Origin of the sequence: Chryseobacterium sp. FH2 (assembly GCF_001045455.1) — a bacterium.
Classification (GTDB): Bacteria; Bacteroidota; Bacteroidia; order Flavobacteriales; family Weeksellaceae; genus Chryseobacterium.
On record NZ_LFNE01000001.1, the window covers coordinates 519,043 to 576,713 of the forward strand.

The 57,671-nt window shown below is 34.8% G+C and carries 60 protein-coding genes (2 of these 60 only partly in view); 32 read left to right on the forward strand and 28 right to left on the reverse strand.

Annotation, left to right across the window (positions count from 1 at the left end; all coding sequences use genetic code 11):
* The 13 genes from ACM39_RS02590 to ACM39_RS02650 all read left to right on the forward strand — a co-directional run.
* A protein-coding gene (locus ACM39_RS02590; protein WP_048509434.1) for a hypothetical protein crosses the window boundary here: on the forward strand, positions 1-320 show its 3' portion. The gene continues 157 nt to the left of window position 1, outside the view; only the last 320 of its 477 coding nucleotides appear in the window; its start codon lies beyond the left edge, outside the window; it ends in the stop codon at positions 318-320.
* Positions 321-369: 49 nt separating this feature from the next.
* Positions 370-528, forward strand: a complete 159-nt coding sequence (locus tag ACM39_RS19140) for a hypothetical protein (protein ID WP_165585080.1) — start codon at positions 370-372, stop codon at positions 526-528.
* A gap of 1 nt (position 529) precedes the next feature.
* Positions 530-811: a hypothetical protein gene (locus ACM39_RS02600; RefSeq protein WP_048509436.1), complete on the forward strand. Its 282-nt coding sequence runs from the start codon at positions 530-532 to the stop codon at positions 809-811.
* Positions 795-1,100, forward strand: coding sequence for a hypothetical protein (locus ACM39_RS02605; protein WP_048509437.1), 306 nt, complete (start codon positions 795-797; stop codon positions 1,098-1,100). Before ACM39_RS02600 ends, ACM39_RS02605 begins: the two co-directional genes overlap by 17 nt.
* Entirely contained in the window at positions 1,100-2,029 is a 930-nt protein-coding gene (locus tag ACM39_RS02610) for a nucleotidyltransferase (RefSeq protein ID WP_228377040.1), read from the forward strand. The genes ACM39_RS02605 and ACM39_RS02610 overlap by 1 nt, the downstream gene beginning before the upstream one ends.
* The gene (locus ACM39_RS02615) at positions 2,019-2,477 is read left to right on the forward strand and encodes a hypothetical protein (RefSeq protein WP_048509438.1); all 459 of its coding nucleotides are present in this window, start codon (positions 2,019-2,021) and stop codon (positions 2,475-2,477) included. The genes ACM39_RS02610 and ACM39_RS02615 overlap by 11 nt, the downstream gene beginning before the upstream one ends.
* Positions 2,477-3,319 (forward strand): hypothetical protein, encoded by an 843-nt coding sequence (locus tag ACM39_RS02620; RefSeq protein WP_048509439.1) that lies wholly within the window; start codon positions 2,477-2,479, stop codon positions 3,317-3,319. Before ACM39_RS02615 ends, ACM39_RS02620 begins: the two co-directional genes overlap by 1 nt.
* A gap of 4 nt (positions 3,320-3,323) precedes the next feature.
* Positions 3,324-5,045, forward strand: coding sequence for a hypothetical protein (locus tag ACM39_RS02625; protein ID WP_048509440.1), 1,722 nt, complete (start codon positions 3,324-3,326; stop codon positions 5,043-5,045).
* Between the two features lie 140 nt (positions 5,046-5,185).
* Positions 5,186-6,901, forward strand: coding sequence for a hypothetical protein (locus ACM39_RS02630; protein ID WP_048509441.1), 1,716 nt, complete (start codon positions 5,186-5,188; stop codon positions 6,899-6,901).
* 221 nt (positions 6,902-7,122) lie between these two features.
* Entirely contained in the window at positions 7,123-8,427 is a 1,305-nt protein-coding gene (locus ACM39_RS02635) for a Y-family DNA polymerase (RefSeq protein ID WP_228377041.1), read from the forward strand.
* Positions 8,428-8,686: 259 nt separating this feature from the next.
* Complete coding sequence (locus tag ACM39_RS02640) at positions 8,687-9,544, forward strand: hypothetical protein (protein ID WP_048509443.1); 858 nt, start codon at positions 8,687-8,689, stop codon at positions 9,542-9,544.
* Positions 9,545-9,554: 10 nt separating this feature from the next.
* Positions 9,555-10,385: a hypothetical protein gene (locus ACM39_RS02645; RefSeq protein ID WP_228377042.1), complete on the forward strand. Its 831-nt coding sequence runs from the start codon at positions 9,555-9,557 to the stop codon at positions 10,383-10,385.
* Positions 10,386-10,395: 10 nt separating this feature from the next.
* On the forward strand, positions 10,396-11,301 hold the full coding sequence (locus ACM39_RS02650) for a hypothetical protein (RefSeq protein WP_048509444.1): 906 nt from the start codon (positions 10,396-10,398) through the stop codon (positions 11,299-11,301).
* An 11-nt stretch (positions 11,302-11,312) separates the two neighbouring features.
* Here the strand turns inward: ACM39_RS02650 and ACM39_RS02655 are convergent, their stop codons facing one another.
* From ACM39_RS02655 to ACM39_RS02670, 4 genes are all read right to left on the reverse strand, one after another.
* The gene (locus tag ACM39_RS02655) at positions 11,313-12,866 is read right to left on the reverse strand and encodes a tetratricopeptide repeat protein (RefSeq protein WP_082140503.1); all 1,554 of its coding nucleotides are present in this window, start codon (positions 12,864-12,866) and stop codon (positions 11,313-11,315) included.
* Between the two features lie 12 nt (positions 12,867-12,878).
* Positions 12,879-13,490: a YdeI/OmpD-associated family protein gene (locus ACM39_RS02660; RefSeq protein ID WP_048509446.1), complete on the reverse strand. Its 612-nt coding sequence runs from the start codon at positions 13,488-13,490 to the stop codon at positions 12,879-12,881.
* A gap of 5 nt (positions 13,491-13,495) precedes the next feature.
* On the reverse strand, positions 13,496-14,635 hold the full coding sequence (locus tag ACM39_RS02665; protein ID WP_048509447.1) for a serine hydrolase domain-containing protein: 1,140 nt from the start codon (positions 14,633-14,635) through the stop codon (positions 13,496-13,498).
* Between the two features lie 77 nt (positions 14,636-14,712).
* Positions 14,713-16,254 (reverse strand): glycine--tRNA ligase, encoded by a 1,542-nt coding sequence (locus tag ACM39_RS02670; RefSeq protein WP_048509448.1) that lies wholly within the window; start codon positions 16,252-16,254, stop codon positions 14,713-14,715.
* Between the two features lie 45 nt (positions 16,255-16,299).
* On the opposite strand from ACM39_RS02670, the gene ACM39_RS19145 reads away from it, so the two are divergent.
* The 3 genes from ACM39_RS19145 (at position 16,300) to ACM39_RS02680 (ending at position 18,485) form a co-directional block, all read left to right on the forward strand.
* Positions 16,300-16,452 carry a hypothetical protein gene (locus ACM39_RS19145; protein WP_165585081.1) on the forward strand — a complete coding sequence of 51 codons (153 nt, stop codon included), beginning with the start codon at positions 16,300-16,302 and terminating at the stop codon, positions 16,450-16,452.
* Between the two features lie 28 nt (positions 16,453-16,480).
* Entirely contained in the window at positions 16,481-17,176 is a 696-nt protein-coding gene (locus tag ACM39_RS02675; RefSeq protein ID WP_048509449.1) for a pseudouridine synthase, read from the forward strand.
* 271 nt (positions 17,177-17,447) lie between these two features.
* Entirely contained in the window at positions 17,448-18,485 is a 1,038-nt protein-coding gene (locus ACM39_RS02680; RefSeq protein WP_048509450.1) for a quinone-dependent dihydroorotate dehydrogenase, read from the forward strand.
* A 22-nt stretch (positions 18,486-18,507) separates the two neighbouring features.
* Here ACM39_RS02680 and ACM39_RS02685 read toward each other — a convergent pair whose 3' ends face one another.
* Both ACM39_RS02685 and ACM39_RS02690 read right to left on the reverse strand, forming a co-directional pair.
* A complete protein-coding gene (locus ACM39_RS02685; RefSeq protein ID WP_048509451.1) occupies positions 18,508-19,401 on the reverse strand; it encodes a hypothetical protein in 894 nt (297 codons plus the stop codon).
* Positions 19,402-19,425: 24 nt separating this feature from the next.
* On the reverse strand, positions 19,426-20,670 hold the full coding sequence (locus ACM39_RS02690) for a DUF445 domain-containing protein (RefSeq protein ID WP_048509528.1): 1,245 nt from the start codon (positions 20,668-20,670) through the stop codon (positions 19,426-19,428).
* Positions 20,671-20,777: 107 nt separating this feature from the next.
* Here ACM39_RS02690 and msrB point away from each other — a divergent pair, with 107 nt between their 5' ends.
* From msrB to ACM39_RS02705, 3 genes are all read left to right on the forward strand, one after another.
* Positions 20,778-21,221: a peptide-methionine (R)-S-oxide reductase MsrB gene (gene msrB / locus ACM39_RS02695; protein WP_082140509.1), complete on the forward strand. Its 444-nt coding sequence runs from the start codon at positions 20,778-20,780 to the stop codon at positions 21,219-21,221.
* 128 nt (positions 21,222-21,349) lie between these two features.
* Entirely contained in the window at positions 21,350-22,111 is a 762-nt protein-coding gene (locus tag ACM39_RS02700) for a murein L,D-transpeptidase catalytic domain family protein (protein ID WP_048509453.1), read from the forward strand.
* A gap of 1 nt (position 22,112) precedes the next feature.
* Positions 22,113-22,499, forward strand: coding sequence for a hypothetical protein (locus tag ACM39_RS02705; RefSeq protein ID WP_048509454.1), 387 nt, complete (start codon positions 22,113-22,115; stop codon positions 22,497-22,499).
* Between the two features lie 147 nt (positions 22,500-22,646).
* On the opposite strand, the gene fabF is transcribed toward ACM39_RS02705, so the two are convergent.
* From fabF to ACM39_RS02760, 11 genes are all read right to left on the reverse strand, one after another.
* On the reverse strand, positions 22,647-23,888 hold the full coding sequence (fabF, locus tag ACM39_RS02710; RefSeq protein WP_048509455.1) for a beta-ketoacyl-ACP synthase II: 1,242 nt from the start codon (positions 23,886-23,888) through the stop codon (positions 22,647-22,649).
* Positions 23,889-23,890: 2 nt separating this feature from the next.
* Complete coding sequence (locus ACM39_RS02715; RefSeq protein WP_048509456.1) at positions 23,891-24,316, reverse strand: PaaI family thioesterase; 426 nt, start codon at positions 24,314-24,316, stop codon at positions 23,891-23,893.
* An 11-nt stretch (positions 24,317-24,327) separates the two neighbouring features.
* Positions 24,328-25,596 (reverse strand): acetyl-CoA C-acetyltransferase, encoded by a 1,269-nt coding sequence (locus ACM39_RS02720; protein ID WP_048509457.1) that lies wholly within the window; start codon positions 25,594-25,596, stop codon positions 24,328-24,330.
* A 10-nt stretch (positions 25,597-25,606) separates the two neighbouring features.
* On the reverse strand, positions 25,607-26,212 hold the full coding sequence (locus ACM39_RS02725; RefSeq protein ID WP_048509458.1) for a TetR/AcrR family transcriptional regulator: 606 nt from the start codon (positions 26,210-26,212) through the stop codon (positions 25,607-25,609).
* A gap of 242 nt (positions 26,213-26,454) precedes the next feature.
* A complete protein-coding gene (locus ACM39_RS02730; RefSeq protein WP_048509459.1) occupies positions 26,455-26,874 on the reverse strand; it encodes an OsmC family protein in 420 nt (139 codons plus the stop codon).
* An 85-nt stretch (positions 26,875-26,959) separates the two neighbouring features.
* Entirely contained in the window at positions 26,960-27,832 is an 873-nt protein-coding gene (locus ACM39_RS02735) for a helix-turn-helix domain-containing protein (protein WP_048509460.1), read from the reverse strand.
* 89 nt (positions 27,833-27,921) lie between these two features.
* Complete coding sequence (locus ACM39_RS02740) at positions 27,922-30,591, reverse strand: TonB-dependent receptor domain-containing protein (protein WP_048509461.1); 2,670 nt, start codon at positions 30,589-30,591, stop codon at positions 27,922-27,924.
* Positions 30,592-30,654: 63 nt separating this feature from the next.
* Complete coding sequence (locus ACM39_RS02745) at positions 30,655-30,909, reverse strand: hypothetical protein (RefSeq protein WP_228377043.1); 255 nt, start codon at positions 30,907-30,909, stop codon at positions 30,655-30,657.
* Between the two features lie 132 nt (positions 30,910-31,041).
* A complete protein-coding gene (locus ACM39_RS02750; protein WP_048509463.1) occupies positions 31,042-31,680 on the reverse strand; it encodes a hypothetical protein in 639 nt (212 codons plus the stop codon).
* A gap of 79 nt (positions 31,681-31,759) precedes the next feature.
* Complete coding sequence (locus ACM39_RS02755; RefSeq protein ID WP_048509464.1) at positions 31,760-32,446, reverse strand: response regulator transcription factor; 687 nt, start codon at positions 32,444-32,446, stop codon at positions 31,760-31,762.
* A 102-nt stretch (positions 32,447-32,548) separates the two neighbouring features.
* Positions 32,549-34,096, reverse strand: a complete 1,548-nt coding sequence (locus tag ACM39_RS02760) for a sensor histidine kinase (protein WP_048509465.1) — start codon at positions 34,094-34,096, stop codon at positions 32,549-32,551.
* Positions 34,097-34,303: 207 nt separating this feature from the next.
* Here ACM39_RS02760 and ACM39_RS02765 point away from each other — a divergent pair, with 207 nt between their 5' ends.
* Entirely contained in the window at positions 34,304-34,795 is a 492-nt protein-coding gene (locus ACM39_RS02765; RefSeq protein ID WP_048509466.1) for an SRPBCC domain-containing protein, read from the forward strand.
* A 43-nt stretch (positions 34,796-34,838) separates the two neighbouring features.
* Here the strand turns inward: ACM39_RS02765 and ACM39_RS02770 are convergent, their stop codons facing one another.
* The 4 genes from ACM39_RS02770 to ACM39_RS02785 all read right to left on the reverse strand — a co-directional run bounded on the left by ACM39_RS02770 (position 34,839) and on the right by ACM39_RS02785 (position 38,908).
* Positions 34,839-35,180 carry a hypothetical protein gene (locus tag ACM39_RS02770; protein ID WP_048509467.1) on the reverse strand — a complete coding sequence of 114 codons (342 nt, stop codon included), beginning with the start codon at positions 35,178-35,180 and terminating at the stop codon, positions 34,839-34,841.
* Positions 35,173-37,224 (reverse strand): S9 family peptidase, encoded by a 2,052-nt coding sequence (locus ACM39_RS02775; protein WP_048509468.1) that lies wholly within the window; start codon positions 37,222-37,224, stop codon positions 35,173-35,175. The genes ACM39_RS02770 and ACM39_RS02775 overlap by 8 nt, the downstream gene beginning before the upstream one ends.
* 166 nt (positions 37,225-37,390) lie before the next feature.
* Positions 37,391-38,131 (reverse strand): uroporphyrinogen-III synthase, encoded by a 741-nt coding sequence (locus ACM39_RS02780; RefSeq protein ID WP_048509529.1) that lies wholly within the window; start codon positions 38,129-38,131, stop codon positions 37,391-37,393.
* A 12-nt stretch (positions 38,132-38,143) separates the two neighbouring features.
* Positions 38,144-38,908 carry a DUF4271 domain-containing protein gene (locus ACM39_RS02785; RefSeq protein WP_316932885.1) on the reverse strand — a complete coding sequence of 255 codons (765 nt, stop codon included), beginning with the start codon at positions 38,906-38,908 and terminating at the stop codon, positions 38,144-38,146.
* Between ACM39_RS02785 and ACM39_RS02790 the strand changes: the two genes are divergently transcribed.
* Genes ACM39_RS02790 through ACM39_RS02805 form a run of 4 tightly spaced genes read left to right on the forward strand, consistent with a single transcriptional unit; the run spans position 38,889 to position 42,229 of the window.
* Positions 38,889-39,605: a polyprenol monophosphomannose synthase gene (locus ACM39_RS02790; RefSeq protein ID WP_048509469.1), complete on the forward strand. Its 717-nt coding sequence runs from the start codon at positions 38,889-38,891 to the stop codon at positions 39,603-39,605. The two genes, ACM39_RS02785 and ACM39_RS02790, sit on opposite strands and share 20 nt — an antisense overlap.
* Positions 39,602-39,967, forward strand: coding sequence for a DUF4296 domain-containing protein (locus tag ACM39_RS02795; protein WP_048509470.1), 366 nt, complete (start codon positions 39,602-39,604; stop codon positions 39,965-39,967). Before ACM39_RS02790 ends, ACM39_RS02795 begins: the two co-directional genes overlap by 4 nt.
* 5 nt (positions 39,968-39,972) lie before the next feature.
* On the forward strand, positions 39,973-41,106 hold the full coding sequence (tgt, locus tag ACM39_RS02800; RefSeq protein WP_048509531.1) for a tRNA guanosine(34) transglycosylase Tgt: 1,134 nt from the start codon (positions 39,973-39,975) through the stop codon (positions 41,104-41,106).
* Positions 41,107-41,119: 13 nt separating this feature from the next.
* The gene (locus ACM39_RS02805) at positions 41,120-42,229 is read left to right on the forward strand and encodes an LptF/LptG family permease (RefSeq protein WP_048509532.1); all 1,110 of its coding nucleotides are present in this window, start codon (positions 41,120-41,122) and stop codon (positions 42,227-42,229) included.
* On the opposite strand, the gene ACM39_RS02810 is transcribed toward ACM39_RS02805, so the two are convergent.
* The gene (locus tag ACM39_RS02810; RefSeq protein WP_048509471.1) at positions 42,223-42,936 is read right to left on the reverse strand and encodes a biotin--[acetyl-CoA-carboxylase] ligase; all 714 of its coding nucleotides are present in this window, start codon (positions 42,934-42,936) and stop codon (positions 42,223-42,225) included. The two genes, ACM39_RS02805 and ACM39_RS02810, sit on opposite strands and share 7 nt — an antisense overlap.
* 85 nt (positions 42,937-43,021) lie before the next feature.
* On the opposite strand from ACM39_RS02810, the gene rsfS reads away from it, so the two are divergent.
* The 5 genes from rsfS (at position 43,022) to ACM39_RS02835 (ending at position 47,698) form a co-directional block, all read left to right on the forward strand.
* Entirely contained in the window at positions 43,022-43,390 is a 369-nt protein-coding gene (gene rsfS / locus ACM39_RS02815; protein ID WP_048509472.1) for a ribosome silencing factor, read from the forward strand.
* Positions 43,391-43,406: 16 nt separating this feature from the next.
* The gene (gene ftsH / locus ACM39_RS02820; RefSeq protein ID WP_048509473.1) at positions 43,407-45,422 is read left to right on the forward strand and encodes an ATP-dependent zinc metalloprotease FtsH; all 2,016 of its coding nucleotides are present in this window, start codon (positions 43,407-43,409) and stop codon (positions 45,420-45,422) included.
* A gap of 135 nt (positions 45,423-45,557) precedes the next feature.
* Positions 45,558-46,139, forward strand: coding sequence for an LUD domain-containing protein (locus ACM39_RS02825; RefSeq protein WP_048509474.1), 582 nt, complete (start codon positions 45,558-45,560; stop codon positions 46,137-46,139).
* Between the two features lie 25 nt (positions 46,140-46,164).
* The gene (locus ACM39_RS02830; protein WP_048509475.1) at positions 46,165-47,037 is read left to right on the forward strand and encodes a phosphatidate cytidylyltransferase; all 873 of its coding nucleotides are present in this window, start codon (positions 46,165-46,167) and stop codon (positions 47,035-47,037) included.
* Between the two features lie 4 nt (positions 47,038-47,041).
* Positions 47,042-47,698 carry a phosphatidylserine decarboxylase family protein gene (locus tag ACM39_RS02835; protein ID WP_048509476.1) on the forward strand — a complete coding sequence of 219 codons (657 nt, stop codon included), beginning with the start codon at positions 47,042-47,044 and terminating at the stop codon, positions 47,696-47,698.
* Positions 47,699-47,775: 77 nt separating this feature from the next.
* On the opposite strand, the gene ACM39_RS02840 is transcribed toward ACM39_RS02835, so the two are convergent.
* The 4 genes from ACM39_RS02840 to ACM39_RS02855 form a co-directional block, all read right to left on the reverse strand.
* On the reverse strand, positions 47,776-48,123 hold the full coding sequence (locus tag ACM39_RS02840) for a DUF1801 domain-containing protein (protein WP_048509477.1): 348 nt from the start codon (positions 48,121-48,123) through the stop codon (positions 47,776-47,778).
* A gap of 27 nt (positions 48,124-48,150) precedes the next feature.
* Entirely contained in the window at positions 48,151-49,989 is a 1,839-nt protein-coding gene (locus tag ACM39_RS02845) for an ABC transporter ATP-binding protein (RefSeq protein WP_048509478.1), read from the reverse strand.
* A 201-nt stretch (positions 49,990-50,190) separates the two neighbouring features.
* Positions 50,191-51,111, reverse strand: coding sequence for a M28 family metallopeptidase (locus tag ACM39_RS02850; protein ID WP_048509479.1), 921 nt, complete (start codon positions 51,109-51,111; stop codon positions 50,191-50,193).
* 112 nt (positions 51,112-51,223) lie between these two features.
* The gene (locus ACM39_RS02855) at positions 51,224-51,613 is read right to left on the reverse strand and encodes a DUF4293 family protein (protein WP_048509480.1); all 390 of its coding nucleotides are present in this window, start codon (positions 51,611-51,613) and stop codon (positions 51,224-51,226) included.
* Positions 51,614-51,757: 144 nt separating this feature from the next.
* Here ACM39_RS02855 and rho point away from each other — a divergent pair, with 144 nt between their 5' ends.
* Both rho and ACM39_RS02865 read left to right on the forward strand, forming a co-directional pair.
* A complete protein-coding gene (gene rho, locus ACM39_RS02860; protein WP_048509481.1) occupies positions 51,758-53,569 on the forward strand; it encodes a transcription termination factor Rho in 1,812 nt (603 codons plus the stop codon).
* A gap of 211 nt (positions 53,570-53,780) precedes the next feature.
* Entirely contained in the window at positions 53,781-54,377 is a 597-nt protein-coding gene (locus ACM39_RS02865; protein WP_048509482.1) for a superoxide dismutase, read from the forward strand.
* Between the two features lie 57 nt (positions 54,378-54,434).
* On the opposite strand, the gene ACM39_RS02870 is transcribed toward ACM39_RS02865, so the two are convergent.
* Together ACM39_RS02870 and ACM39_RS02875 are read right to left on the reverse strand one after the other, a co-directional pair.
* Entirely contained in the window at positions 54,435-54,857 is a 423-nt protein-coding gene (locus ACM39_RS02870) for a DUF6146 family protein (RefSeq protein ID WP_048509483.1), read from the reverse strand.
* Positions 54,858-54,905: 48 nt separating this feature from the next.
* Complete coding sequence (locus ACM39_RS02875) at positions 54,906-56,105, reverse strand: endonuclease (protein WP_048509484.1); 1,200 nt, start codon at positions 56,103-56,105, stop codon at positions 54,906-54,908.
* Positions 56,106-56,499: 394 nt separating this feature from the next.
* On the opposite strand from ACM39_RS02875, the gene ACM39_RS02880 reads away from it, so the two are divergent.
* Positions 56,500-57,671, forward strand: the 5' portion of a protein-coding gene (locus ACM39_RS02880; protein WP_048509485.1) for a carboxypeptidase-like regulatory domain-containing protein. The gene runs 1,573 nt beyond the window's last position; only the first 1,172 of its 2,745 coding nucleotides appear in the window; the start codon lies at positions 56,500-56,502; its stop codon lies off the right edge, out of view.

Below are 57,671 nucleotides of genomic sequence, written 5' to 3' on the forward strand. Positions count from 1 at the left end.
CAAACGGATCTATGTATCTGGAGCCCGCTAAGGGCTCCTTAGTTTGCGTTGTTTTTATCAGCAAGCAAATTGCGTGTGTAGTGAATCCTTCTGAACTTAAACAGTTTAGAATTAAAATAAAAAATGTCGAATTTCAAATGGATCAGGACGGATTTTTACTAAAAAAAGAATCCGAGACATTAAAAAAATTAATGGGAGATCTTATCAAAGAAATTCGAATGATGAAATTCACTACCAATACAGGAAGCACGATACAGCTCGTAAATGATCCTCAGTTTTCACTCATCGAAGATAGATTCAAAAAATTTTTAAAAGATTAAAAAAATGGCTATTTCAGAACAAAGACTTAAACAGAAGATAAAAGAAGCAATGGAATCTTGCCAAGAGGAAAAAGACGATCCTAACGGCTCTCTCGACAAAATAGCCGGAGCAATAGCAAATGCAGTGATCGAAGAACTGAAAGCTGCCGTTGTTACAGGTACATGTCCTCCAAACGGAGGTCCATTAACTCTCGGAAAAATAACATAAGATGAAGGATTTTATTTTAGAAGATTATGACTTAAACATATCAGGGGGAGATTTTGTAATCGGGGAAAGTGATTCTCAGACAGTAGAGTTTGTACTAATGAGTAAGCAGGGTGAATGGAAACAATATCCGGAAACGGGATGCGACATAGGAAAGGCTCAAAATGGCAGTATTAATGTTTTGCTGGAGCGTAATATCAGGGTGCAGATGCAGGCGGACGGATTCGATATAGAAAAATTGAAAATAATAGAAACAGGGATAGAAATTAATGGAAAATACAGCTGATTTTAAAGTATACGAACAACAGATCTGGGAAGATATTTCTATTTATCTGTACGGAAAAGCCGATTATGCAATGGATTTGGCTATACTCAATAATATGTCTGTTACAGAAGATATTGCACCTGGGAAAATGATAAAGATTTTTACAGATAAAGAACTTAATCGGTTGGTGCTGTATAGTTTACAAAGTAATAATTCTGTTCCTGCTACAGCCGTAGATCTTTCCATGATTGAAGCCGAACCAGAGGGTATCGGATATTGGATAATCAAGAAAAATTTTATAGTAAAATAATGGCACGAAAAATAGAAGAAATACAGCAAAGCATCCTTTTTGCCAAAAATACCGAGCAGGCATTAAGTGATCTTTCAACAACAAGTAAAACAGGCATCTGGCAACTTTGGATATATATCGTCTCTGTTGCTATCTGGACACTGGAAACTCTTTTTGATAAGCATAAAGATGAGGTAAACGATGCTCTTGCTCAGCTGACGCCCCATTCTCCGAGATGGTATCGTAATAAGGCATTAGCATTTCAGGATGGTTTTGCTCTTATTAAAGACAGTGATGTTTTCAGATCAGATTATTATGATATACAGACAAATAAGTGGATTCCGGCAACGGAAGAACAAATTCAAAACTCTAAAATTATAAAGTATTCTGCGGTTACTGAAGCTGAGCTCGAAAGTAGATTGATCATCAAAATTGCCACGGAAAAAGACAATGAGCTCAGCCCGATCTCAAATGATAAAAAAGTCAATTTTGAGAAATACATAAACGAAATAAAAGATGCCGGAGTAAGAATTACAGTGGTGAATTATGAGCCGGATATTTTAAAATTACAATTGAAAATTTTCCGAAATCCCCTTGTTTTGGATGCAAATGGAACAAGGATTATGAGTGGTTCGGGTGGAAATAAGCCTGTAAAAGAGGCTATCCAACAATATATGAAAGAACTTCCTTTCAATGGAGAATTGGTTTTAGCTCATTTGGTAGATAAGCTTCAAAAAATTGAAGGGGTGGAAATTCCTCACATTTTAGGAGCCTCCACAAGATGGATAGATTCTTCTACAGGTGAATATGGTAGTTTTAGCGGAATAGACGTGAAAAAAATTCCGAGTTCAGGATATTTTAAAGTTGTTTTTGCAGAAGATTTAAACCCAGATGATCCGGATTATCAAGATCAATTATTAAACGCAAGTACAATAGATTATGTGGTATAATGTAGATTTTACAAAATTACCGGTACGGTTGCTTCCTACATTTTTAAGGAAGGCCAAAATGGTAGCTTGGATAACATCATTATGTTATCCGATAGAAGAATTATATGATTCTTGGAGTACAAACCGTACCGATAATTTATTTAAGCTGAAACATAACGGACAAATCTGTTATCTAAGACATGCTCTTAATTTTGAGTTTGATCCGAAAGACAACGGAATCAAAATAGAAGAGGGGAACCAATATAAGTACCAATATATTTATTTGGAGAACGTACAACCCAGATTTTTAGGTACCATCTATCTTTATCAGGATTCCGATTATGGAGATACAGGAGTAGACTTTATTGTAAAAGTTCCTAAAGGGCTTATCTATGATGACTACAAAATGAGAAAAACAATAGATTTTTATAAACTGGCGTCTAAACGCTATAAAATTGAACAATACTGATGAATAAATTTGATTTTAATCAGATAGGAGGATTTCCTCTTTCAACAAATATATTAGATGGCATTCAGACAGCGTATTCGTTGTTTAATGCTTTAGGAGAAATTGCAGGTAATTTTGCCATTATTTCAGGATGTAATGTTAATGGAAGTACTGTTTCTGACGGTACTGTATACATTAATGGTGAGATCCTGGAATTCAGAGGAGGTCTTTTGGGAGCGAATGTTATTATCTTACAGGAACCGGAAAGTAGAGTTTTTGAAAGCGGTGAAAATAAAGTTATCTTACAGAAAAGATATGTTACTTTCGGTTCAAGCGTTACAAGTTATCCTTGGGCAGATTTCAAGAGGGTCTTTCCTACTATACAAATCCAAAGCTTCAAAGATAATTTTGAAGCAAGGCTTGCTGCTCTTGAAAATAAACCATCACCTATTCCCATCGGAATGATTGCCATTTGGAATAAACCTTCCACAGTTGCTATACCAACAGGTTGGCAAGAATGTACAGACCTTCGGGGACGTGTACCTGTTGGTTGGGATCCAAGTGATAATATAGATTTTGGTGTAATTGGGAAAGCAGATGGAGAGAAAAGAGTAATATTAACACAGCCTCAGCTTCCAAATGCTCGTCTAAAAACTTTTAGAAATGTAACAGTTGATGGATGGGGTTCTAATTATGGCCCCTATCCTGCTGTTCGTGTAGGGTCGGGGGGATATGAAAATTATTTTATCACTGGGACTTGGCAAGAACCTGATGTTTATCAGACGTCTCCCTTAGGAAATGGAGAATCTCACAATAACCTTCAACCTTACCGTGTCATTCGTTTCATTGAATATATAGGATAAAGATATGAGCACAGATAAAACAATATTAAAAAGCTGGTTTGTCACAGCGGCAAAGCCAACCCAAGATCAATTTTGGGCATGGATGGACAGCTATTATCATAAAAACGAACTCCTTTCCATGAATTCTATTTATGGATTAGAGAACATTTTGGCCAACAAAGCAGAAGCTTCTGCACTACAATATTTGGCTGTTAAAGATGGAAGCAATATTGAAAACCCGGAACAATGGAAAGATAAGTTAGATATTACTTTATTAGATTCCAATAAAGCTAATAAAGATGCAACAGAATTATCTCCCGAAAATGTTGAAGCATGGAGGGGAACATTAGGAGTCGGAAATTTGCCGAAAAAAAATATTGCGACTAATGATGGAGAAGATGATGACGGAAATCCGATTTCCGGAACTTCTTATACAAAAGAACAAAGTGATGAAAAATATTATAAGAAAGTAGATGCTCAATATTTTAATTCAAACTATGTTTTGCTTGCAGACGGAACTCCGAAAGCTGCAGGAGATTTGGGTAAGAATATTGCCAATTCATCTCTTACATCCGTAGCGGGAGCAGGAATGACCTTAGGTTCTGCTTATACTTGGAATACGGCGGGTCAATATTTTTACATTACCGGACTTGCAGATAAAGTAAATGAATCTTCTTATAGCAATGTGATGCTTCAAAATGCATCCGGACAATTAGGATATGGGAATCTCACTCAATTGTTTATGAAATTTCCGGAATCTATGACTGTTACTCAAAGAAATGACTGGATTTCAAAAATGAATGTAGATATCGCGAATACTTATTTACAATTAATCACCGTAATTGATGGAAATTTTATTAATGGAACTACAGATTCTGTAATTACTATTTACGGATTGAATATAAATAGACTTCAGGGGCTTGATCAGGTGACAATGGAACTAATTGGCCCGGATGGAAATCCTGTTCCGGATAATATGTTTGATGTAATTTCTTATTCTGTAAACAATAATAGTGAATTGGCCGTAAGTTTTCATTTCGAACCCTCTTATATCTTTATGACTGGAGAATATACTTTAAAAGTTATTCGAAAACTTGTCATCCTTGGAGAGATAGGTATTACGGCATATAATAGTTATTCGGATCAGGTAATGTCTGATTCTGAGTTTAACATTATAAATAATGGATTAACAGAAGCAACATATTCTAATGGTATTCTTAATGTATCTGGAGTAACTTCTGGAGCTAACGCTATTATGAAAAGTATAAATCCTCTACCTGCAATTTCAGACTACGATATAATGTATTCCATATCAGGGACGTTTATCGGAGCAAACTGGGGAGCAGCAGATCAAAGCAGATCATTGTACTTTTACTCTGGATTATCTCTTGGAGCTGGAACTTCAGTTCATATTGGAGGACAGGCTGTTCCCATATATGGACAATTGGGGCTTAATAGAGCAGGATCATTTAGAATTATGTCTGGTGTGGCCCAGGCTCTTGGTTATAATGTCGAATCTACCGGATCAGTCCAGCTTGCAATCAGCCTTAAAATAGACATTCAAAAAAGAGGACAGAGATATAAAGTGGTCATCTACAAACAAGATGATGATAGTTTGTTATATGCAGGATTGTTTAATAATACAAACAATGATCCGATGTACTTTTATACTCAGTTTGTAAAATCCGGATATGGAGCATCAATGTCTAGTACTTTAACAGCATTGACGAAAAGAACATATATTTAAAGTTCCTGAACGTATTCCAAATCATCTTCTGATTTAAATTTTATCGTCCGTTACTTCAGATATAGTAACGGATGGTAATATTATTTTTTTAATGAAAATTTTTCATGGAGAAAATTAACTCCAATCCATAAATATAAATCATGAGCACAGATAAAACAATATTAAAAAGCTGGTTTGTCACAGCGGCAAAGCCAACCCAAGATCAATTTTGGGCATGGATGGACAGCTATTATCATAAAAACGAACTCCTTTCCATGAATTCTATTTATGGATTAGAGAACATTTTGGCCAACAAAGCAGAAGCTTCCGCATTACAATATTTGGCTGTTAAAGATGGAAGCAATATTGAAAACCCGGAACAATGGAAAGATAAGTTAGATATTACTTTATTAGATTCCAATAAAGCTAATAAAGATGCAACAGAATTATCTCCCGAAAATGTTGAAGCATGGAGGGGAACATTAGGAGTCGGAAATTTGCCGGAAAATATTGCGACTAATGATGGAGAAGATGATGACGGAAATCCGATTTCCGGAACTTCTTATACAAAAGAACAAAGTGATGAAAAATATTATAAGAAAGTAGATGCTCAATATTTTAATTCAAACTATGTTTTGCTTGCAGACGGAACTCCGAAAGCTGCAGGAGATTTGGGGAAAAACGTGGCAAATTCTTCTTTAACATCTATTGCAGGAGCTGGTCTTACTTTGGGAGCAGACTGGACGATGAATACTTCAGGACAAAAATATTCCGTTACAGGATTAAATGATGTCTCAAATGATTCAGCATTCAATACAATATTAGCTCAAAATCCAGTGGGAAGGGTAGGAAAAACAAATGGGAAACAGCCTTTTCTCAATTTGCCGTCAATTTTGTCTGATGGTGAAAAAACAGCATGGAAAACAGCAATGAACGGAGGTTGGACTACAAATACAATGAGTGTCGCAAATGTATTCCCTAATATTATAAAATCCGTTAATTACGGTATTTTCATTACTATTAATGGGGCTAATCTTAATATTAATCCAAGTACTGCAGCTGTTAGTTTGGTCGATAATGTCTCAGGGGCTGAGACAATTATCCCTAATTCTCAGATTACATATGGTGATCCGAATTTGATTTCTATTTGGTTCAAGCCCAATACTTTTGCAGATGGTGAATATACCATTAAAATATTTAATGGTGTTGCCACAGTACAAACGAGTGGAATTAATAATATTATCATTACCAACAATGCAAACTCGGTTGATACAAGTACTCTTGCATGGGATAAACTGGCTTATACTCAATCTGAAGCCGATCGTGTAATACAGATTAATGGAAGTACAATAGATTTTGTAACAAATGCCAATAACAAACCTTTAGGATCTGATTTTGGCGTAGTTGCTTCTGCCAAATCAAGTCAAATATTTACGGGGTCAGATAACTTTTCTTTGAAGGGATATATGATATTAACAGGGAATATAAGTTTACTGGGGGGAGGGCTGCTAGGCCTGATTAATTCAAATAATAGCAATAATTTGGCTATTGATCCTTTGGTTTCATTAAAAATTACTATTGAAGGTAATAATTGGGCAGACGTTAGAAAATCACTTAATGAGCAATCATCTGTTCGAATTTACGAAATCCCAAATTACAATCAGGTACGTGTGGACTTTGTTATTTCAAAAAGAGATAATATGGCGAGTATCAGTGTAAATCATAGTACTGCCTATAATAATACAACCCAAATTTATCAGACCGTTCAAAAAACCATTCCCGAAGATATTCCTTTGTCAATAGGTTTTAAAGGTCTTAATACTAATAGTACTTCTGTTGCCGTAAAAACGGTATTGGAAGAGGTTTATAAATTCTAGCCTGACATGGAATTTTTATCGAAGTTAAAATTTAAATAAAAAACCTCAGTTATTGAGGTTTTTTTGTTTAAAATATTTGAAACAAAAACCTTATAATAAAGAATTATATACGACAAAACTTGACGCATTTTAATTTATTTATGTTATTGAAAATCATTTGGTTAAACTTAGTGTTAAAATTGTGACTAAACATAATATTCTACTTTAAAAGTCATAATTTTGTGTTTTCAAATGCTTATTATCTGGTCATGTATGCTTTAGTAGATTGCAATAATTTTTTTGTTTCCTGTGAAAGGACCTTAGACTCTTCGCTCGAAAACAAACCCGTTGTGGTGCTTTCCAATAACGATGGCTGTGTTGTATCCCGAAGTAAGGAAGCAAAAGATTTAGGAATTCCGATGGCGGCTCCTGCTTTTAAATATAAAGAGCTTTTTAAAGAACATGATGTAAAATGTTTTTCCGCAAAATTTGAGTTATACAACTTTAAAAGCCAACGCGTTATTGAAATTTCAACAGCCTATGTGGATAAACGTGATTTTGAGGTATATAGTATTGATGAATTGTTTTTAGATCTTAAGAGTTTTAAGTATATCAATATTTATGATTACTGTGCTGAGATTAAAAATGAAATAAAAAGCAAGGAAAATATTCCTGTAAGCATTGGTATTGCACCTACAAAAACATTATGTAAAGTTGCTAACAAAATCGTGAAAGATTTTCCGGAAAAATTTCAGGATATTTATGTACTGGATACACCCGAAAAAATTGAAAAAGCTTTAAAATGGCTCAATATTGGTGATGTTTGGGGAATCGGAAGACGGCTTGCCGTAAAAATGCAGGATAATGGCGTTCACAAAGCCTGGGATTTACTTCAAAAGCCTGAAATGTGGGTTCGTAAGATGATGGGAATTCATGGAGTCCGAATGATGAATGAACTAAAGGGCATTCGTCAATTGGAATTAGGAACCCCTTCTCCAAAAAAATCAATTGCTGTGACCCGAAGTTTTATGGAAATGTTAACCAAGAAAGAAGACGTTCGTGAACGGGTAGAAACTTTTGGGATGTATTGCTCCGAAAGATTGAGAAAACAAAATACCTGTTGCAAAATAGTGACGGTTTTTGTTCAGACGAATCGGTTTCGAAGTGATTTACCAGAATATAAGAATGCAATAACTCAGGTTCTTCCCAATCCTACCAATTCCTCTATTCTCATCGGAAGAGTTGTTAATGAGCTTTTTGAATCTATTTATAAAGAAGGGTTTCATTATAAAAGAGCGGGAGTTATTGTAAATGATTTTGTTCCGGAAGGGGAAAGGTTGATCAATCTTTTTGAAGAAGACGCTCAAAATCAGCACCTGCCTGTAATGAAGGCTATGGATGCAATGAATAAAAAATTTGGAAAAGATAAAGTACGTTTGGGAAGTATGAGCGGAGAGAATACTTTTGGACGGGCAAAATTATCTCCGGAATATGAAGCTTTTTTAAAAAACAATATACTTCCCGAAGCTAATTTTAGGTTTCATTAAATCATTTTAGACTAATTTGTTTATTTAGTTTGGGATATTAATTTAAATTTCCTGTAAAATCCTGTTTTTGTTTTTCTATAAATTATTAAAATTCCGAATTTTAGTAGTAGAAAAAAATCTATTTTGATGCATAAGTTGCATTATTTCAATGTTTTAACCTCTGTCTTTCTTCCTTTGCCTATTAAATGGATTGTGGATATATGGAACCTTGGTGTTATCTTTGCAACAGAGTTCTAAATTCTAAAAAAACAAAAATGTTATGAAAAATTTCAATGCTTTTATTGATAAAAGCGTATTAATTATTTTATTTTCTACTTCGTTTCTTAACAATGTTAACGCGCAAATAGGGATTAATTGCCCTAATCCTCTGGCGAAATTTCATGTTGATGGTGGTAAGGATAATCCTAACACAGGTTTTCCCAGCAGTAGCCAGCTATCAAATGATATTGTTGTTACCAATGCCGGTTTTGTTGGAGTAGGTGTATTAAACCCCAATGTAAAACTTGATTTAAGGTCGGCCGGATTACAAAATGCAATCGGATTAGGTACTACCACTATGAGTGCTAATGCAGCAGGAGCAGGGGCGGTCAGATATGAGCCGGTTTCATCAAAAATTCAGGTTTCGGACGGAAGTGTCTGGGAGGCTGCCATAGTTTTACCTACAAAAGCTGTCGTTGTAGCAAGAATGACCAGCCCGTTTACTGTAAGTGCTAATGCAGACGTTAATATAACCGGTTGGAACGAAGTCAGAGACTTGTCAAACAGCTTTGATCCTGTTATGGGAATTTTTACAGCCCCGAGAGATGGAGTCTACACTTTTTTAATGACCTATAATTTTGTTTCAGGACCTGTAGCCAATTCTTCTGAAGTAACCAGTCAATTTTACAGCCCGAGTACAAATTCTATTTTAGCACGTTCGTTTAAAACCTTTGCCCGTGCTAATGAAGATGCCCAGGTAGGAGGTTCGGCAACCATTACTTTAAGGCTGTTTGCTAACCAGACCGTACGCCCGCAACTACGTCAAAATATAACTTCCACATCTCGGGCATTAAGAATGAATGCAGACTGGACAAACCCTGATGCCGGGTTTAACAACCTCACAATTATTGAACATTAAAAACCAAATTATGAAAATCTTATATAAAGCACTTTTTTTTATTCTATTTTTTTCTGTCACTATACTGCGCGCGCAAGTTGGGATTTATACAAACACTCCTTTACGCCCACTTCATATAGATGGTGGAAAAGATAATAGCAGTACGCCTACCACGCCACAGATATTGAATGATGTAGTAGTTACCTCTGAAGGAAAATTAGGTGTGGGGCTTTTAGATCCAAAAACTAAAGTAGATATCCGTTCTGCTGATCAGAAAGGTATTATTGGCTTGGGAACCAGTACGCAAACCCCTGCAGAGGCAGGTCCGGGAGCAATACGATATAGTACGGGAAATATTATTCAGTACTCTGATGGGCTGGGCTGGCATAATCTTCCGATGGCTTTACCGCCAAAAGCATTGGTTTTGGCTAATAAAAGCAGTAGCCTGCTATTACCTAATAATACAACCACAACCGTGGGCGGATGGGCAGTACTTACTGATTCCCAATCTGATTTTAATAGTACATCAGGTACTTTCAAAGCACGCCGGGCGGGGTTTTATATTGTTTCATTCAATGTAACACTGGCAGAAGCTAATATTGCCCAAAATTCAAGAATAGAAACGATTATTGAAAGCAGTGTTTCAACAAATAATATTCAGATATATAGAAGTGTAAATTCATATCCTGCCTGGGATGTTGCGACAGTCAGTAATATTGTAGGAGGCAATTGCACGGCTATTTTTAATTTATCCGCAGGAGATACAATTCAATTCAAAGTATTTCATAATCTGGGCGGTGGCAGGAATATAGACACGTCGAACAGTGGAACGAATAACAGTATCAGTATTTACGAACTTTAAATTAACACAAATGAAATTAAATTATAAAAATATATTGTTTTTAGCTTTAGGCCTTTCTATCTTTCCTTTAGATAAAATACATGCGCAGATAAGCGTAGGAGGAAATAATCCCAGCTCAGCTAATGCATTGGAAGTAAATTCCACTGAAAAATTTATTGTTGATAAAACAGGGAAAATAGGTATCGGTGTTGCAGCTCCGAAATTGGGTGTCGATTTAAGAAACGGAACTAATGGCTCTATGGCAATAAGAATGACGAATCAAACCGCTGCAGAAGCAGGAGCGGGCGCAATGCGATATAATCCTAATCCTGCAATAGGAGTTCAGGGATACGTAGAATATTCTGATGGTTCTGTATGGGTTCCTATTCTTCCATATGGAAAACCAAGGATTGTAGTAATGGCAGAAAAGACAAATAATAACTGTACGGTTTTTGAGCCGGGACTTTGGGGTGTGGGAAATTATACGGATGGAATTCCTGGTAAATCGTCTACATATTTGACCTCATGGACGGAAAAATTAGATTCTGATTCAGGACAGCCCAGGGCCAACTTCGATCCTGTAACAGGGGAATTTATTGCGCCAAGAGCCGGAGTATATTTTGCTACCTTTACTTTCGCACTTGCATCTAGCCAGGTTAATACAAATTCCGGACAAAACCAGACAGAAGCTATTTGGGAAGTAAGAAATTCCTCTAATGTTGTAACGCAAAGAGTTAAAACGAATAATGGTTATCCTCAGGATACAGGAAATTCTCCAAATGCAGTCATTGTTGGTTCAGCTTGTACGGTGAGTGTTTATCTGAATGCAGGAGATAAATTAAGACCGTTTGTGTGGGTAAATGTTGCATGGGATACAGATAAACGGCCGCTTCTTAATACCGGAGGCTATAACGTTTTAACGATTGTTGAACAATAGTCTGAAAGCGGTTAAACTTTATCGAGAGCTTTTATAAATGCAGAAGGATGTATTCCCACAATCTTTTTGAACTCAAGAGAAAAAGCGCTGTGGGAAGAATATCCTGTAATTTCGGCAAGATGGTTGATTTTATACTTTCTATATTGCAGCTCATTTTTGAGTTTATCCACAATAAAATTAATACGTAAGTGATTGATATATTGATTAAAGTTGAAATTCTTATGTTTTTTAATAACTAATGAAAGATATTTTGTATTAACGTTCAGTTCATTGGCTAAATTATATCGCGAAATATTTTTACTATTGAAATGAAGGCTCTTTTCAAAATTTTCCAGACCTATTAAAATATTTTCCTCTAATTCAGGGGAAATTTTTATATCCTGAGTAATGCTTTTATTAGTTTCATGGTCTTCAGAAGATTCTTGTATATCTTCCTCATAGGAAATGGGAGTAATCCCGTTTTGGTAAACCTGGGAAATGATTTCCATATGTTTTTTTCTAATCCGGATGGCTTTAAAAATAACGATTCCGAGAATAAGGATTAAAATAATGCAGACAGCAATAAGACCCTTGGAAATAGAGTGGCTTTCACTAAGTTTTTCATCAAATTTTTTTTCTTTTGCAGAAAGCGTTTTATTAACGGCCATTTTTTGATTGTAAGCAATACTGTCTTTCAGCTCGAGGTGTTCTATTTTGTATTTTTTTGCATTGGCAGGATCATTCAGTTTTCCATAGGCTTTTTCCAGGTTTTCGGTGATTTCTATCTTTTTTTCATTAAAGCCATATATGTTGGCAATTTGCAGCGCTCTTTGATAATAAAAAACAGCACTGTCTATTTTCTTTTGTTCTGAAAATGAGAATCCTAAATCATGAAGGATATTACATCTGAGATAATTGTTATCAATCCCCACTAGGGCAAGCGCGTTTTTAAAACAGGCTTTCGCTTCCTCAAACCTCTTTATCTCAGAAAAAGTATAACCCATGTTGGTATAGGCGGAAACAAGAAGCTCACTTCTTCTTGCTGAATTTTTGATTTTTTTAAACTCCTGAATTGCATTCTTAGAATAATATTCTTTTTTTGCGTACTCTTTTTGATTTAAAAGGATTAAAAATGAATTATAAATCATTCCTTTTAATTCGTGTCCTTCATCCGTGTTGTCATTTTTTACTTCTGAGATGGCGTTATTCAGGCTTTCTGAAGATTCTTTCAAAAGGCCAAGTTTTGCATATTGGGTTCCCTGCATTCGGTAAGCTAAAGCTTTTCCGACAGGATAATTGTTTTTTTCTGAAATATGCAGCGCTTTTTCTGTAAAATCCAGTGTAGTTTTGGCGTCAGATTTTAGGTAAGAATTGAATGACTTTAAATAATAAGCCTTTGCCAGGTAATTTGGCTGGTTTTCTTTTTTCGCAAATTCGATGATTTGATCAAGAACTATTTCTGAGCTGTCCGGATTTTTATTAGAAAGCGACCTTGCATATTTATACTTATTCTCAAAATCAAATGTCTGAGAATGGATATGCATAAAGAAAATAACGAAAAAAAGGAAAAGTATTTTTTTCTTCATCTTTATTTTAGGTTATTTTTTTTCGTATTTCCAATTTCTGCCTTTATTCTCTGCGATCCATTCCAAGGATTGCTCCATCCGTTTGTTTCGGGTTGCTTCAGTTTTGGTTTTGGTAATCCAATTGATGTATTCTTTTCTGAATGAGGATGATGCGTTGTTAAAATTATCCAGTACCTTTTTGTTTTTGCTTAATGTTTCCAGAAAATAATCAGGAATTTCTATTTCGATCTTTGAAGATGATGCTTTTTTCACTGTAATGCCCATATCAGTAAGTTCCATCGCTTCTTTAATGGCATTTTTAAGCTGAGGTTTTAATGGAAGATCTTTAATGTTGGTAATTTTCCCTAAACTGAACATTGAATTTTTTTCTATGTCTTTGGTAATTTCCTGCATGGTTTTCATTTCCCTTTCCAACCAAAAGCCGAAGGTACAATGCTGTTTAAAAGAAGCCATCGAGCAAAGGATTTTTCCTTTATATGTAAAGTTGGGGAAGCTCCATTTCATAGCTTCTTCTACATCAGGACAGCATTCATGAACAAGTTCGCGGAGATAATTCAAAACGGGTTTGGCAAAATCCTGAGATTTTTCAATATATTCATCTACTTTTGGACTGTGTTTTTCCATGATCTTTATTGAAATAATTTTACGGTTTCATTGACAAGAAATTTTACCTGATCTGGTCTTCCTCGATCATTTTTAGGTAAATTATTATAGCTGCCGGTCCTTACAATCACCATATTGTGTTCAGGAATCATGATAATATATTGACCTTGAAGGCCTAAAAAATAATAATGTTTTATAGGACTGTCATAATTAATCCAGAATCCCATGCCGTAAATTCCATCAGATTTGCCGGTTGGAGTTCTCATTTGATTAATGAAGTCGGGATTTAATATTTGTTTGTCGCCTACTTTTCCATTATCCAAAAATAATTGGCCAAGTTTTGCAAAATCTCTGGAATTTGAATGAATGCAGCAATATGTTTTTTCCATTCCGCTTTCATCAGTGCTCCATTCTGCGTTTTGTTCCATTCCCATCGGAATCCAGAATTTTTCGGAAAGATAGCTTGCTAACGTTTGATTCAATGCTTTTTTTAGCGCAAAACCCAATAGCTGAGTTGAGCCGCTTTGATATTCGAATCTTTCACCTGGATTTTCTTTAAATTTCCTTGAAAAAGTAGCTTGTATGAGACTTTTACCGTAATAAGCTTTGGCATTAGGAAGAAACGGGTTCTTATAATTTTCATCCCAATCCAATCCGGATTCCATTTGAGCTAAATTTTTTAAGGTTAAATCTTTTGCAAATTCCTTATTCTTAAATTCATCAAAAAAAGTTGAAAATTTTTCATCACTACTGTTGATTTTTCCTTCTTCAACAGCTTTTCCTAAAAGCATTACGGTAACGGCTTTCGCCATCGAAAAAGAATTTGTTCTGGAAAGCTGGGTATACCCGTTCCAATATTGCTCATGAATTAATTTCCCATCTTTTACCACAAGAAAGGACGCCGTATTTGAATTAATTAAATCATCAACTATATTTTTCGGTAGAGTAGTGTTGTTGTATTCAGGATCTTCTTCCCAAAGCCTTGGGGATTCTGTATCGATGAGGTTGTGAGAGAAAAACTTTCCATCATCGATATGGGCGCTTGATTTTCCTTTCAGATAGGTTTTAGAAATGCCATTAAAGATGTATCCGTATCCCAAAGCATAGATAAGAATAACAAATACAATGATAAAGATCAGAAAGCTTTGCAAGATGAATAACCACATATTTTGGATGATTAGTGTAAAACAAATCTATTCAAAAAAAGTGTATAAAAAAAGCCTTGAAAAATCAAGGCCTTAATCTATATTTTAGAAAGTAAATTTCTGAAATTTGTTTTCTCGTCGATAATTCTTCTCAACTCTGAAACAGGAACTCTCTCCTGCTGCATTGTATCTCTGTCTCTGATAGTTACCGTATGGTCTGTAAGGGAATCGTGGTCAATCGTGATACAGTAAGGAGTACCAATCGCGTCCTGTCTTCTGTAACGTTTTCCGATAGCATCTTTTTCTTCGTAGAACAGGTTGAAATCGTATTTTAAATCATTGAAAATGTTTTCCGCATATTCTGCCAAACCGTCTTTCTTCATTAAAGGAAGAATAGCAGCTTTGATTGGGGCAATGGCAGGAGGAAGAGATAAAACTGTTCTTTCCGAACCGTCTTCCAATACTTCATCTTTTAAACAGTTTGAAAATACAGCTAAGAATAATCTGTCTAAACCTACAGATGTTTCTACAACATAAGGAACATAATTTTCGTTTCTTTCCGGATCAAAGAATTGAAGTTTTCTTCCTGAATGCTTCTCATGAGCTTTCAAATCGAAATCTGTCCTTGAGTGAATACCTTCCAGTTCTTTAAAACCGAATGGGAAATTAAATTCAATATCAGCTGCAGCATTTGCATAGTGAGCCAATTTCTCATGGTCATGGAATCTGTAATTGTCATCACCTAAGCCTAAAGCTAAATGCCAGTTTAGACGTTTTGTCTTCCAATTTTCATAGAATTCCAATTCTGTTCCCGGAGCCACAAAGAACTGCATTTCCATTTGCTCAAATTCACGCATTCTGAAAATAAACTGTCGTGCAACAATCTCATTTCTAAATGCTTTTCCGATTTGTGCAATACCAAAAGGAAGTTTATGACGTGACGTTTTTTGTACGTTTAAGAAGTTAACAAAAATACCCTGAGCTGTTTCCGGTCTTAAATAAAGATCCATCGCAGAATCTGCAGAAGCACCTAATTTAGTTCCGAACATTAAATTGAACTGTCTTACTTCAGTCCAGTTTTTAGAACCTGTGTCAGGATCAGCGATTTCAAGCTCTTCAATTAAAGCTTTTACATCAGCAAGGTCTTCATTTTCCAATGATTTTGCCAATCTGGAAAGAATAGCTTCTCTTTTTGCTCTGTATTCCAACACTTTCGGATTCGTAGCAACAAACTGATCTTTATCGAAAGATTCGCCGAATCTTTTCGCCGCTTTTTCAATTTCCCTATTTTCTTTATCTTCAATTTTAGCACAATAATCTTCTACCAAAACGTCTGCTCTAAAACGTTTTTTAGAATCTTTATTGTCAATCAGTGGATCGTTGAAAGCGTCTACGTGGCCCGATGCCTTCCAAGTTGTTGGATGCATCAAAATTGCTGAATCAATGCCGACAATATTTTCGTTAAGCTGTACCATTGCTTTCCACCAATATTGTTTGATATTATTTTTTAACTCGGCACCGTTTTGTCCATAATCATAAACAGCGGATAAACCATCGTAGATCTCACTAGAAGGGAAAATAAAACCATATTCTTTAGCGTGAGAAATCACTTTCTTGAAAACATCTTCTTGCTTTGCCATAATTTTTTTACGTCTGAAGTGCAAAAATAGTGAAAATGTAGGAAGATGGAAGCGGGAAGATGGAAGTTTTTATCATACAGAAAATTAGGAGCAGAGAACCCGCTTTCTCCACTCGTTATTTTTTGGTTTCGGCGCGGCAGCGAAGCTGCCGCGCCGAAACCAAAAAATAGCTTAAACATGCCGTTCAATCAGGGCTAAATCGCCTGAAAATCTCTACTTTTGCCAAATGTTAGAAATTCTTTATCGCGACGAACATCTTATTGGCATCAATAAACCCAGTGGCTTACTGGTTCATAAATCTTTTTATACAGGAGAAGCCGATACTTATGCTATTCAGGAATTGAGAAATCAGATTGGACAAAAAGTTTATCCGGTGCATCGACTTGATCGAAAAACTTCGGGTGTTTTGTTATTCACGTTAGATAAAGAAACATTGAGAATAATGAGTGATCGTTTCGCAGCCAAAGAAGTAGAAAAAAAATATATTGCAATTCTTCGTGGCTGGGCGAAAGAAGAAGAAACGATCGATTATGATTTGATTAATGAAAACGAAGTCAAGCAAAATGCAATCACCTATTATCATCGTTTACAGACTTCGGAAATAGATTTACCTTTTTTAAAACATCAGACTTCAAGATATTGTTTGGTAGAAGCGATTCCTGAAACGGGAAGATTTCATCAGTTGAGAAAGCATTTTAAGCATATTTTGCATCCTATTTTAGGTTGTCGAAAACACGGTTGTAATAAGCAGAATAAATTATGGCTTCAAACATTTGGTATCAATAAAATGACGCTTCACGCCCATCAATTGATTTTTAATCACCCTATTTCTAACGAAAGAATTACTGTAAATGCGACTCTAGATGATGAGTTCAAAAGAGTAGGAGATATTTTGAAATTCGATTTGAGTGCGTATTCTTAACTTAAATGCAAAGTTTTAATTGTTCGATGCTTTGATTTTAGAAAAGCAAAGACAAATGAATTTGCTTCGCAAAGCGTAAAACATAGCTTCATCAAATCAACCTGTTGATTAATACTTGCTCCTTAAAAATTAGTCAAGTAAAATAAATCTCTGTTTCAAAAAATAATCTGCAAATTTTATAGATAATATTTATAATACATTTTTCCATAAAATATCATACGTTAACTAAACATTAATTTTAAAATGAGTATTTTTGTAAAACTTTTTTTCAATGTACAAATCGCTCATTCGCCCGATTCTTTTCAAATTTGATCCTGAAGAAGTTCATCATTTTACATTTTCAATGCTGAAAAACTTTGGATTTCTTACCAAATTATTTTTTCCAAAACCTATTGAAGACAAACGTCTGGAAAGAGAAGTTTTCGGACTAAAATTTAAAAATCCGGTCGGTTTAGCTGCAGGCTTTGATAAAAATGCTGTTTTGTTTAATGAATTGGGAGATTTAGGTTTCGGATTTGTAGAAATAGGGACTGTAACTCCAAGAGCGCAAGCCGGTAATCCTAAAAAGAGACTATTCCGTTTGATAGAAGATGGCGGAATCATCAACAGAATGGGCTTCAACAACGATGGTCTTGAAGCTGCCATTGAAAAATTGAAAGGAAATAAAGGAAAAGTAATCATTGGTGGAAATATTGGAAAAAATACGGATACAAATCCGGAAAATTATACTCAGGATTATCTTAAATGCTTTGAAGGCCTTCATCCCCATGTAGATTATTTTGTACTAAATGTAAGCTGCCCGAATGTAGGAAGCCATGCAAAACTTGAAGACGTTGAATATCTTCGCGAATTAATTACAGAGGTAAAGAAAATCAATGGGTCAAAACCTTTGCAGAAACCAATTTTATTAAAAATTGCTCCAGATCTGAATAACAATCAGCTTGATGAGATTGTCGAATTAATTGCAGAAACGAAAATCGACGGAGTAATTGTTTCCAATACATCAGTAAACCGGGAAGGTTTGAAAACGTCACCGGAAGTTTTAGAGCAAATAGGAAATGGCGGTCTAAGTGGAAAGCCTATTCGTGAGAGAAGTACAAAAATGATTAAATATCTTTCCGAAAAAAGCAACAGAGCTTTCCCAATCATCGGAGTTGGTGGAATTCATTCTGCAAAAGATGCGATAGAGAAGATGGATGCGGGAGCAAGTTTGATTCAATTATATACGGGATTTATCTATGAAGGACCGGAGTTGATTAACGAAATCAATAAAGAACTCCTGAAAAGAGCAGGCAGATTACCAAGATAAATGAAAAAAGAGTTTTTAAGCTCTATTTTTTATTTGATTTTACAATAGTTGCGTTTTTGATGTCAACTGTAAAAGTATAAGCCGAAGAAGATGTTGTTTTAGGAATTTTAAAAGTCAACATTTTTCGATCTTTGGATTTTGTTTCTTTTGCATCGTAAATATTTAAAAGGCAACTTTCTGTAAGAAATTCTTCATAGTTTTTATAATTCCAGTCCTTTGTAAAATATAAAATTCTATAACCTTTTTCACCGTTACTTGCTCCACACATTCCGCAAGCATTGAAATTTGACGAATGCTCAAAGTACAACAGAACCCGATTTGCATTTTCTCCGGAAACGTAAGAAATCAATTGATTTCCACCGTGTTTATTAATAAAATCAAACGTATTTATCTTTTTATTATTAGGCAAAATCAAATAATTATTGTAGCGATAAACCATATCATTCCCGGTAAACAATTTTGCGGGCTGAGTTTTTTTATTTAAATAAAAATTTCCTAAAATTGGGTTCTCTTTGAGGTTATTTTGCTCAAATACAATATTTTCCTTAGGATTTAGTGTTTCTGCAATTTCTGCCGTTTTTTCTACTTTCTGTGGTGAAGTAATTTGCTCTTTGAAAATTTTAGAGTTTTGCTTTTGTTGAGATCCAAAGTTGTATAAAGACAGCTTTCCATAATCGTAAATACCCGTTAACGGAATTTTTTTCTGGTATTTATCGTAATAATACCATCCGTCTACAAAATATTGATAAAGGTTACAGTCGGCGATTCCGGCAAAATAAAGTTGCATGGTGATAGGAATTCCCGCAATTTCTCCTTTAAAAATTTGAGATGAATCTGTTACTTTCTTTAATTCAACTTTTTGACAGGGGGAAAATGTCAAACTTAAAAAAAATAATAGGGTTAAAAGTTTTTTCATGGCTGGTTATGATTAGTTTAGTTTTCAGAGGAAAAAATGAGAGACAGTATAAATAATCAGCCCTACCAATCCACCGACTAAAGTTCCGTTGACCCTGATAAACTGAAGGTCTTTTCCCACTTCCAGTTCCAGTTTTTCGCTTAATTCTTTTCCTTGCCAGTTTCCTACGGTGGAACTGATAAGGTGCCCAAATTGATGGGTATTTTTCAAAATATATTTATAAGCGGTTACACGAACCCAATTGTCAATTTTGTTCTGAAGATTTTCGTCAGTTTTAAGATTTTGTGAAAATTCATTCAGGTTTTTGGTGAGGTATGTTTTTAATGAAGAATCATCTTCCTGAAGTTCATTCATTACTGTTTTTTTGATAGAAATCCAGATATCGGCTGAGTATTCTTCGAGCTTTTCGCCTTTCAAAAGATCATTTTTAATATTTTTAAATTCATCATCCCATTTCGGATCTTCTTTTAAATCAACTGAAAAATCATGGATTTTTTTCGTAATTAGATTCCTGATTTCATGTTCCGGATCTTCTTCCACCTCCCTGAAAAAACCGGAAAGGCCGCTCGCAATTTTATCGGCAATTTTATTGTCAACAAAAGAAGGAATAAAAGAATAGCTCCCTTCTTTCACACGTTTCTGAATCATTTCATCATTTTCAATGATATATTCTTTAATCTGTTTTGAAAGATTGGTAATGATTCTCTGATGGTCATTTTTTTCTAAAATATAGTGGATTCCGTTTCCGACGATTTTATTTAGTTTAATATCATTTGTCATTTCAGAAACCTTTTTGCTGATAAACTGACTTACCGTAGAATCGTCTAGTTTATTGAGGATATCTAAAACAATGTCAGAAATATTTTTAATCAGGATTCCTTGATTTTTTTCTTTATTAAGCCATTCTCCGACAAAATTTGAAATCTTCAGCTTCTGAATATATGGCCGGATATTTTGAGGGGACAGAAAATTGTTAACTACAAAGCTCCCCAGATTGTCGCCCAATTTTTGTTTGCTGTTTTCAATCAAGTTAGTATGTGGAATCGGTAACCCAAGCGGATGACGGAAAAGTGCTGTCACAGCAAACCAGTCAGCTAAAGCACCTACCATCGCAGCTTCGGAAAAAGCGCGTACATATCCAATCCAATGAGAATCGTTGGTTTTCTGCAGAATCGTTGTAATGATAAATACAGCGGCCATCAATAGAAATAATCCTGTGGCAAATGCTTTGTATTTCCTTAATTGTTTTCTTTTTGCTTCATCATTCATATTCTCAAATTTAGTAAATTTGGGTATGAAATTTTTAATTTCAATTATACTAATTGTTTTTCTGCCCATTGGGTTCGCAGAATTATCAACCTATCAAAATTACATTTATGGAAAATAAAGCAAAAAACAATCCATACTATTCAAGAACAGACACTGCAAAACTTAATATTTCTAAGGATGAATGGAAAAAAATTTTAGCTCCTGATTTGTACGCGGTTTCAAGAGAAGCGGCAACAGAAAGAGCTTTTACAGGAAAATATAATGATTTTGACGAAATCGGAGAATATTATTGTGCGGTTTGCGGAAATCATTTGTTCCGCTCGACTTCAAAATTTTCGAGCAGTTGCGGCTGGCCAAGTTTCTTTGAGGCTGATAAAGAAGGTGTTTATTATAAAAAAGACATAACGTACGGAATGGAAAGAGTAGAGGTACTTTGTAAAAGATGTGATTCACATTTAGGGCATGTTTTTGATGATGGCCCTAAGCCTACCGGACTGCGTTATTGTATGAATTCTATCAGCCTGGATTTTGTTCCGGATTCTCAAAAATGAACCGTATTTGCTCATGAAATCAGTGAGTTAAAGTTTCTTAAATTGAGTTAAACTTTTTAGAGTTATTCTTTTTACATAATTATGTTTTTATACATTTGCTGACTCAATTGGATTTAACATAATATTGAATGAAAGGATTGTATAGCTTATTAGGTATTGTTTACATGGTAACTACTTCATTTTATCTGTCTCCAAGAACGGTGATTGTAAAGAATGAAATCAGTACAAAAAAAATTGAAAGATTAGCTGATGCTAAATCTGAAAAGACTTCTACCAATACATCTTCTGCAGAAGAATTGTATAAATCTATTACATTTGATGAAGGGCACGAACTTAACGAAGAAGTTTTCTTTAAAGCTTTAACAGGTTTTGAAAATTTGAAGAAAGCTGGTTTGCTTAATCAGGAGGCTCATTTATTGACTGTATGTGATTTTTCAATGTCTTCCAACACGAAGAGGCTTTGGGTGATTGATACAAATGAAAGAAAAGTATTATTCAATTCGCTGGTTGCCCACGGAAAAAATACAGGTGAAGAATTTGCGACCAACTTTTCGAATACCAACAGTTCGCTCCAAAGCAGCCTGGGATTTTATATCACAGATGCTACTTATAACGGAGATAACGGGTATTCTTTGAGATTACTGGGAATGGATAAAGGTTTTAATGATGCAGCTTACAAAAGAGCAATCGTGATGCACGGGGCAGACTACGTAAGTGAAGAATTTGCAGCAATGCACAAAAGAATCGGAAGAAGTTGGGGATGCCCTGCTGTACCGAGAGATTTGACACAGCCGATCATTAATACAATAAAAGGAAGAAATTGCCTTTTCATTTATTATCCTGATCAGAATTATCTTTCCAAGTCAGAATGGTTGAAAACATCAGTTTAAAATGGATGATAGTTCAGAATTTATTTCTGCGGTAAGATTATTTAATGGCACCGCTGGCTCAAGTAGTTTTGAAATAGGAAAAATTCCTGTTTTGAAATCGATGAATACCTCTACTTTTTGGGTCAGCAATACAACTGAAGAATGGGAAAAGACAGATCATCCTGCTCCGACAAGGCAATATGTTGTGACATTAAAAGGGAAAATCAGATTTAAGGTAAGTGATGGTTCAACATTTCTTATTGAGCCCGGAATTATTCTTTTAGCTGAAGATGTTGAAGGAAAAGGACATAGTTGGGAAATAGAGGAGGGAGACATATGGGAGAGGCTCTATATTCCTATTGTCGAAAATGCTGAAAGTTTTTTTATTCCGGTTCGCAATAAAAGATGATTTAGAATTTAATCTAAATAAATTAACTTCTAAAATAAAATCAGTCAAAATTATTTTGACTGATTTTATTTTTATTCAGGTTTTTCGACTTATTTATCATTCTGACAAACGAAAAAGAATTTAAGTCTATTTTAGAGCTAGGAAAGATTAACTAAACTTCTTAAAAATCAACGTTGCATTATGGCCTCCGAAGCCAAAAGCATTACTTAACGCGTAAGTGATATCTTTCTCTTTAGCTTCACCAAATACAATATTAATATCTTTCGGAATATCTTCATCAATGTTATGAAGATTAATTGTCGGAGGAATAATTCCGTTTTCGATCGCTTTGATGGAAAGAATGGCCTCCGCAGCTCCGGCTGCTCCCAACAAATGACCAGTCATAGATTTTGTGGCGCTGATATCAAGGTTTTTATTTCCTTTAAATAATTTATTGATACCATTTAACTCAACTAAATCCCCAAGTGGGGTAGAAGTCGCGTGTGGATTTATATAATCAATATCATCTATATTTATTTCAGCCTCACTCAATGCTAATTGCATTGCCTTGATAGCCCCGACTCCATCAGGATGAGGAGCAGTCATATGATACGCATCAGCTGTCATCGCTGCCCCGACTAATTCTGCATAGATTTTTGCACCTCTTGCTTTTGCATGCTCATATTCTTCAAGAATTAAAGCTCCTGCGCCTTCTCCCATGACAAAACCATCTCTGTCAGCATCGTAAGGACGGCTGGCGGTTGTAAAATCATCATTTCTTGTAGACATCGCTTTCATAATGGAGAATCCGCCGATAGAAGCGGGTGAGATTGCTGCTTCAGAACCCCCGCTCACAATTACTTTAGCCTTTCCGAGACGGATATAATTGAAAGCATCCATCAAAGCAGTATTTCCGGTAGCACACGCTGAAATTGTTGTATAATTGATTCCCTGAAGCCCAAATTTCATGGAAATCATTCCTGAGGCCATATTGGCAATGAACTTTGGAACGAAAAAAGGATTAAAACGGGGATTTCCGTCTCCTTTTGCAAAGTTTGTTACTTCACTTTCGAAAGTCCACATTCCGCCCTGTCCTGTTCCCCAAATTACCCCTGTATCAAAGGGATCCATGTTTTCAAGCTCAAGCCCGGAATCTTTAAGAGCTTCTGCAGATGAATACATTGCATATTGTGTGAAAAGATCACTTTTTTTAATTTCATTATGAGTTAAATAAACTTTTGGGTCAAAATTTTTAACTTCACAAGCGAAATGTACTTTAAATTTTTCTGTGTCGAAATGAGTGATTTTAGTGGCCCCACTCATTCCATTAATACTGTTTTGCCAGAATTCGTCCACATTATTTCCTAAAGGCGTCACTGCGCCTAATCCTGTAATGACAACTCGTCTCATATTTAGTGGTTGATTTTAAATAAATTAGAGGTTCCTCTTGCAATAAGACGCGTTTTATCTGCATTCCATATTTCGCATTGCGCATTCACAAATTGTTTTCCTCTTTTAATGATTTTAGTTTCGGCTACAATATTATCATTTTCTTTTGCAGTTGAAAAATAATCAATCATATTATTGATGGTTGTTATGAAAGAATTTTCGTTTAATGAAAACATTGTTGCCCCTATAATATCGTCCATAATTGCAGCAGTTACTCCGCCGTGAAGATTTCCGATGGGATTCAGCCATTCCGGTCTTACTGTATATTGAAATTCCAGCTGACCTTCTTCTACAGCAAGAACAATAGGATTGAGCCATTTCATAAAAGGAGAGGGTGATTGATCAAATTCTTTTCCGATGAATTGTTTTAATTGTGCTAATCTATCCATACTTTCAATTTTTATTTTTCTAAAATCATTGTTATCCCTTGCCCACGGGCGGCACAAATTGAAATAAATCCTTTTCCGCTTCCTTTTTCGTTTAAAAGTTTTGCTAAAGTTCCTATAATTCTTCCGCCTGTTGCTGCGAATGGGTGTGCCGCAGCGAGACTTCCGCCTTTTACATTGAGTCTGCTCCGATCGATTTTTCCCAAGGCTTTTTCCAACCCGAATTTTTTTGCCAAATCATCACTTTCCCAGATTTTTAAGGTTGCTAAAACCTGTGCTGCAAACGCTTCATGAATCTCATAATACTCAAATTCTTCCAAACTTACTCCCGCTTTTTTTAGCATTCTCTCAGCTGCAAAAACGGGAGCAAGTAACAAGTTTTGTTTATTTTCAACATATTCAATTCCTGCTACTTCCGAAAATGTGATATATGCTAAAACCGGAAGGTTATTTGCTTTTGCCCATTCTTCGCTTGCTAATAAGACTGCAGAAGCTCCATCGGTAAAGGGGGTTGAGTTTCCTGCTGTTAATGTGCCATTTTGTTTATCGAAAGCTGGTTTCAGCGTAGCCAATTTCTCCAGGTTTGTATCGCGACGGAGATTGTTATCTGTATTTAAACCAAAAGCAGGAGTAATCATGTCATTGAAAAATCCCTCATCGTAGGCTTTTGCCATATTTTGATGACTTTTAAAAGCTAATTCATCCTGTTCTTCACGGGAAATCTGATAATGTTTTGCAGTAATTTCTGTATGCTCGCCCATTACCAGGCCTGTTTTTGGTTCCTGACCTTTGTAGGGAATCGGCATCCAGTCTTTCAGTTTTGGATTTAGTAATTGTTTGATTTTTCCAAAAACAGATTTTTCTTTATTGGCCTTTAATAATGCTTTTCTCAGCCTTGGTGAAGATTCAAAGGGAATATTACTCATGGCTTCCACACCACATGCAATTCCGCTTTCAATTTGTCCTAAAGCAATTTTATTTCCTATGTAAATAGCGGCTTCAATCCCTGTATCACACGCCTGTTGCAAATCACATGCAGGAGTAGCAGGATCGAGAGAAGTCTCCATTACGGATTCTCTGATGAGGTTGCTTTCAGAAATATGTTTTATTACTGCTCCTCCGGCAACTTCACCAAGAAGTTTTCCTTTAAGATGATAACGATTGATTAAGCCATCCAAAGCCGAAACCAGCAGATCCTGATTTCCTTTGTCTGTATAGGCTGTGTTGATCCTGGCAAACGGAATTCTGTTGTACCCTACAATTGCCACTTTTTTTGTTTCCATATCGTGAAGTTTATGATGGGAGGTTTTTTAATTCCTTATCAATTATTAATAATATTCTGTCTAATGCGAGGTTTAGGTATTTTTCGTCGCCTGTCGTTTTGGAAAGTAAAATTCCGCCTTCAACAATCATGATAAATAAAGAACCCAATTCTTCTGCGTTGATATCTTGATGAATCTCACCGTTTTCCTGACCCTGAGTAATTACTTCGGTTATATTTTTTATCCAGCTTTCAAAAGATTTAGTGACCTGCTTTTTCAGAGTTGGGAAAGTATCATCTGCCTCAGTTGCGGCATTCATTAAAGGGCATCCTCCGTTTTCAAACACGGCTTTCCAACTTTTACGATAAAAATTAATAAAAGCATTTAATTTCTCGATGGTCGTCGGAAACTCATCGCCCAGCGAATGGGACATGCTTTTGCCAAGCAAACCTGCATTGTATTTATAAACCTCAAGCGCTACTTCATCTTTATTTTCAAAATTTCCATAAATGCTTCCCTTCGTCAAGCCGGTCGCTTCTGTAATGTCAGAAAGTGACGTGGCAGTATAGCCTTTAGTATTAAACAAAAACGCCGTCTTCTCAATAATGAATTTCTTTGTCTTTTCTGCTTTTGACATTTTCCAATTTATTACCCCGCAAATATACAAAAATATACCAATCGGTATATTTTATTTAAAATTAAATTCCGGGGTTTTGAATGAACCTAACTTTAAAACTTCTAATTACTAAGGCTTTATTTTAAGTGAAAAAACGGGCTTTAGCCCGTTTCTATTGATATTGAAATTAAGATTTTCAAGTAAATACCGTACAAAGTGGACTTAATATTCTTAGCTTCTAATTAAAATCTTAATGTTTCAAATTAATTGACCAAAGTAGTTTCCAAAGTAATTTCGAAGTTGAAAGCTGCACTTACAGGACATCCTTCTTCAGCGATTTTTGCATATTTTTGAAATTCTTCTTCTGAAATTCCCGGAACTTTTGCCGTTAAAGTTAATTCGGATTTTGTTATTTTCCCGATATTAGGGTCTAAAGTGATAACCGATTCTGTAGTCAATTCTTCTGGAGTATAACCTGCTTGAGAAAGTTCCGCACTTAATTTCATTGTGAAACACCCTGCATGAGCAGCAGCTAATAATTCTTCCGGGTTTGTCCCGACTCCATCCGCAAAACGGCTGTTAAAAGAATATTGAGTTTGGTTTAATGTTGTGCTTTGAGTAGTGATATGTCCGTTTCCTTCTTTGATGGTACCGTTCCAAACGGCTGTTGCGTTACGTTTCATAATGTTTGTTTTTGTTTAATATTAATTGATTTTTGATGTTACAAAGGTATATTGGAAATTCATCAGGATAAATACACAAATCGACTTAAATATTGTACTTTTTTCCCGAAGTGTAATTTTTCTTGAAATTTATAGGTGTGCTTCCAGTTTTATGGGTAAAAAGCCGGTTGAAATAAGCGGGATCTTCATATCCTAAATCATATGCGATTTCTTTGACAGGTTTATCTGTATAAAATAAAAGTCTTTTGGCTTCCAGTAAAATCCTATTAATAATAAACTGGTTCGGAGATTCAAGATGTAAACTTTTGAATTTATGAGTCAAGGTTTTAGGAGCAATATGAAGAAGCTCTGCATAATCGGCAACATTGTGCTTTTCCCTGAAATGAATTTCTAAATATCGGCTGAAATCTCGGAAAATATCCAATTCATTACTTGGAATTTTTATATTGTCATTATTCAAATTTTGTTTTTTCCATCTCCTTGTCGCGCGGATGATGATTTGTTTCAGATAGGTTCTGATCATTTCTTCGCTAGAAGACTCTTTCCATTCAAGCTCTTCTTTTATATTTTCAAACAAATTTTTAATGATGATTGCTTCGGAAGCATCCAATTCTACCTTTGGAATTTCAAAAATATTATGAAAAAGAAGTCCGTCACAGGCAACTTCTTTGTCGTGAATCTGGATACAATAAAAATCTCTGTTGTAGTAAATAATGGAAGCATTGTCTGAACTTCCGTTTTTGATATTTACATATTGATAAGTGGCAAAAAATAGAGTAGGAGCTTTTGTTTCGTAATGGTTAAAATCTACCGTAAGATTGTAATTTTCAGGAACTAATAAGATTTTAATATACGGACGGAATTTTGTCTGGTCAATAGTGTTGAGGTTGTCATTAGAAAAAATATTCAACCCGAATTTTTTGTAATTGTCCTCAAAGATAAAATCCTGTAACGCCATATTTTTACTTTACAATAAAGATACAAAAAAGCATGGCTTCATAAAATTAAATTATTGAAACCATGCCTGTATTTTTGATTCGGATTGGATTAAAAAGTCACATCCAGACCAATATAAAAGTTGGCTTTCATAATGGGGGCGTAGACCATTCCACCGTCAAAATAATTTCCAAAAGGGTTTGTAAAATCTACAATCGCGTTTTTCTGATAGTAAGAATTTAGGTTTTCACCACCCAGATACGCTCTGAGATTTTTATTGAAGTTTCTTGAAATCTGGGCATTCAAAATGGCGTACGGTTCTGAGTAAGTTGGTAGCTGTAATTCTTTAGGATTTGTTGAGGTATCGGGAAATCTTTGCTTCCCAACCCAATTCAGGGTTGTATCAAAACTCCAGAATCCGCCTTTATCATTCTTGTCTGTTGAATAGGCTAAATTCACAAAACCTCTGTGTTTCGCTATAAAGGGAACTTCTCGTCTCCCTCCAAGATAATCAGTCTGAACATCGTAATATTTATAAGCCAGTCTTACCTCAAAATTCTTGAAAGGTGTAAAATCCCATTGTGTCTGAAAAGAGTTGGCGAAAGATTTTCCGTCCAAATTATAGAAAGTCAGTTGTTGAGGTGAGCGGTCTAAATCCACTAAAACCTGATCTTGGAAATCTGTTCTAAAAAAGTCTGCAGTAATCGTAGATTTTCTTCCGAAAATATTAAATTCCTGTTGTAAACTTGCTCCATAATTCCATGCAATTTCAGGTTTTAAACCGTAAATATTTCCGCTATTTTGTAAGATTTGAATCGAACGGTTTGATGCAAAATACTGTTGGTTTTCTGCAAAAACATTTGCTGTTCTGAAACCTCTTCCCGCAGAGACCCTCAAAATAGTTTGAGGAGTAAAATCATATTTAAAATTCAATCTTGGCGTGAATTGCGTTCCTGCCAAATTATGGAAATCAACTCTTGCTCCCGCAACTAAAGTATATTTCACACCAGTCAAAGTATATTCTGCAAAGGCTCCCGGAACAATTTCGTTTCGTTTAAAAATATCAATTAAATATTTTTCTTCATAACCGTCATACATGAAGCTTGCTCCGGCTTTATATTTATGATTGGTATTTCCTAAAATACTTTCAAAAATCAAGTTTGAATAATACGTATGCTGTTTTCCGGAATAATTTCTTAACCCAAAGAAACTGTCCTGCTGGTGATAAACATATTGATTCATCCAGCCTAAACTTTGATACGGCTTTCCTTTAAAGACATAACCCGTTTTGTTCCAAACCTGAAATCTCGAAATATCAATTCCGACTCCGTAAGCGGTTTGTTCGTCTTGATCTAAACTTTTGTCAAAGGCAGTTTGTCCTGCGGTTCTATTGTCTTTAATGAAATTAATTCCGAAGTGTGAGCCAAAACCTGACTTCTCCAAATCATTATAATTCAACAAATAAGCTGCATTTATTTGTGTTCCTTTCGGCCTGTCCAAAAAGCCATCATTATTCATATCCGTATTACCGAAAGTTCCGTTTCCGTGAAGCAGAAAAGTCTGTGACCATTTTTCGTTAATGGGTGAAACGCTCGTTATATTGGCTTCCGCTCTTCCATTAAAATCAGAAAATAAATTCAGTGAAGTTTCGGGGGTCTTTGCATTTTTTAGAAGCTCCGTATTGATTTGACCTGTAATACTTTCGTAACCGTTTGTTACTGTGCTTCCGCCTTTTGTTAACTGAATGCTTTCAATCCATCTTCCGGGAATGAAACTCAATCCGTAAGCCGAAGCCAGCCCTCTGATTTCAGGTAACAATTCTTTCGTTAAGCTCGTATATTTTTGGTCTAAACCTAACATTTTCAGTTGCTTCGTTCCTGTCACCGCATTGCTGAAAGAAACATCCACAGTTGCATTAGTTTCAAAACTTTCGGATAAATTACAACAAGCTGCTTTTAATAATTCTTTTTTGTCAATATTAAAAACCAATCCTGCTTCTTTTTTGTTTAGAGAGGTTGCTGCTTTTGATCCTGTTACAGTAACACCTTCAATATGTTTTTCATTTGAAGAATTATGGTCGTTGTGATTGGCGTGTTCAGAAGTTGTTGCTTCTACAGCATGAACCTTTGGATTTGCTTCTCCAAAGGGAATTTCTCTGTCGTAAAGACAACATGCAGGCAGATTTTTATAAATATTGTCATTAGATTTATACTTTTCATTGTCATGACCAACGTCTGCAATTTTCTTTAAAATTTTATCTGAGGAAGTCTTTTTCGAGTCAAAACTTAAAATAACCATTTGCTTTTCTGCGTTCCACTCTGCTGAGTCTGCTCCAGCATCTTTGGCTGCTTTTTCAATTCTGGCTTTGCAGGATTCACAATTTCCTTTTACATAAAATTCATTTTCTTTTTTTAAGTAATGTTCATGATTTTCAGTAGCATTAGACTGTAAATCTCTATTGTAATGACAGCATCCGGGAAGTGCTTCGTAGGTTGCATCGGTTGTTTTAAATTTTTCATTGTCATGACCGGCTTCAGCTACTTTTTTTAAGATATCATCTGTAGAAATGTTATTGTCTGTTTCTACAGTTAGAGTCTGTAAATCAATAGAATATATAGCCGTTTTCGCTCCTGCTTTTTTGGCTGTGGTTTCAATTCTTTCTTTACACATATCGCAGTTTCCTTTTACTTTAAACTGGTTTTTAGAAAGATTTTGAGCAAGAATAAATTGTGCAAATAATAAGAATACACCAAGAATAATCCTGGAAATATATAATTTCATTTTGTTTAAAATTTAGATTAATGGTAAAGCGGTTCATTAACTTTTTAATGAACTCAAACGTAATTAACCTATTTTCGGCGGTTGCCAGATTTCTTTTAAACTGTCTGAAATATGAGGATCTGAATACTCGAATTGTAAATTTTTATTTGCTTTGTAATAAGAAAATTCTAAATACAGGCTTTTAGAAAATGGTGTTTCTATAAAAGTGTAACAAACAATACATGTAGAACAACAGTCATCATGGCAAGAAGATTTCTGTTCCTTATTGTGATTGTTTTCTTTAGAATGTTCTTTGTGATCGTTTTTGCAACAATCCATTTTTGAGTCACTTTTGCAGCACGTTTCCTTTAAAACGTCAAAATAGAAATTGTCTTTAGGAATTAAGAAAACTCCTAAACAGAAAATAATGGTTATGATCTGAAATAATTTCACGGCTGCAAAATTACAAAATTATGGCAATACGTCGCCTACTTTAATGGAACAATTATGCCAAGGTTCTCCGTGTGGCGGATTTAATTCTGGTTTTGGACCTGTGGGTTCAGGTGTTGGAGCCGGCGTGGGTGTGTTTTGAGCGATTGTTTGAGCAGGTTGTGGAGCTGAATCCGGTTTGCTGTTTAAAGGCTGTCCAACAGGGATATCACACCTGTGACCGGGCTGTCCGTGTGGAGGATTCATTCCCGGAGCTGTTTTTATAGGTTTTCCGTTATTATCTACGGTAAATTTTCCTGGTTTTAAGGCATTTGGATCAATCTGAATAGTCTGAGTTCCGTTTGCGTTTTGAGTAGCCTGTGCTGCAGGGGCTGGTTTGCTGTTTAAAGGCTGTCCAACAGGAATGTCGCATCTGTGTCCCGGTTGGCCGTGAGGAGGATTCATTCCCGGAGCTGTAGTTGTAGCCTCAGAATTAGCTACTGGAGTTACTGTCTGAGTATTATTTTGAATTCCGGCCTGGTCTAAAATTGAAACTCTCGGAGTAGCCACAGCGGGAGCCTGAACTCCTGCTTCTTCTGTTATATAAGTTGGCCTTTCGTCTTTTTTACAAGAAATGGTCAATATAGAAATGGCGATTAAACCTAAAAATGTATTCTTCATATCCTTTTGGTATGAAACAAAATTAGCAAAACATTTTTAATTGTTTTGCTAATTTTACATTTATAATGTTATTTCAGAATTAATTCTTAACTAAAAGTCTGAATCCTTCTCCGTGAACATTGATGATTTCCAAACCTTCATCATCTTTTAACAGTTTACGAAGCTTGGCAATATAAACGTCCATACTTCTTGCTGTGAAATAGTTTTCTTTTTTCCAGATTTTTCTTAAAGCTAAATCTCTCGGCATGAAATCATTTCTGTGAACGCAAAGAAGCTTTAACAATTCGTTTTCTTTTGGGGAAAGTTTGTATTCTTTATCACCAACTCTCAATTGTCTCAACATAGAATCAAAGAAAATATTACTGATTTTAAATTGTTCTTGTTCCTCATTTTCCAATGTAGAACTTCTTTGAAGAATAGCTTTGATTTTATATAGGAGTAATTCAGTATCAAATGGTTTTGTGATATAATCATCCGCGCCTAACTGATACCCCTTCAGGATATCCTCTCTCATGTTTCTTGCAGTCAGGAAAATGATAGGAGTATTTTTATCTATTTTTTTTACGTCTTCTGCTAATGAAAACCCGTCTTTTTTAGGCATCATCACATCGAAAATGCAAATGTCAAATTCGTTTTCTGTAAATTCTTTCAACCCTTGCTCACCATCTGTTGCAAGAGTTACCTCAAAGTTGTTTATCGTCAAATAATCTTTCAACACGGCTCCGAAACTTTGATCGTCTTCTACTAATAATATTCTATTGCTCATAGTTTTAATAATTAAAAAATTAACAATTAAGAATGAATTGTTATTCCTTCTTGTCTATAAATATTTTGGTTTGGTTTATTTACTGTTTGTTTAAATCAATCCTTAACTCATTGGAAGTTTAATGGTAAACGTACTTCCTTTGTCCTTATGGGAGTCTACTATAATCTGCCCTTTATGTAATTCTACAATTTTTTTTACATAAGACAATCCTAAGCCCTGACCTTTTACATTGTGAATATTTCCGGTTTCTTCCCTGAAGAATTTTTCGAAAATTTTCGTCTTATTTTGAGTTTCCATACCCATTCCTTTATCTGAAATTTCGATTACATATAAATGTCCTTCATTACTTGTTTTTACATGAATTTCAGGTGCATCAGGTGAATATTTATTGGCATTGTCCAAAAGATTTACCAACATATTCGAAACGTGAAATTCATCTATTTTAAAGATGTAATTTGTGGCATTAAACTCCTGTGTCAGGGAGCCGTTTCTTTGCTTAACGATCAGATTAAATGATTCTGTAGTTTTCTTAATCAATTCTCTTACATTAGTCTCCTTTAAGAATAGTTTTACTTCATTTCTTTCAAGTTTAGACATATTAAGAACGTTTTCCACTTGTTTTTTCATCCTTAGATTTTCCTGCTTGATCAGTTCTGAATAATACTTTACTTTATCAGGATTGGTTGCAATTTTATCATTTGCCAAAGAATCTGTTGCTACAGAAATCGTTGCCAAAGGAGTCTTAAACTCGTGAGACATGTTGTTGATAAAATCTGTTTTCACTTCTGCGAGTTTTTTCTGCCTCATCATATAATTAATGGAAATAATATAAATCCCCAGAATAGTTAACAAGGAAAGGAAAGTTCCCAAGAGCATCGGCCAATTATTCATAGCCAGAGAATATTCTTTTTTAGGAAAAACTAAAGCTAAAGTGTATAGTGTACGTTCTTTATTGTCAGTGAAAAGAGGATAACTATAGGTATTATTATCTTTTTTTTCGGCGTAAATTTTATTTGTAACACTTGTAAGTTTGTTATTTTTATCAATAACTCCATATCCAAATTTCGCAGATATTCCTCTTATTTTCAGTTCTTTAGAAATGATAGAGTCTAGAACGTTGGGATCTACTCTTTTTGTAATGGGTAAATTATTTCCGTTTACCTTGACAAATTCTTTCATGGCATAATCACCATTTTCAATTTCTCTATTAAGCTCAGCTGTCAGAAGTTCACGGTTTGTTGTATCTCGTTTTACCTTATAAGCCGCTTCATCACTGTAGAGTGTAGTCCATTTTATAGAATCTCCCTTTTGAGAAATGGGAAGCTGGTTTTTTGAAATAATATTTTTAGAATAAATGATTTGTCTCTGAGTCCCCGAATCTTCTACCTGTTGAATCGTCGTTAAAGAAGGTTGCTCACTATTGGCAAGTATGTTGTTTCTTAAATTATTATTATCCTGATTTAGATATTTGTCAACTTCGATTTCGCCAATATTTTTTGAAACATTTTCCAATGCAGAATAAACTTTATTGGAAAAATCCTGTTCAAGAGTTCCATAATAACGTTTCAGCCAATAAAATTGGAGCGTAACGAAAACAATCAGTGAGATTGTCATAAACACCGAAATTATTGGGATGAATTTATTATTCATTTACTTTATTTTATAAGTTTTTTTAAAAAAGTGAATGTTAAAATTAATTATTTTAAGACTTGATAAACAAAAAACGAGCCAAAAAATTGTGTAATTTTTCTTAAAACAGTGTTTTTTAACATTTATTTATAAATTTTCAATTACTTGCCATATGAAAAGTATGGCTACAGAATAAAGAGTTAGCTTTGTTTTAAACAAAATATTATTATGGAATCTGATATCATTTTTAACAAAGATTTTGATTCAAACAGTGTTTATGTCATGAAAATTTATAGCGCTGATGTCTCAAAAGTATGGAATTATTTTACCCAGTCTGAATTATTAGATGAGTGGTGGGCTCCAAAACCTTGGAAATGCGAAACAAAAAACCAGGACTTTAAAGAAGGCGGAATATGGTTGTATTCAATGGTTGGCCCGGAAGAAGAGAGACATTATGCTAGGGTAAAATATGGTGAAATCATGGAACATAGAAGTTTCGACGGAGTTGATGCTTTTTGTGATGAAAACGGTACAATTAATGAAAATTTTGGGCGGTCGAAATGGCTATTCGGTTTCACGGGTGTAGAAGAGGGAACAAAAGTGACAATAAATATTCATTTTCAGACAAAAGAAGCAATGCAGCAGCAACTGGATATGGGTTTTGAGGAAGGTTTTAAAATGGGCTTGAATCAATTAGAACAAATTTTGAAAAAACAATAGTAACAATAAAAAACGGTAAGCAATATTGCTTACCGTTTTTTATTTAAATCAATTCTTCATCCTGAAAATACTGAATAATTGCTTTTTTCATAAGCAGGGTCTGCTCATTCGGACGTAATTCAGGCAGTTCTTCCAGCTGTTCAAAATGTGGCCATCCATCTTCGTAATGCGAAAATTTATAGTACCCGAAGGGTTCCAGTAATCTGCAAACTGCGATGTGAAGAATATTTAATTTATCGTCTTTTGTATATTTCTGTTGGCCGCTTCCCAATTCCTGAAGCCCGATTAAAAAAAGTAATGTTTCAATCGGTGGATCTTTTTCAGTCTCAAAATTTTCAATGAAAAACTGTTCTATTTTTTTCCAGTATTCCGCTTCGTTAATCATCTTTTTTGTTTTCTAATTTTAATAAAAATGCATATTCCAATGCATCTTCTTTTAGTGACTCAAATCTCCCGCTTGCACCTCCATGCCCCGAACTCATATCTGTTTTGAAAACTAACAGATTATTGTCGGTTTTCAATTCTCTCAATTTTGCTGTCCATTTTGCAGGTTCCCAATATTGAACCTGAGAATCGTGCAGTCCGGTGGTAATAAGCATATGAGGATAGTCCTTTGCCTCAACATTATCGTAGGGTGAATATTCTTTCATATAATGATAATATTCTTTGTCATTTGGGTTTCCCCATTCGTCGTACTCCCCGGTTGTCAAAGGAATTGTTTCGTCCAGCATTGTTGTAACAACATCCACAAAAGGAACCTGTGCCACAATTCCGTTGAATAAAGCAGGTTCGTAATTTATAACTGCTCCGACTAACAATCCTCCGGCACTTCCGCCCATTGCATAAAGGTGTTTTGATGAGGTGTAACTTTTTTTAATCAAATATTTTCCTGCATCAATAAAATCGAAGAACGTATTCTTCTTAAACAACATTTTTCCGTCTTCATACCATTCTCTTCCTAAATATTCACCACCCCTGATATGGGCAATTGCATAGATAAAACCTCTGTCTAGAATTGACAATCTTACATTTGAAAAACTAGCATCAACAGTATGTCCGTAGCTTCCATAGCCATATAAAAGAAGAGGGGTATCAGCAGATTTTTCCGTGTTTTTATGATAGACTAAAGAAATAGGGATTTTTGTTTTTCCGTCCCTTGAATCTGCCCAGATTCTTTCGGAAATATAATTTTCAGGGAAAAAGTTTCCGCCTAAAACTTCCTGTTGTTTTAGGAGTTTTGTTGTTTTTTCCTTCATATTATATTCATAAGTAGAGCTTGGTTGTGTCAGTGAAGTATATCCGTAACGTAAAACTTCAGTGTCAAATTCCAGGTTAATACCAATATAAGCGGTATAAGTAGGATCCGAGAAAGGTAAATAATAGGACTCCTGAGTCTTTTCATCAATGATTTTTATCTGTAACAGGCCTTCTTCTCTTTCTTCGAGAACCAGATAATTTCTGAAAATTTCAAAACCTTCCAATAAAACTTCCGGACGGTGAGGAATTACATCTATCCAGTTTTCTTTTCTGCAATTAGTAATTTTTGCTTTTACAATTTTAAAATTAAATGCATCATCTGCATTAGTAATAATGTAAAATTCATCTTCATAATGCTCAACAGAATATTCCAAATCATCGATTCTAGGCTGGATAACCGTCCAATCTGCAAAGACATTGTCAGCGGGAATAAATCTGTGTTCATCAGAAATCGTACTCGAGCTCGCAATAAAAATATATTCTAAAGATTTTGTCTTAAAAACATTCACATCAAAAGTATCATCCTCTTCATGAAAAATTAAAACATCTTCCGAGGCATCTGTCCCTAATTTATGTCTGTATACCTGAAACGCACGTAAACTTTCATCCTTTCTGATATAAAAAACATGTTCGTTATCATTGGCCCAAACTGTTTTTCCTGTTGTGTTTTCAATTTTATCTGAAAGAAATTCTCCAGTCTTTAAGTTTTTAAAATTGATGGAATAGATTCTCCTGCCTACATTATCTGCTGAAAAAGAAACCAATTCATTATTGGGGCTGACAGCAAGGCTTCCAACTTCGAAGAAGTTTTCGCCTTGTGCTAAAATATTGACATCGACAACAATTTCTTCTTCGTTGTCTAAGCTTTTATGTTTTCTGCAAAAAATTGGATATTCTTTTCCTTCCTCGTAACGAACGATATACCAATATTCATTGAAAAAATAAGGTAAAGATTCATCATCTTTTTTGTATCGGGCTTTCATTTCCTCGAAAAGTTTTTCCTGTAGTTCCTCTGTGTCTTGCATTACAAAATCTGCATATGCATTTTCTTCTTCAAGGTATTTTGTGACTTCGGGATTTTCTCTTTCGTTGAGCCAGAAATAATTGTCAATTCTTTTATCTCCGTGTATTTCTAGTGATTTTTCTATTTTTTTTGCCTGTGGAGCTTTCATCCGGATTTATAATTTTTTAATTTTGCGGTGAAATGTATTATTTTTCTCTTTTTGAAGGAGTTTTAGATGAACATTTCTTCAATATTAATTCTTGTTCAAATTTAATTAAAAAAAAACCATCTTTCCTTTGTTGAAAAGACGGTTATTTTATGTTTTGTATTAAAATCTATTTGTGAAGGCTTTTAATATACTTTTCAAGTGCCATTGTCATAGATGGCGTTTCCTTTGTGGGAGCCATTAGGTTTACTTCCAAGCCAGCTTCCTCTGCCATCGCTAAAGTTGTATTTCCGAAAACGGCAATCTTTGTATCTTCTTGTTTGAAATCGGGAAAATTCTGTTGTAAAGATTTGATTCCTTGCGGGCTGAAGAAAATCAGCATATCGTAATCTTTAATATTAATATCCGTTAGATCACTGCAGACTGTTCTGTACATGATGGCTCTTGTCCAGTCAATATTTGCTGTATCTAAAGTTTTAATGATATCAGGGCTTAGAACATCAGAAGATGGCAGCAGATACTTTTCAGTTGGAAATTTTTTGAAAAGCGGTGCCAGATCTGAGAAGTTTTTCTCCCCAAAACTGATTTTTCTTTTTCTGTATACAATATGTTTCTGAAGGTAATTGGCAATTGCTTCAGATTGACAAATGTATCTCATTGTATCCGGAACAGCAAAACGCAGCTCTTCCGCAAGTCTAAAGTAATGATCTATTGCATTTTTGCTTGTAAAGATAATCCCTGTATATTGCGTAAGATCAATTTTCTGTGTTCTTAACTCTTTGTTGTCAACTCCCTCGACGTGGATAAAAGGACGGAAATCAATTTTTATTTTTTCCTTTTTCGCTATATCCAGATAAGGAGACGACTCACTAGGCGCTGGTTGAGAAACCAATATAGACTTTATTCTCATCATTGACTTTTATTAAAAAAATAACAATTTCCAAAGCAACAATAATGGAGCGATTTGGAGGGTGCAAATATACAAAAATTTATAATACCATTTTTCAGGTAAGATCTTGTTCTTGTGAAATAAATAGAAAAAAATCTTAAAAATAAATACGAACCCAAAGAAGTATAAATAATATAAAAACATTTTATTTCTGTCGACCGGGAAATAATACTGGGTGATACAGAGGATTATAAGTAAAAATGATAAGACAAAGTAAAATTTTGTAGAGGTAAAATAAAAAATTAACCATTTTTTTCCATCTCCTATACTCTGGTAAAATAAAAAACCAAATGTAGACTTTGCTAAATAAAATAAAGTGACGGCCATTAAAGTATACCCGAATTTGTTTGCCTGAAATCCTAAAATTTGTAAATCAGCAATATATTTTGGTACCACAGGAATGTATTGGGAGATTAAAATACTCAAAGTAAGTACAGTTACACAGGATGTAATCACCCAACTCGGCAGGTTGTTGCTTGCATCAAAATATTTTTGAAGCAGAAAGTCTCTCAGATTGGCATCTCTTTCTATAATATTCATCATGAAAATAAACAAAAAGACGCATCCCAGTAGTATAAAGATTACCCAATCATTGTTCTCAGGTATTCTTACATTATTTATAAAGTTTTGTGATAACGGCAAAGGAATGTTTTTTGCAAAATTATAGATTATTTTGTATAAAATAAAAAGGTTAAATAAACTATCTTTGCAAACTGAAATGAAAAAACTCGTCATCATCCCAACTTACAATGAAAAGGAAAATATAGAAAATATAATTTCCGCGGTTTTTGCATTGGAGGATGACTTTCATATTTTGGTTGTGGATGACTCGTCTCCAGACGGAACGGGTGAAGTGGTGAAAAATTTACAGAAGCAATTTCCGCATTATCTGCATTTGTCAATAAGACATGTGAAAGATGGTTTGGGAAAAGCATATATTCACGGATTCAAATGGGCTATTGAAAATAATTACGATTATATCTTCGAGATGGATGCCGATTTTTCTCACAATCCAAATGATTTGCCAAAGCTCTTTGAAGCCTGTAAAAATGCAGATATGGTCATCGGTTCACGTTATTCTAAAGGGGTAAATGTAGTAAACTGGCCTATGGGGAGGGTTTTACTTTCTTATTTTGCATCAAAGTATGTGAGATTTGTTTTAGGGCTTCCGATTCATGATACAACAGCAGGTTTTGTTTGTTTTTCAAGAAAAGTTTTGGAGGAAATTGGGTTGAATAATGTAAGGCTTAAAGGTTACGGATTTCAGATAGAAATGAAATTCAGAGCTTTTAAAAAAGGTTTCAAAATTGTAGAGGTGCCTATTATTTTTACCAACCGAATCTTGGGAGAAAGCAAAATGAACGGCGGAATTATTCATGAAGCTGTTTTTGGGGTGTTAAATTTAAAATGGAAATCGTTAATCAATAAATTATGAAAAAACTGATCTTACTTTTTGTTTTGATGGTTGTATTTTCATGTACAGATTATATTGATAAGCCTAAAAATCTGGTTGCTGAAGATACAATGGCAGAGATTTTGGCAGATTTGGCTCTTAATGATCAGGCAACCTTTACTTTTAAAGATACAAATCTGGAAGCCGGAACAAGATATGTTCTTAAAGCTCACAACGTAAAACCAGCTGATTTTGTAGAAAGTTTTAAGTATTACGTGATGAAACAGCAGATGAAAGGAATTGCTGAAAACGCGCAGGAAGTTTTATTAAAAAAAGATCCGAAAGCGGAAAAATATGTACAGGATAAACTCAAAAGCGGAAATGTTCCGAATTTGGAGAGATAAATATGATGCAAAAATTTTTTAATATAGAAAAGACCTCTGAGGGGAAGGCTAGAGCGGGAGAAATTACTACAGATCACGGTAAAATTCAGACGCCAATTTTTATGCCTGTAGGAACTGTGGCGAGTGTAAAGACAGTTCACCAAAGAGAATTAAAAGAAGACATAAAAGCCCAGATTATTTTGGGCAACACATATCATTTATACCTTCGCCCCGGCATGGAAACGATGCAGGAGGCAGGAGGTTTGCATAAATTCATGAACTGGGATCTTCCTATTCTTACAGATTCAGGAGGTTTTCAGGTGTTTTCTCTTGCAAGCAGCAGAAAAATGACAGAAGAAGGAGCAAAATTCAAATCTCATATTGATGGGAGTTATCACATGTTTTCTCCGGAGAAGTCAATGGAAATACAAAGGCAAATAGGAGCAGATATTTTCATGGCTTTTGATGAGTGTACGCCTTATCCTTGCGAATACAACCAGGCAAAAACATCAATGGAACTTACCCACCGCTGGTTAAAAAGATGTATTGATTGGACTGAAAATAACCCTGAGTTGTACGGTCACAAACAAAGACTTTTCCCAATTGTTCAGGGCTCAACTTATTCAGATTTAAGAAAAATTTCTGCTGAGGTAATTTCGGAAGCCGGCGCTGAAGGAAATGCTATCGGGGGGCTTTCTGTGGGTGAGCCTGAAGAAGAAATGTACAGAATTACCGATGAGGTTACCGATATTTTACCAAAAGAGAAACCTAGATATTTAATGGGAGTGGGTACTCCGTGGAATATTTTGGAATCAATTGGTTTGGGAATTGACATGATGGATTGTGTAATGCCTACAAGAAATGCAAGAAATGCAATGCTTTTCACCTGGCAGGGCGTGATGAATATGAAAAATGAAAAGTGGAAAAAAGATTTTTCGCCTTTAGATGAGTTTGGAACAAGTTTCGTAGATAGAGAATATTCAAAAGCGTATCTGAGACATTTATTTGTTTCTAAAGAATATTTGGCCAAACAAATTGCGTCAATTCATAACTTAGCTTTTTATTTAGATTTGGTAAAAGTAGCGAGAGAGCATATTATTGCAGGAGATTTCTACGAATGGAAGAATTCTGTAGTGCCTGTTCTCAGACAAAGACTTTAAAATATAACAAATGCTGAAGATTGTAGATAAATATATCATCAAAAAGTATCTTGGAACTTTCAGTTTCATGCTGATATTGCTGTCTATAGTTGTTCTCGTAATCGATGTGCAGCAAAAGATTCCAAGGATTGAAAATGCAAAAGCATTGGATCCTAAAATGGATTTGATGTACTTTTTAATCCATTTTTATCCTTTCTGGATTTTGAATCTGGTTGTTACCTTTTTATCGATTTTAGTTTTTATTTCTGTGATTTATTTTACCTCCAGAATGGCAAATAATACTGAAATTGTTGCTATTATCAGTAGTGGAGCAAGTTTTCACAGATTTGCCAGACCCTATTTGGTAACTTCGGTATTTATTGCTTTGATTTCTCTTACGGTAAATCATATGGTTTTGCCATGGGCGAATATCAAAAAGAATGCGTTGGAGGCATATACCTATAACTCCACCAATAAAGAGAAAATTTTAGGTACAGCACCAGCTTCTGCCCAGCTGAGTAAAACGGAATATATTTTTGTTAATTCCTGGAATAAAAAAGAAAGAAGAGGAAGTGGTTTCGTATTTCAAAGGTTTGATAAAAAAAGAAGGCTGCTTTATGAATTAAAAGCCTCCGAGGTATATTGGGATCAGGCTAAAAAGCAATTCGTCTTAAATAATTATACAGAAAAAACCATCAACAAAGATGATTCTGAGAAATTAGCAAACAATTACGAGTTAAGAAAAAGCTTCGGGCATGCACCGGAAGAACTCTTCCCGAATGAGCTTTTAGGTCAGAATAAAACTACCCCGGAACTAATAAAGTTCATCGAAAGAGAAAAGGAAAAAGGAAACGGAAACCTGAATTCATATTTAAATGAACTTTATCAAAGAACTTCAATGCCTGTTTCTATTGTTATTCTGACGTTTTTGGCGCTTTCCCTTGCTTCTCAGAAGAAAAGAGGAGGACTGGGAGTCAACCTTGCATTAGGTATTTCTTTAGCCTTTGTTTTTGTCTTTTCTTTTGAAGCTTTAAAGGTGGTTTCTGAAAATAAAAGTATGACTCCAATGTTGGCAATGTGGTTTCCAAATATTGTTTTCTTCCCGATCGCCTTGATTTTATATCTTAAAAGAGCAAATCAATAAAGAAGCTTTATCTCTTTATGATAAAAAGATCTTAACCCATCTTCAAACTCAATCCAGACTTCACCTTTTTCATCAACATGTCTTATAATGCCATTTTGTCTCTTTTTGTCTAATTCAAAAACGGAAATCTCATCTTTACGAAATAAGTTTTGATTAAATTGATGAATAATTTTGTCATCAGAAGGAATGATTTTCAGTTTTTCAACTAAAAAATCATGAAGATGTAAGGCTGTCTCATTTAGATCAAAAACTTGATTTGTCTGCGTCAAAAGCGAGCCAGCATTAGATATTTCATCAAATGTATCTTGAAGAATATTGATTCCGGAACCTATGATAAAATAATTATTTTGATTTATTTTCTTTTTTTCAATCAGAATCCCGACAATTTTTTTATTTTTAAGGATAAGATCGTTTGGCCACTTTATTTTTACCTTGTTTTCAGTCAAATTGGCAATGAAATCCCTGATAAGAATTGCGGTATAGTAATTGAACATAAAATCAGAGCACGTAAAATTTTCGACTTTTACGGCTAAAGTGTAAGCTAAATTTTTTTCGGCAGTAGAAGACCATGTATTTCCATATTGTCCGCGGCCTTTGGTTTGATTGAATGTGTGTAAACCGATAAAATCTGAATTTTCGTAAAGTAAAAACTTAGATATTTCGTCATTAGTAGAAGAACACTCTTTTAAATAGAACAGATGAGGCATTTAAGAAAACTTTAAGACTTTAAAGGGTTAAAAATAAGGCTAAAGTAAAGAAAAAACAATAAATTTGCAGATTATAGATATTTTAATGAATAAAACAGCAGAAAAGCAAGCGCTAATAGATAAAATTGTTGAGGCTATCCAGGATGTAAAGGGTGAAGATATTTTAATTTTTGATCTTTCGAAGATTGAAAATTCAGTAGCGGAAACTTTTATAATTTGTAGCGGAAACTCAAATACACAAGTGTCTGCATTAGCGGGGAGTGTAGAGAAAAAAGTAAGAAACGATCTAAAGGACAGACCTTGGCATGTAGAGGGTACAGAAAATTCTATGTGGGTGTTGGTTGATTATGTTACAGTGGTAGTTCACATTTTCCAGAAAGAAGTACGTGAGTACTATGATATTGAAGAGCTTTGGGGAGATGCAGAAATTACAAAAATCGAAAATGAATTTTAAATTTTAAAAAGTATAAATGAACAATAAAGGATTTAACTGGTTTTTTCCGATTGCGATCATAGCTCTTTTGCTATTCTTTATTCCGAATTTCTTCGGAGACAGCAATGCAAAATCTATAGATGAGGACGAGTTTTTCCAAGTCATGCAATCCGGGAAAGTTCAGAACATATTGATATATAAGGATACTGAAAAGGCTGATGTTTTCTTAACTCAAGCTGCGAAAACAGCGATGGTGAATAAAAAAACCAAAGAGAATGATCCTTTTTCAGCATTCGAAATGGCTCCAAAAGCAGATTACACTGTGAAATATGGAGATCTTCAGCTTTTCCTTCAAAAGTTTGATCAGGTAAAAGCAAGTAACACAAACATTAAAACAACAAAAGACTACGGAGCGGGTAAAAGCCCATTCATGGATATTTTGGTTTCAGCATTAATCTGGATTGCCATTTTAGGATTATTCTATTTCTTGCTTTTCAGAAAAATGGGAAGTGGCGGAGGTCCCGGAGGACAAATTTTCTCCATCGGAAAATCTAAAGCAAAACTGTTTGACGAAAAAGAAAAAATTCAGGTAACATTCAAAGATGTGGCAGGCTTGGAAGGAGCAAAAGAAGAGGTGCAGGAAGTTGTAGATTTCCTGAAAAATTCTGAAAAATATACAAAACTGGGAGGTAAAATTCCTAAAGGTGTACTTTTGGTAGGGCCTCCGGGGACAGGTAAAACGTTATTGGCAAAAGCGGTAGCGGGTGAAGCTAAAGTTCCTTTCTTTTCGCTGTCAGGTTCTGATTTCGTAGAAATGTTCGTTGGAGTAGGTGCTTCGAGAGTGAGGGATTTATTTGCGCAGGCAAAAGCTAAATCTCCTGCAATTATCTTTATTGATGAGATTGATGCTATCGGGCGTGCAAGAGGGAAAAACAATTTTTCCGGTGGAAATGACGAAAGAGAAAATACATTGAATCAGCTTCTTACAGAAATGGATGGTTTTGGAACAGATACAAACGTAATTGTGATGGCTGCTACCAACAGAGCTGATATTCTTGATAAAGCATTAATGAGAGCAGGGCGTTTTGACCGTTCAATCTTTGTAGACCTTCCTGAATTACACGAAAGAAGACAAATTTTTGATGTTCACTTAAAGAAGATCAAGCTTGATGATACTGTAGACAGAGAATTTTTAGCAAAACAAACTCCTGGATTCAGTGGAGCAGACATTGCCAATGTTTGTAACGAAGCGGCATTGATTGCTGCCAGAAATAATCATACCTCGGTAACAAAACAGGATTTTCTTGACGCTGTAGACAGAATCATCGGAGGTCTTGAAAAGAAAAATAAAGCTATCAAACCTTCTGAAAAGAAAAGAGTGGCTTATCATGAAGCAGGACACGCTACTATCTCTTGGCTGGTAGAACATGCTTCGCCACTTTTAAAGGTAACAATTGTGCCGAGAGGACGTTCTTTGGGAGCAGCCTGGTATCTTCCTGAAGAAAGACAGTTGACTACTACTGAGCAAATGCTAGACGAGTTATGTGCAACTTTGGGAGGCAGGGCAGCAGAACAGGTTATTTTTAATAATATTTCTACAGGTGCGCTTTCCGACTTGGAAAGTGTTACAAAAAGAGCTCAGGCAATGGTTACGATTTATGGTTTGAGCCCGAATATCGGTAATATTTCTTATTATGACAGCTCAGGCCAGGGTGAATATAATTTCGGAAAACCTTATTCTGAAGAAACTGCGAAGAAAATTGATATAGAAATAAAATCTATTATCGAAAATCAATATGACAGAGCTATTCAGATTCTTACGGAGAATAAAGATAAGCTTGATGCTTTGGCAAATAAACTTTTAGAAAAAGAAGTTATTTTCCGTGAAGATTTAGAGGAAATATTCGGAAAAAGAGCGTGGGATCCTGAATTGACAGAGAAGCCCGTTACCAATACAATTCCTGATGTAAAGGAATCGGAAGATGAAGCTATTATTAAGGATAAAGAAGAGGAAAGCGAAATTCAGGCTCCTGAAAGCCCTACTCAACTTTAAAATTCTTAGATAAATTAGAGATATAAACCTGACAATACTAAAATTGTCAGGTTTTTTCATATTTAGCGACATATTTTAGAAGCTATTGTAATTAATTTTTTATTTTTGTATAAAGTTGACTAAAAATAAATTAAGTTGAATTTATTCAAGAGAATTGTAAGCAAACTGACTAACCAGCCTGAGGAAGAAGATAATCAGAGTTTGGAGAAACTAGGGGACTCGCTGAAAAATGCGGATCTCGACTATAAGTTTGCGCAGTTATTTACGCATACCGGGGGATTTTTTAATTATTGTGCAGATGAAGCGGAAGCTCTACAGACTTTACACCAAATAATCAAAATAGAGGGAATCAACAATGTTTTTTGTTGGGATAAGGAACTGCAGAACTTTTTAAATGTCGCGAAAGCACCTTATTCATCTGAATTGCAACCGTCAAATGATGCAGCATTCATCACTTGTGAATATCTCATCGCATATGACGGAAGAATTATGCTTTCTCACAATAATATTCTTCATTATCATTCATCCAGATTACCGGATAAGATTATCATCATGGCTAATGTTTCGCAGATTGTGAATAACCTGAATGATGCAATGGGTAAAATAAAGAGAAATGGAAATATAAAGAACCTTACTTCCATCAGCGGAAGTCAGTCAAAATTGGATGCCTCTTCTAATTCTAATACGAAACTATTTTTATTGTTGCTTGAGGATTAAGCATCAACTTTCTAAATTTTAAATTTTGGACAAAAACCTTATTCAAAGAACCGTTTCCGGGATTGCTTACGTTGCGATTATTATTTTTTGTACAACTCCGTTCGGAGCACAATTAATCAACAGTATCTCGCCGGATCTTATCCAGCAGCAATATCTTTATTATGCTTTAATCTTACTTTTGTTAGCTGTTGGTTCTTGGGAATGTGTGAAAATCATGAAGTTTGGAAAAGGATATGAAAAATGGGTGGTTTTTCCGCTTATTGGATTTATATTTTATATTTTTTCAAAAAGATATTTTCATCATGATTTCTTTTTTGATTTCAGGCTAAGCGAAATTTTGGCTCTTGCTTTAATATTGATAGCTGTTATTACCTTATTTAAATATCCGAACGAATTATACTTTGATAGCGGAAAATTGATTTTTACGGTCATTTATGCTGCTTTACCGTTTTGCTTTGCATTAGGTTTGCCAAAATATTCAACATTTGAAAATACATTCACGTTAGAAGTTCTTTTCCTGTTTGTCCTGATTTGGAGTAGCGATACTTTTGCTTATTTGGTAGGAAAATTTTTCGGAAAACATAAAATGGCTCCTAAAATTTCACCTAAAAAAACCTGGGAAGGGTACATAGGAGGAGTTGTTTTAACTTTAGTACTGTCTTTTTTTATTGAAAAATATAATCACGACCTTCGTGGAAACTGGATGGTTGTTGGGTTTCTAGTGGCTGCATTTGCTCCTTTGGGAGATTTGGTAGAAAGTCAATTGAAAAGAAATTTTGGTGTAAAAGACAGTGGAAACATCATTCCCGGGCATGGAGGAGTATTAGACAGGCTTGATAGTTTCATAATCTGTGCGCCTGTCGTATATTTGTACTTTATTTTAGAAAAATTCATTTAATCTCATGAAACTACACAGAGAATCGAAAGGAACGATTACCGTAGCAACCATACTTTTTATAATACTTGGTGTTTTAGCTATTTATTTCCTTAAAATGTGGTCGCTGCTTATCATTATGCCATTATTAGTGGTTTACAGTTTGGTATTTTGGTTCTTCAGAGTTCCGGACCGTGATATTCTTGAACACAGAGAAAATGTAATTGCTCCGGTTGACGGGAAAGTGGTAATGATAAAAGAAGTGGACGAAGATGAATTCATAAAAGGAAAAGCGATTCAGGTTTCTATCTTTATGTCTCCTCTGAACGTTCATATTTGCAGATATCCTGTTTCAGGAAAAGTAATTTATAAAAAATACCATCCGGGAAAATATCTCGTGGCCTGGCATGAGAAATCTTCTACAGAAAACGAGAGGACAACGGTAGCTGTTGAAAGTTTGACGAATCACAAAGTGGTCTTCAGACAGATTGCAGGATATGTTGCAAGAAGAATTGTTTTCTATTGTAATGAAGGGGATAATGCAAAAGCGGGGCATGAGTTTGGTTTCATTAAATTCGGTTCAAGAATGGATGTTTTCCTGCCTTTAGATACTGAAATCATTTGCAAAATAGGTGATATTACAAAAGGAGGATTGGATGTCATTGCCAGAATGAAAGAAAATTAAAATATAATTAATATAAAAATCAAGAAGGGGAAATTTAAAAGTTTCCTCTTTTTTGTTTTTGTAAACAGCCTTTGGTGTTATTTAATATAAGTTTTAACTTCCTGAATTAAGTTTAAAATAAAATCAACGGGCAAATCTTCCTCCATGTCAATTAAAAGGATTTTAAACTTCTTTCTGTCTTCCTGTAAAAGCTCAGGATAATCAAGCTTATCACCATGATAAAAACTTACATAATGTTTTTTGTGCTTTTTGCTGTAGTACAGATAACAGAGCATTTTCCTTTTATACTTAAAAAATGGCAATCCGAAACTCATTGTTTCTGTGATATTTTCGGTATCAGATTCCAGTATTCTTTTGCGTAAAAAAAGAAGAGTACTTCTGGCAGGCTCTTCAATTCTGTAGAAATACTCTTGTATGGGATTCATTTTAAATGCTATGTAAATGGTTTCGTTTTAATCAAAATTCTGAAGCTCGACAAGCTTGTTGTACATTCCTTTTTTAGCAATTAGGTCATGGTGGGTTCCCTGTTCTACAATGTCTCCTTTTTCCATGACCACTATCCAATCTGCTTTCTGGATGGTTGAAAGCCTGTGTGCGATAACTAAAGATGTTCTGTTTTCCATCATTTTTTCTAAAGCATCCTGAACAAATCTTTCCGATTCTGTATCCAATGCGGACGTGGCTTCATCCAAAATCATGATAGGAGGGTTTTTCAATACCGCTCTTGCAATAGAAACCCTTTGTTTTTGGCCTCCGGAGAGTTTACCCCCATCATCTCCGATATTTGAATCGTACCCTTCAGGAAGTCCGGTAATAAATGAATCTGCATTGGCAATTTTTGCTGCGGCAATTACTTCTTCCCTGGTTGCATCAGGTTTACCCATCAAAATATTATTGTAAACAGAATCATTAAATAAAACAGATTCTTGTGTTACCATACCTAAAAGCTGACGGTATTCTTTTAATTTTAAATGTTTAATGTTGGTTCCGTCAATCAAGATTTCTCCTTCTGAAACATCATAAAATCTTGCTAAAAGATTAGCAATTGTAGTTTTACCACTGCCACTTTGTCCCACAAGAGCCACCGTTTTTCCTTTTGGAATATTCAGTGAGAAGTTTTTAAGAATCGTGTGATCCTTATCATAGTAAAAGCCAATATTGTTAAATTCAATTGAATTATTTAACGTAGAAATTGAAACAGGGTTAGCGATTTCATCGATTTTCACGTCTGCATCAAGGATTTCCAAAACTCTTTCAAGAGAAGCTTCTCCTTTCTGAACATTGGAAATCGATTGAGATAAACTTTTCACAGGTGGCAAAATCTGGAAGAAAATACCAAGGAAAACAAGAAAATCTGCAGGAGAAATACTTTGTTCCACAATAATTTGTTTCCCACCGTACCAAGCGATAATTAAGAAAGTAACTGAACCTAAAAACTCGCTCATGGGCGATGCCAATTCTTTCTTTCTGCCTAATCTTATTGAGCTGTTGATCCATTTTTGCATAGACTGCATAAAACGGTAGTCCATTATTTTTTCTGCACTGAAAATCTTAATCACTTTTGTGGATTTCAGGGTTTCATCTACAATAGAAAAAATATTTCCCATTTCATTCTGAGCTTCGTGAGAATCTTTTTTCAGGCTTTTCCCTATCAAAGCAATCATAGTTCCCATTACCGGCAGTACCAAAAGTGAGAAAAGTGTCATTTCTGTACTCAGGAAGAAAAGTGTTACTAAGGTACTGATTAGCATAAATGGTGCGTTGATCAATTCTACCAGGCTTCCCAAAATATTACCTTCAACTTCGCCTACATCGTTAGACATACGAGACATCAAATCTCCCTTTCTGCTTTCCGTAAAAAAGGAAACGGGTAAAGAAAGTATCTTTCTGTACATCGCTCCACGAAGATCTTTGGTAACTCCTACACGGTAATTGATCAATAAAAACGAACCTAAATATCTGAAAAGGTTTCTCAGTAAAAACATAAAAGCTGTTATCACGCAGAGCCAAGCCAAAACGGTAAGGGCGCCATATTCTGTTACTAAACTCTGAACATAATAATTGGCATATTCTTTTGCATAAGAGAAAAAATCTAAAATTTCCCCCGAATAAACAGGCGGAGTACTGTATTTTTTAGCCTCAATAGTCCCGAAAAGCATTCCCAAAACGGGTAAAATAGTTCCCAAGGATGCAATCTGGAAAACAGAATACATAAGGTTGAAAAATAAGCTTCCGTAGATGTATTTTTGGTGGGGTCTTGCGAACTTTAGTATTTTGATATATTGGTTCATTCAATGAAAAAATTGGAAAACAAAATTACGTAATTTAAATGATAAGACGTTTTTCATCACTTTTTACTTTAATCAATATGTTTTAGTTCTGTTGCTTTTGTTACAGCTTTTAACAAATGAAATAGGATTAATTTAATTTTTACCCTTCATTTGAACAAAAAACCGTCACAACGGAGATTTTTTGTTTGGATTAAAATTTTATTAAAATTTCACTTTATCATTATATGTCGGAGCAAAATTCTTTGGAGTTAGTTTATCTAAAGTCTTTCCGAAATTATTGATGATTTGTGTTAGATTATCAAAATCAACAACATTAATATCATCATTTTCGTGGTGATAATGAGTAGCTTTCGTCATGTCAACGGTTGAGAAAGAATGTGCAATGATTTTCTTTTTTACAAAATTCACGTTATCTGATCTGTAAAATAATTGTTCGGAAGCATATGGGTCAGGATTGATTTTTAAACCATTCACTGCATTTTTATTGAAAGTTTCATCCAAATCTGAAAACTCATCACCGGTCATAAACAAAGCATTTTTTCCGAATTGAGATTCTGTTGCTACCATTTCAAAATTAAAAAGGGCAGTCATATTATTATAAATTTTATCTAAATTTTTATCCTGGGAAATTGCTTTTGATCCCAGCATTCCTTTTTCTTCACCATTAAAGGCCATAAAAACCATTGAAAATTCGGGGTTTTTATTTTTGAAATAATCTGCAATTCCTATCAAAGTTGTGATTCCGCTTGCGTCATCATCGGCTCCGTTATAAATGTTGTCATTCGGGTTACTGCTTGTTCCGATATGATCAAAATGCCCTGAGAAACCTAAATATTTGTCAGTTTTTCCTTTTTTAATTCCACAGACATTATAGACTGTTTTTCCTTTATAATCAAAGGGAACCAAATAGGAGCTTCCGGTACAGTATTCTAAATTATTCTCTTTGAAAAGTTTTGTAATATAATGGGCTGCATTTTCGTTTTCAACAGTTCCGATTTCTCGACCTTTCATTTCATCTGAAGCCAGAGTGGCGAGTACAGTTTGTATTCTTTCTTTTGAAACTTCCTGTGCGAAAGTAAATAGGGAGAAAAGTGAGAATGTAAGATAAGTTAGTTTTTTCATTTTAAATAAAATTTATAAATAATTTGTCGCAGCTTAAGTGGAAATGTTGCATGTAAAGAAAAAAAACAGCTCCTAAAAAGAAGCTGTTCTCACTCAAAAAATCGTTGTAAGGCTATCGAAGTCTGTCTACAGATTTTACGAGCCTCTCATCTTTCTTGATATAAACGTTGGCAATAAGCAAACAGATAATCGCAATCAATGGAAAAATTGGCTCAATACCCTTCTCAGGAAACTGAATTCCTCCGGATAATTTTAGTAACCAGTAAATCAATACACCAATCAACAAAGCGTTTATAATGATGCTGATGTTATTCAGCAAAATTTGTCTTTTTCTGTTTTTAAAGTTGAATACACTTAGTAATCCAACCAAAACAAGCATTACACAGCCAATATTTATCACAGGAATGCTGCTCAAAATGATAACATCTTGTCCTGTAACGAACAGAAACACAGCAGCTAAAACTGCTAAAAAAGTCCATATAGTCTGTATTCTTTGTAACATTGAATATTAAATTCTAGGCAAAAGTAGTATAAATTTTGCACAATTCAAAAATAAGTGTAGATTTGCATTATACAATGTACTTGAAAACAAAAGTCACCGGACTTACTTTTCTTACTCACAATTAATTACATTTTTACATTAAATATGTTTAACATAGAAACGTTAAGGTCAAAATCCGTAACGGAACTGACTAAAATCTTAAAGGATTTGGGCGTTAAGGTTGCAAGAAACAGCAATGAGAATGATAAAATCTTTGCAGTTCTTGACTTTCAAGCTTCTAACCCTAAAATTGCCAAAGATTATTTCAACAACACAGAAACCAGTATGAATGCTGAAGAAGCTGAAGCAGAAAAACCGGCAAAAGCTCCTGTGAAAAAGGCTGCACCGAAGAAGACTGCAGCAAAACCCAGACAAAATGCAACTGCAAAAGCAGCAGCTGAAGAAAAACCGGAAGAGAAAGAAGTGGTTTCAGAAGAGGTGAAAACTGAACAACCGCAAGAAGTGAAAACTGAAACGGTAACAACAGAGCCTCCAACTGAAAACCAAAATAAAAAGAAACGGAGAAGAGTTCCTGCAACAGATACGGGTAATACCGAAACAACTCCACAGCAGAAAACAGAAACTCCTAAAAACACAGAATCTCAGGAACCTGCTCCAGCAGAAGAAAAGCCGAATATCCCTCACCCTCAGGCTAGACCTCAAAAAGGACAAAACCATCCGCAAAACGGTGGAAACCAACATAGAAATCAAAACCCAAATCCTAACCAAAATCAAAATAGGCAACAGCAACAGCATTCTGAAAGACAGGACGATCATCACGACCACAAAAAAGAGTTCAATTTTGACGGAATGGTAAGTATTGAAGGAGTTTTAGAAATTTTACCTGATAACTACGGATTTTTACGCTCGTCAGATTTCAGTTATATTTCTTCTCCGGATGATGTATATGTTTCGACTGCCCAAATCAGGAATTTTGGTTTAAAAACGGGAGATACGGTAAGAGGAATTGTAAGGCTTCCAAAAGAAGGTGAGAAATATTTTTCATTGCTAAGACCAACGGAAGTTAACGGACGTGATTTAGCATTCATCAAAGATCGTGTTGCTTTTGAATATTTAACACCGCTTTTCCCGGAAGAGAAATTTAATCTAGCCGGTAATAATTCTACATTGTCTACAAGGATTGTTGATTTGTTTGCTCCAATTGGGAAAGGGCAAAGAGCGATGATTGTTGCCCAGCCTAAAACAGGTAAAACAATGCTTTTGAAGGATATTGCTAATTCTATTGCAGCAAACCATCCTGAAGTTTATATGATTGTACTTCTGATAGACGAGCGTCCTGAAGAAGTTACTGATATGGAAAGAAGCGTAAATGCAGAAGTTGTTGCATCTACATTTGATGAGGCGGCAGATAAGCACGTAAAAGTAGCTAACCTTGTTTTGGCAAAGGCTCAGAGAATGGTAGAGTGTGGGCATGATGTCGTGATTTTATTAGACTCTATTACAAGATTGGCAAGAGCTTACAATACAGTGACTCCTGCATCCGGTAAGGTACTTTCTGGTGGTGTGGACGCCAATGCGCTTCACAAGCCAAAAAGATTCTTCGGAGCTGCAAGAAAAATTGAGGGCGGCGGTTCATTAACTATTATTGCGACAGCACTTATCGATACAGGTTCTAAAATGGATGAGGTTATCTTTGAAGAATTCAAGGGAACAGGTAACATGGAGCTTCAGTTAGATAGAAAAATTGCCAACAGAAGAATTTATCCTGCAATTGATTTAGTTTCTTCCAGTACCCGTAGAGATGATTTGCTTCTGGATGAGGTAACTTCTCAAAGAATGTGGATTTTAAGAAAATATCTTTCTGAAATGAATCCTGTAGAAGCTATGGAATTTGTAAATAAAAATATGAAAGGAACCCGTAACAACGAAGAATTCCTCATGTCTATGAATAAATAAATTTGATTTTTATTAAATATAAAGCACAGATATTTTAAGTCTGTGCTTTTTTGTTGGAAGATAGAGAAAGTTGGCAGTTTAATCTTTATCTAAAAATTTAATCAGTCTAAATCAATATATCAATGTTAAAGATTTATTAAAGTAATCCCCATTTTTTGAAAATGGGCTAATTAATGGTTAACTTTGGATTATAACATTAAAAATAATAATTATGTCATTTGAATTACCAAAACTAGGATATGCTTACGATGCTTTAGAGCCGACTATTGATGCAAAAACTATGGAAATCCACCATACAAAGCACCACCAAGCATATATCGACAATTTAAATAATGCCATCAAAGGAACTGATTTAGAAGGGAAAACTATTGAGGAGATCTGCCAGACAGGAACTGATAAGCCGGCGGTAAGAAACAATGGTGGTGGTCATTTTAACCATTCATTGTTCTGGGAAATATTGACTCCGGGCGGAAGCAATGAGCCCGTAGGAAATGTAAAAGCTGCTATTGAAGCTTACGGTGGTTTTGAAAAGTTCAAAACTGATTTTTCTGATGCTGCTAAAACAAGATTTGGTTCAGGATGGGCTTGGTTGGTAAAAAATGCTGACGGTTCTGTTTCCGTATCTTCGACTCCGAATCAGGATAATCCATTAATGCCTGTTGCAGATGTTAAAGGAACTCCGGTTTTAGGGCTTGACGTTTGGGAGCACGCTTATTATTTAAACTACCAAAACAGAAGGCCTGATTATGTTGCAGCATTTTTCTCTGTGGTAAACTGGGATAAAGTTGAGGAATTATTCAACAAATAATTTTTAACTATTATAAAAGAAAAGGTTCAGAAGAAATTCTGAACCTTTTTTTGTTTGCTAATATCGTACGGCATCACTTCCTGTGAGTCCATTCATTTTTAAACCATATTTCCAGTTTACATAGGCGAAAACCTGATACAGTTTGTATTCAAATTTTAATCCGTAGTTTTCGTTAGAATCATAATCAATTGAGGATTCTATAATATTTCTATATCTGCCGGAAGCATAATAAGCATTCCATTCGTTGACTAAAATTGCATTTTTAGATTTTAAATAAGATTCCGAATATTGGCTCATCGGTTTGGCAATTGCATTCAGGAAATAATCATATTGTGTGTCAATTACTGTGATATCCCATTCTCCGTCTTCATTTTTGGCAGGTTTTATTTCATGTTCTTCTTTGTTGGCTTTAGGTTTAGTTTGAGAAAGGCAATTCAATGGAATAAAAGCCATTAATATTATTAAGATTAGATTTTTCATGACAGATTGTTTTGTACTAAAAAAGCACTCCAATAAGAGTGCCTTTCTTTATTTTTTTATATATTCTTTTTGAACGACTGAAACCGCAGGGAAGTGGTCACTATAACCTCCGGTGAATCTGTCACCATCCCAAGAACGTAAAGGATAGCCTTTCCATTGCCCTTCTTTATTTACTAAATAGGATGGAGCATAAATTTCAGCCTTGTAGATACTATAAGTAGGAGTTAATTTTTCAGGGGAATATAAATTTTTTGAAACAATAATCTGATCAAATAAGTTCGGGGCATCTCTGTATGCTAAAGAAGCTACTCCGGCTTTAAATAATTTATACATTAAATTATAATAAGGATATTTATCAGATAATTCGTTTGGATCTCCCACGGCGGTTAAGTATTTTTTTAAGCTTGGGCTTACAGGATCGTCATTGTAATCTCCCATTGAGAAAATTTTAATTCCCGGATTTTCTGTTGTGATTTTGTCCATTTCATTTTTCAAAACAGTTGCAGCAGCGTTTCTTTTTGCTTGTGAAATGGCTTCACCACCTCTTCTTGAAGGCCAGTGATTCATCAAAACGGCAACTTTCTCACCATCTAATAAGCCAATTGCAACCACAATGTCTCTTGTATATTCTCTTCTTCCGTCTTCATTAAAGATTTTGATTTCTTTTTTATATGAATTTAAAACAGAAAATCTTCCCTTTTGATAAATAATAGCAACATCAATACCTCTTGCATCATAAGAATTGAAGTGAACAATTCCATAATTACTTTTTGCTAATTGTGGCTGTTTGATTAAATCTTCAATTACCTGCCTGTTTTCAACCTCAATAAGTCCACAAATTGCAGGATTGTCATTGGTATATTGTCTTCCAAGTTCAGAAATTACCTGAGCTTCGTTAGCTAATTTTTGATTGTAAAACTTTGTACCCCATCTTTTAGGGCTGTTTTCAGTAAAATCGTCTGCTAAAATTTGTTTACGAATCACTTTTTTCCCAATCAGAAGCTCGTCGCTCCATTCTCCTTTATAATCTTCAGTTGTTTCTAAAAATTTTAAAGAATCTAAAGGTACACTTCTGTGGAAAGCAGGATTGGAAATGGATAGTGTTCCATCAATATAATCCGCAGAAGGAACTGTATCCCAAAGGTTTTCAACGTTTAAAAAACCTACAGCAGCTCTTTTTACCTGTTTTTGTTGTGAAAATGCAAATCCGTAACAAAAAACAGCTGCAGCGATTAAATATTTTTTCATTCTCTTAGTATATTCAAAAATTAAGGGGTTAAAAATACTAATTTTATATAAGAAAGATGTTAAAAATATTTTAACAAACTTTTTTTAACGATCGGAAGAGTTCATTTACATTTTTTTTAAATAGTAATATAAGGTTAACAAAGCTTAATAGAATAAATGATAAAAAAAGCCTTATTTGTGAAGAATAATTATTTATCCTTATGGAATGGATTGGATTTAAAATATTCAGAAAACTGGTTTTTTGCAATTAATGATAAACAACTGGTTTTTTTATGGAAATGGTGGTAGGTTAAGAAAAATTAATAGAATAAATTATTAAAAATGTTTGAGTTAATGAAAATAGTTCTAAATTTGTTGCCCCTTAAATAAAGAAGGAGTTAAAAATAAGTTTATTATGATTAAAAAACTATCCCTAATCTCTTTGTTTACGTTATTACCTGCTTCCTTTTACTTTGCACAAACTACTGTTTATGCGTATGTTAAGGACCAGGATGGTAAGCCATTGGAGAAAGCAGAAGTAGATCTAGCACAATCCAGCGATGATGTAACCGTGGATAAAATTGGATACTTCCAGTTTGTGGATTTAAAACCTGGCCATTATCTTATTACTGTAACGAAACCAAGCTTTGAATCTAAGATTTTAGAGTTTGACGTAACAGCTGATGAGAAGAGAAAAGACTTAGGTGTTATTACACTTAGTTATAGTGTAGGAACAGATGCAGGAGTTGTTGTTATTGATGATTCTGCCAATGACACTGAAGATGGAGGTTCTGCGATGCAGCCTACTGTGGGACTTTTAAGTTCTGGAAGAGATGCTTTCCAAAATGTTTCTGCGTTTGAGCTTGGTGCATACTGGTTCAGACCGAGAGGTGTAGACAACAGATTTGAAGATGTGGTATTTAATGGGGTTTCTATGTCTAAAAACGATGACGGTAGAATCGATTTTAGTAATTGGGGCGGCCTTAATGATGTTACAAGATATCCTTATGAAAATGTTGACAACATTACTCCTTCAGAATATACTTTTGGTAATTTGGGTGGTGTTGTTTATTATAATACAAGAGCATCAAGCTATAGAAAACAGACTTCATTAGCATATTCATTTACAAACAGAAGTTATTTGCATAGAGTAATGGCAACTTATTCTTCAGGTCTTACTAAGAATGGTTGGGCATTTACTTTCTCTGCAAGTAGAAGATGGGGGGATAATGCAATTATTGATGGAGTTTATCAAGATGCTTACGCATATTTTGGGTCTATTGAGAAGAAATTCAGTGACAGACACTCAATTAACCTGACAGCTTTTGGATCTCCTACCTATAGAGCTTCAAACTCTCCAAACACTCAGGAGGTTTATGATATTATGGGCAAAGACTATAACTCATATTGGGGATGGCAAGATGGTGAGAAAAGAAACTCAAGAATCAGAAAGGTTTTTGAGCCTATGTTTATGTTGACTGATTATTTAAAAATTGGTAAAAGCTCAAACTGGACAAACACTGTTTCTTACCAAATCGGTAGCGATGCAAGAAGTAGGTTAGACTGGTTCCATGCAGCAGATCCCAA

Coding starts and splice junctions, on each gene's coding strand:
- ACM39_RS19140 (WP_165585080.1), top strand. CDS start 370: ATGGAATCTTGCCAAGAGGAAAAAGACGATCCTAACGGCTCTCTCGAC.
- ACM39_RS02600 (WP_048509436.1), top strand. CDS start 530: ATGAAGGATTTTATTTTAGAAGATTATGACTTAAACATATCAGGGGGA.
- ACM39_RS02605 (WP_048509437.1), top strand. CDS start 795: ATGGAAAATACAGCTGATTTTAAAGTATACGAACAACAGATCTGGGAA.
- ACM39_RS02610 (WP_228377040.1), top strand. CDS start 1,100: ATGGCACGAAAAATAGAAGAAATACAGCAAAGCATCCTTTTTGCCAAA.
- ACM39_RS02615 (WP_048509438.1), top strand. CDS start 2,019: ATGTGGTATAATGTAGATTTTACAAAATTACCGGTACGGTTGCTTCCT.
- ACM39_RS02620 (WP_048509439.1), top strand. CDS start 2,477: ATGAATAAATTTGATTTTAATCAGATAGGAGGATTTCCTCTTTCAACA.
- ACM39_RS02625 (WP_048509440.1), top strand. CDS start 3,324: ATGAGCACAGATAAAACAATATTAAAAAGCTGGTTTGTCACAGCGGCA.
- ACM39_RS02630 (WP_048509441.1), top strand. CDS start 5,186: ATGAGCACAGATAAAACAATATTAAAAAGCTGGTTTGTCACAGCGGCA.
- ACM39_RS02640 (WP_048509443.1), top strand. CDS start 8,687: ATGAAAAATTTCAATGCTTTTATTGATAAAAGCGTATTAATTATTTTA.
- ACM39_RS02645 (WP_228377042.1), top strand. CDS start 9,555: ATGAAAATCTTATATAAAGCACTTTTTTTTATTCTATTTTTTTCTGTC.
- ACM39_RS02650 (WP_048509444.1), top strand. CDS start 10,396: ATGAAATTAAATTATAAAAATATATTGTTTTTAGCTTTAGGCCTTTCT.
- ACM39_RS02655 (WP_082140503.1), bottom strand. CDS start 12,866: ATGAAGAAAAAAATACTTTTCCTTTTTTTCGTTATTTTCTTTATGCAT.
- ACM39_RS02660 (WP_048509446.1), bottom strand. CDS start 13,490: ATGGAAAAACACAGTCCAAAAGTAGATGAATATATTGAAAAATCTCAG.
- ACM39_RS02665 (WP_048509447.1), bottom strand. CDS start 14,635: ATGTGGTTATTCATCTTGCAAAGCTTTCTGATCTTTATCATTGTATTT.
- ACM39_RS02670 (WP_048509448.1), bottom strand. CDS start 16,254: ATGGCAAAGCAAGAAGATGTTTTCAAGAAAGTGATTTCTCACGCTAAA.
- ACM39_RS19145 (WP_165585081.1), top strand. CDS start 16,300: ATGGAAGCGGGAAGATGGAAGTTTTTATCATACAGAAAATTAGGAGCA.
- ACM39_RS02675 (WP_048509449.1), top strand. CDS start 16,481: ATGTTAGAAATTCTTTATCGCGACGAACATCTTATTGGCATCAATAAA.
- ACM39_RS02680 (WP_048509450.1), top strand. CDS start 17,448: ATGTACAAATCGCTCATTCGCCCGATTCTTTTCAAATTTGATCCTGAA.
- ACM39_RS02685 (WP_048509451.1), bottom strand. CDS start 19,401: ATGAAAAAACTTTTAACCCTATTATTTTTTTTAAGTTTGACATTTTCC.
- ACM39_RS02690 (WP_048509528.1), bottom strand. CDS start 20,670: ATGAATGATGAAGCAAAAAGAAAACAATTAAGGAAATACAAAGCATTT.
- msrB (WP_082140509.1), top strand. CDS start 20,778: ATGGAAAATAAAGCAAAAAACAATCCATACTATTCAAGAACAGACACT.
- ACM39_RS02700 (WP_048509453.1), top strand. CDS start 21,350: ATGAAAGGATTGTATAGCTTATTAGGTATTGTTTACATGGTAACTACT.
- ACM39_RS02705 (WP_048509454.1), top strand. CDS start 22,113: ATGGATGATAGTTCAGAATTTATTTCTGCGGTAAGATTATTTAATGGC.
- fabF (WP_048509455.1), bottom strand. CDS start 23,888: ATGAGACGAGTTGTCATTACAGGATTAGGCGCAGTGACGCCTTTAGGA.
- ACM39_RS02715 (WP_048509456.1), bottom strand. CDS start 24,316: ATGGATAGATTAGCACAATTAAAACAATTCATCGGAAAAGAATTTGAT.
- ACM39_RS02720 (WP_048509457.1), bottom strand. CDS start 25,596: ATGGAAACAAAAAAAGTGGCAATTGTAGGGTACAACAGAATTCCGTTT.
- ACM39_RS02725 (WP_048509458.1), bottom strand. CDS start 26,212: ATGTCAAAAGCAGAAAAGACAAAGAAATTCATTATTGAGAAGACGGCG.
- ACM39_RS02730 (WP_048509459.1), bottom strand. CDS start 26,874: ATGAAACGTAACGCAACAGCCGTTTGGAACGGTACCATCAAAGAAGGA.
- ACM39_RS02735 (WP_048509460.1), bottom strand. CDS start 27,832: ATGGCGTTACAGGATTTTATCTTTGAGGACAATTACAAAAAATTCGGG.
- ACM39_RS02740 (WP_048509461.1), bottom strand. CDS start 30,591: ATGAAATTATATATTTCCAGGATTATTCTTGGTGTATTCTTATTATTT.
- ACM39_RS02745 (WP_228377043.1), bottom strand. CDS start 30,909: ATGGATTGTTGCAAAAACGATCACAAAGAACATTCTAAAGAAAACAAT.
- ACM39_RS02750 (WP_048509463.1), bottom strand. CDS start 31,680: ATGAAGAATACATTTTTAGGTTTAATCGCCATTTCTATATTGACCATT.
- ACM39_RS02755 (WP_048509464.1), bottom strand. CDS start 32,446: ATGAGCAATAGAATATTATTAGTAGAAGACGATCAAAGTTTCGGAGCC.
- ACM39_RS02760 (WP_048509465.1), bottom strand. CDS start 34,096: ATGAATAATAAATTCATCCCAATAATTTCGGTGTTTATGACAATCTCA.
- ACM39_RS02765 (WP_048509466.1), top strand. CDS start 34,304: ATGGAATCTGATATCATTTTTAACAAAGATTTTGATTCAAACAGTGTT.
- ACM39_RS02770 (WP_048509467.1), bottom strand. CDS start 35,180: ATGATTAACGAAGCGGAATACTGGAAAAAAATAGAACAGTTTTTCATT.
- ACM39_RS02775 (WP_048509468.1), bottom strand. CDS start 37,224: ATGAAAGCTCCACAGGCAAAAAAAATAGAAAAATCACTAGAAATACAC.
- ACM39_RS02780 (WP_048509529.1), bottom strand. CDS start 38,131: ATGAGAATAAAGTCTATATTGGTTTCTCAACCAGCGCCTAGTGAGTCG.
- ACM39_RS02790 (WP_048509469.1), top strand. CDS start 38,889: ATGAAAAAACTCGTCATCATCCCAACTTACAATGAAAAGGAAAATATA.
- ACM39_RS02785 (WP_316932885.1), bottom strand. CDS start 38,908: ATGATGACGAGTTTTTTCATTTCAGTTTGCAAAGATAGTTTATTTAAC.
- ACM39_RS02795 (WP_048509470.1), top strand. CDS start 39,602: ATGAAAAAACTGATCTTACTTTTTGTTTTGATGGTTGTATTTTCATGT.
- tgt (WP_048509531.1), top strand. CDS start 39,973: ATGCAAAAATTTTTTAATATAGAAAAGACCTCTGAGGGGAAGGCTAGA.
- ACM39_RS02810 (WP_048509471.1), bottom strand. CDS start 42,936: ATGCCTCATCTGTTCTATTTAAAAGAGTGTTCTTCTACTAATGACGAA.
- rsfS (WP_048509472.1), top strand. CDS start 43,022: ATGAATAAAACAGCAGAAAAGCAAGCGCTAATAGATAAAATTGTTGAG.
- ftsH (WP_048509473.1), top strand. CDS start 43,407: ATGAACAATAAAGGATTTAACTGGTTTTTTCCGATTGCGATCATAGCT.
- ACM39_RS02835 (WP_048509476.1), top strand. CDS start 47,042: ATGAAACTACACAGAGAATCGAAAGGAACGATTACCGTAGCAACCATA.
- ACM39_RS02840 (WP_048509477.1), bottom strand. CDS start 48,123: ATGAATCCCATACAAGAGTATTTCTACAGAATTGAAGAGCCTGCCAGA.
- ACM39_RS02845 (WP_048509478.1), bottom strand. CDS start 49,989: ATGAACCAATATATCAAAATACTAAAGTTCGCAAGACCCCACCAAAAA.
- ACM39_RS02850 (WP_048509479.1), bottom strand. CDS start 51,111: ATGAAAAAACTAACTTATCTTACATTCTCACTTTTCTCCCTATTTACT.
- ACM39_RS02855 (WP_048509480.1), bottom strand. CDS start 51,613: ATGTTACAAAGAATACAGACTATATGGACTTTTTTAGCAGTTTTAGCT.
- rho (WP_048509481.1), top strand. CDS start 51,758: ATGTTTAACATAGAAACGTTAAGGTCAAAATCCGTAACGGAACTGACT.
- ACM39_RS02865 (WP_048509482.1), top strand. CDS start 53,781: ATGTCATTTGAATTACCAAAACTAGGATATGCTTACGATGCTTTAGAG.
- ACM39_RS02870 (WP_048509483.1), bottom strand. CDS start 54,857: ATGAAAAATCTAATCTTAATAATATTAATGGCTTTTATTCCATTGAAT.
- ACM39_RS02875 (WP_048509484.1), bottom strand. CDS start 56,105: ATGAAAAAATATTTAATCGCTGCAGCTGTTTTTTGTTACGGATTTGCA.